Raw genomic sequence first — 56029 nt, forward strand, 5'->3', positions numbered from 1 at the left:
TATTCCTCTTTTCATTGTTTATCGTGGTTGAAAACAGTGTTGCCAAGAGTGAATAAAATGACTCTTTCTTTTTACACAATTATATGGACTTAATCGGAAAAAGCCAATAGTAGGGGTCTAAAGGACTTTTCAAGGGGATTGTCGGAAGAAAAAGCCAATAGAAGGGGTCTAAAGGACTTTTCAAGGGGATTGTCGGAAGAAAAGGCCAATAGAAGAGGTCTAAAGGACTTTTCAAGGGGATTGTCGGAAGAAAAGGCCAATAGAGGGATTCCAAAGACTTTTTGAAAAAGGAAATCTGGTGAAAAGTCCATCAATCACAAAAAGTCCGACTCCGCCTCCCATCAGGACAACCTCCAATCAGAACCAATACGGAGGTATCATAGGAACGCCTAAGACCTCACCCCGTAAAAGTGGATTAACACGGAATATGCCGATATTCGGGTGTTTTTCCGCTTTGGCACATTTTACCGCCCATGCTATGATTAAATATGTGTTTAATGCAAATACTGCGAGGGTATCTACAAAACTGGATACACAAATTAAACACATTTAAATATGAAGGGATTGGTTTATTATCCATCAAGTACAAGTGAAGTACACTGGCGAAATGGAAAAGGCAATGTATCAGGCTTATGGTTTTGGTTATGAGGAGTACTCGCGTAAGCTTTCCAAGCGTTTGGAGGTAGAACAGCATAGAGATGCAGAATACAAGAAAAGCTTGGAGATCGTTGCAGAATTAAACCGTAAATTCCACCCGTAACGAACTTATCATTTTGGATAGGTTCTATATCAATAGAAGACAACAAAAAAGGGTAAGTGATATTCTCCAGCTTGATGGAGGTGTCACATACCCTTTTTTATTTATAGGTAAGGATGATTCCTCGTGAATAGTGTAAGATAAATGATGTACTTAATTCGACATAAACCCTTTATTTTCGGTATAATTTGAGATGGTCTCTTACAAATCGGAAAAGGTTGCTAACACTTTCTATTTGTTATAAGATTGTAATGAGAATAAAATGAGAATTAAAACAAGAATGTGTTTTCATATAGAAGCACAGATCATTGGAGGTATAGAGTCATGGGTTCAACGTTAACAATCAAGGATTTGCATGTATCTATTAACGATAAAGAAATTTTAAAGGGTGTAAATCTCGAAGTAAAAGGCGGAGAGATTCACGCTATCATGGGTCCGAATGGTACAGGTAAGTCAACGCTTTCCTCTGCTATCATGGGTCATCCTAAATATGAAGTAACAAGCGGAAGCATCACGTTTGATGGCGAAGATGTGCTTGAAATGGAAGTGGATGAGCGTGCGAAAGTAGGTTTATTCCTTGCAATGCAATATCCAAGCGAAATCAGTGGGGTAACAAATGCTGACTTCCTTCGTTCTGCAATCAATGCCCGTCGTGAAGAGGGCGATGAAATTTCCTTGATGAAGTTCATCCGTAAAATGGATAAGAATATGGACTTCTTGGAAATGGATCAGGCAATGGCGCAGCGTTACCTGAACGAAGGCTTCTCTGGTGGGGAAAAGAAGCGTAACGAAATTCTTCAATTAATGATGATCGAGCCTAAGATCGCGATCCTTGATGAGATCGACTCCGGTCTTGATATCGATGCTTTGAAAGTTGTTTCCAAGGGGATCAACGAAATGCGCGGAGAAGACTTCGGTTGCCTTATCATCACTCACTACCAGCGTCTATTGAACTACATCACTCCTGACCATGTTCACGTTATGATGCAAGGACGCATCGTGAAATCCGGCGGCAAGGAATTGGCTCAGCGCCTGGAAGCAGAAGGTTATGATTGGATTAAGCAAGAATTAGGTATCGAAGACGAAACAGTCGGCCAAGAAGCGTAAGCAAGGAGGATTATCATGACGTTAGAGACAAAATTACCGTTTGATCAAGACTACCTCACTAACTACTCTAAAGAGTTAGGGGAGCCTCAGTGGCTGTTGGATCTTCGCTTACAAGCTTATTCCTTGGCAGAAGAACTGCCATTACCGAAGCCGGATAAGACGAAAATCACAAACTGGAACTTCACGAATTTCCAGAAGCACACTGTAGAGACTTCCATTACTTCTGTAGACCAATTACCTCAAGAGGTAAAGGCGTTAGTAGATGGAGAAAATATATATGTTCAAGTGGATAACACACCTGTCGTTTCCACAGTCAAAGAAGAATTGAAAGCTCAAGGTGTTATTTTCACAGATATCTTCACTGCTGCAAAAGAGCACAGTGACCTTGTGAAAAAATACTTCATGCAAGACGGTGTGAAAGTGGATGAGCACAAACTATCAGCTTTACACGCAGCATTAATGAATGGCGGAGCATTCCTTTATGTTCCTAAAAACGTAGTGATTGAAGAGCCGATCCAGGCGATCTACCTTCATGATAAGGCAGATGCTGTATTCAACCACGTATTGATCGTGGCGGAAGACAACAGTGCCGTAACATATGTGGAAAACTACCTTTCCAACACAGACGGCGAAGGTTCCATCTTTAACATCGTGACAGAGGTTATCGCTAACGGTAACTCAAAAGTGCAATACGGGGCAGTGGATAACCTTGGTAAAGGTGTTACTACCTACGTTAACCGTCGTGGAGTGGTTGGCCGTGACGCGACACTTGAGTGGGCACTTGGCTTGATGAACGATGGGGATACCATTTCTGAGAACGTGACAAACCTGATGGGCGATGGCTCCGTTGGTGACACAAAAACAGTTGTTGTCGGACGTGGAGTGCAAAAGCAGAACTTTACAACGAAGGTTGTTCATTTTGGCAAGAACTCAGACGGTCAAATCTTGAAGCATGGCGTAATGAAGGACAGCGCAAGCTCCGTATTCAACGGAATCGGTAAAATCGAGCATGGAGCTTCCAAGTCGAATGCCGAGCAGGAATCCCGTGTGTTGATGCTTAGTGAAAAAGCACGTGGGGATGCAAACCCGATTCTTCTAATTGATGAAGATGACGTAACAGCTGGTCACGCTGCTTCTGCAGGCCGTGTAGATCCGCTTCAGCTTTACTACTTGATGAGCCGCGGAATTTCCAAGCAGGAAGCTGAGAGACTTGTCATTCACGGATTCTTGGCGCCGGTAGTACAACAGTTACCAATCGAAAAGGTAAAGAACCTGTTGATTGATGTAATTGAAAGGAAAGTCAAGTAATGAATATCCAGGAGATACGTCAGCAGTTTCCTATTTTGCATCAAGAGGTCAATGGAAATCCGCTTGTGTACTTAGATAGTGCTGCTACTTCTCAAAAGCCCCTGGCGGTGATTGAGGCCTTGGAAAAGTACTACAAAGGGTATAACTCCAATGTGCATCGCGGCGTTCATACACTTGGTACAAGAGCGACTGATGGTTACGAGGGTGCACGTGATAAAGTGAAGAACTTTATCAATGCCGCTTTCAGGGAGGAAATCGTATTCACGCGTGGTACGACGACCGCCCTCAACCTTGTAGCAAGCAGCTATGCCCGTGCGAACCTTAAAGAGGGCGACGAAATAGTTATTACCTATATGGAGCACCATAGTAATATCATTCCTTGGCAGCAGGCGGCTAAAGCGACAGGTGCAACTTTGAAGTACATCCCACTTACCGAGGATGGTTCGATTTCACTGAAAGATGTTGAGGAAACTGTTACAGAAAACACGAAAATTGTTTCTGTGATGCAGGTTTCCAACGTATTGGGTTCCATCAATCCTATTAAAGAAATCGCTGCAATCGCCCATAAGAATGGTGCGATCATGGTGGTGGACGGTGCCCAGAGTACTCCGCATATGAAAGTGGATGTACAGGACCTGGATTGCGATTTCTTCGCACTATCCGGTCACAAAATGGGTGCACCGACTGGTATTGGTGCCCTTTACGGAAAAAAACACCTTCTAGAGAACATGGAACCGATCGAGTTTGGCGGGGAAATGATCGACTTTGTCGGATTGCAGGAATCCACATGGAAGGAGCTGCCTTGGAAATTTGAAGGTGGTACCCCTATCATCGCTGGTGCAATCGGACTCGGAGCGGCTATTGATTTTCTGGAGCAGGTGGGAATGGATAACATCCTGGCTCATGAGCATAAGCTTGCAGAGTATGCCATGAACAGAATGTCTGAAATAGAAGGTATCACAATCTATGGTCCTAAGAAGCGTGCAGGACTTGTTACCTTTAATATAGAGGATGTACACCCTCATGATGTAGCTACTGTCTTGGATGCAGAAGGAATCGCTGTTCGCGCGGGACATCACTGTGCACAGCCTTTAATGAAGTATCTTAACGTTTCTTCCACTGCCCGTGCTAGTTTTTACCTGTATAACACGGAGGAAGAAATTGATAAGCTAGTAGCATCATTAGTGAAAACAAAGGAGTACTTTAGCAATGTCTTTTAATAATTTGGATACCCTTTACCGTCAAGTGATCATGGATCATTACAAGAATCCCCGTAATAAGGGGAAGCTTGAGGAAAATGGAATTACCATAGATATGAATAACCCGACATGTGGGGACCGCATTCACTTAACGTTGAAAGTGGAAGATGGAAAAGTGGCAGATGCAAAGTTCGATGGAGAGGGCTGTTCGATCTCCATGGCTTCCGCTTCCATGATGACACAAGCGGTCAAAGGATTGGAAGTCGAGAAGGCATTGGCGCTTTCCCAGATTTTTTATGATATGATGCTAGGTAAGGAATACGATGACGAAGATTTGGACTTAGGGGATATTGAAGCACTGCAAGGTGTAGCAAAATTCCCTGCACGCATCAAATGTGCCACCCTTGCATGGAAAGCCATGGAAAAGGGCGTCAAGTCGGAATAAGCTTTAAGGATAGGGAGCTTTAGGAACCTGGTTTCTAGAGCTCACCTCTTGAATGGAGGGAAAGAGAAAATGGCAAAAAAAATGCCTGAAATCGGCGATTACAAGTATGGTTTTAAGGATAAGGACGTATCCATTTTCCGTTCCGGCCGTGGACTTACGAAAGAGATCGTAGAAGAGATCTCCCGCATGAAGTCCGAGCCTCAATGGATGTTGGATTTCCGTCTTAAATCATTGGAACATTTCTATAACATGCCAATGCCTCAATGGGGCGGCGACCTGAACAGCCTTAACTTTGATGAAATTACGTACTACGTAAAACCATCCGAGAAGTCTGAGCGCTCTTGGGATGAAGTACCGGAGGAAATCAAACAGACGTTTGATAAACTGGGTATTCCTGAAGCAGAGCAAAAATATCTTGCTGGTGTATCCGCTCAGTATGAGTCCGAGGTTGTTTACCACAACATGCAGGAAGACTTAGAAGATCTGGGTGTCGTTTTCAAGGATACAGACACAGCTTTAAAAGAAAATGAAGATATCTTCCGTGAGCATTTCGCAAAAGTGATCCCACCAACTGACAACAAGTTCTCAGCATTGAACTCAGCAGTATGGTCCGGTGGTTCTTTCATCTACGTCCCTAAAGGTGTGAAAGTGGAAACTCCACTTCAAGCATACTTCCGAATCAACTCTGAGAACATGGGTCAATTCGAGCGTACGCTTATCATCGTGGACGAAGGCGCGCATGTACACTATGTAGAAGGTTGTACAGCACCTGTTTACACAACCAACTCCCTGCACAGTGCGGTAGTTGAAATAATCATCAAAAAAGATGCATATTGCCGTTACACAACGATCCAGAACTGGGCGAACAACGTTTACAACCTTGTAACGAAGCGTGCAGTCTGTGAAGCAAACGCGACAATGGAATGGATCGATGGCAACATCGGCTCCAAGCTGACGATGAAATATCCAGCAGTCATCCTAAAAGGTGAAGGCGCACGTGGTATGACTCTTTCCATCGCATTAGCTGGTAAAGGGCAGCATCAGGATGCAGGTGCAAAAATGATTCACCTTGCACCAAACACATCTTCCACGATCGTTTCAAAATCCATCTCCAAGCAAGGTGGTAAAGTAACATACCGTGGTATCGTGCATTTTGGTAAAAAAGCTTCCGGCGCTCGTTCCAACATCGAGTGTGACACACTGATCATGGATAACCAATCCACTTCTGATACGATTCCTTACAACGAAGTGTTCAACGATAACGTATCCCTTGAGCATGAAGCGAAGGTATCCAAAGTATCCGAAGAGCAATTGTTCTATCTGATGAGTCGTGGCCTTTCCGAAGAAGAAGCGACTGAAATGATCGTAATGGGCTTCATCGAGCCATTCACAAAAGAACTTCCAATGGAGTACGCAGTAGAAATGAACCGTCTGATCAAGTTCGAGATGGAAGGTTCTATTGGGTAATCGATAGCAATAAATAAACCCACACTTAGGTGTGGGTTTTTGTCTTATTAGGCTGAAATATGCGAATTGTGCATAACTGCCCCGTTTTTGTGCATAAAATGATTTTTTTCATCGTAAATCGAATTTTTTGCGCTCAAATCAAAATTTTTGTGCAGAAAGTGCCGGGAATTGTGCATAAGCGGTGAATAAGTCAAACGCTCCATAAAAAGGCACACCTTCTAAACCAATTCCTCCCCGACATCATCCTTCAGATCATCATCCTTATCCTGCTTCTTCTGTTTCTCCAGATAATCATTGATTTTTAAATTTACATAGATGAATCCAGCAGCTATGAATGCCGAGAAGATCCAGCCATTGACCTTCATGAAGAAAAGAATGCGGTCATAGCCTTCCACTCCATACACGCCAATCAAATATTGCTTCAGACCAGCCGAAAACAGGCCTCTCAATGCAAAAATCCCTGTAATGATATAGAAGGCAGGCAATAATTCCTTTTGCCTATACAAGCGAAGGCTGTCCTCTCTTTTGTGGCCCTGCAGGTATGCGATATCAGCCAGGAAGTAGAGACCCAATGGCTTTTTCACGATCATTGTCGCTACAAAGAATAGGGCGAATCCAGCACCGACATAAACGGAATTCTGGAGCATATTGAATGCCGACCCCGACAGTATGTCCACAATGGTTGAGATGAATAGTGAAGCAAGAATGAACATGCCTGTGACATTATATTGCTTTTCTATCAAAAATCTCACGATGGTATAAACAAATCCAGGGACTGTGGATAGGAGAAGGGCGTAATAGTCTCCCAGGGGGTCCTGTCCATATTTCCAGATCATATAGGGCATTACCAGGTAAAACAGCAGATCAAAAAAGACTATCTTATTTTTCATATATCCCCCGCCTCTAAAAATTCTATTTTCTCTATTGTACCAATCTCTCCCAAATCCAACACTATATATTTCAGAAAGGATGCCGGATTATGATAAAATGAAAAAAATGAGGTGATACGGATGATCTATATCGGGGTTACAGGCTGGGGAGACCATGACTCCCTCTATACTTCAGGGGTTGCAGCCAGGGATAAATTAAAGGAATATAGTGCCCACTTTCCTGTGGTGGAGGTGGATTCCTCGTTTTATGCTATCCAGCCGAAGCGGAATGTGGAGAAATGGGTGGCTGATACTCCGCCAACTTTCAAATTCATTGTAAAAGCCTATCAAGGGATGACAGGCCATCAGCGTGGTGATATTCCTTTTGAATCCAAAGAGGAGATGTTTGAGGCTTTTCTTCAATCGATCGAGCCCTTTAAGGATGCTGGCAAGCTCGCCATGGTGCTGTTTCAGTTCCCGCCTTGGTTTGACTGCAATAAGGAGAACGTGAGCTATATCCGCTGGTGCAAGGAAAAGATGAAGGATACAAGAGTCGCGCTTGAGTTCCGCAATCAGTCCTGGTTTTCGGAGCCTTTTAAAGAACAGACTCTTTCGTTCATGGAGGAGGAAGGCTGGATTCACAGCATATGCGATGAACCTCAGGCTGGAAAAGGCTCCATACCGACGGTCCTTCATCCGACTGACAAGGAGCTTACGTTGGTAAGGCTGCATGGGCGGAATGTGCACGGGTGGAAAAAAGCGGTCTCGGGTAAAGATTGGCGGGAGGTCCGTTATCTTTACTATTATAATGAGCAAGAGCTGCTGGAATGGAAAAGTAATCTGGAACAGATAAAGAACTCCACAGAGGATATTTATGTGCTTTTCAACAATAATTCCGGTGGTCACGCAGCAGAGAATGCCAAAACGATGATAGAAATGCTGGATCTTGCGTACGAGGGTCTGGCACCAAGACAACTGGATTTATTTTAAATAATCGATGAGCCTTGATGATAGAGGAGAGAGCGAGATCGTGCAGATACGGATATTACATACTAACGATATACACAGTCATTTTGATGCATACCCTAAAATTGCAGCTTTTCTGAAAGGGGATAGTTCCGGAATTCCATTTGCGCTAGTGGATATCGGTGACAATATGGACAGGTTTCACCCCATCACCGAGGCAACACAGGGCCAAGCGAATACAAGCATGTTGAATCTATTGAAATATGATTATGCGACGATTGGAAACAACGAGGGAATCACCCTAGACTATCAGGCACTTTCAGAGTTATACCGGGATGCTGATTTTCAGGTTCTGGTAGCTAACCTGTTTGAAACCAGCGGGGAATACCCGGGATGGGTCAAACACTACGCATATAAGCAGATGGATGAAGTGAGGGTTTGTTTTATAGGGTTATCTGTATACTACCAGCATTTTTATGAGCTGTTGGGCTGGAAGCTCGAAGACCCTTATTCAATGCTGGAAAAAATCCTGCCAGAGGTGAGAGCCGAAGCGGATGCCGTGGTCGTGCTGTCACATCTCGGCATCTCAGATGATGAAGAGATGGCTAGAAGGTTTCCTGAGATAGATGTCATACTTGGTGGACACACCCATCATGTGTTGCCTGAGGGGAAAATGATTGGAAACACACTCGTTTGCGGTGCCGGGAAGTATGGGCAGTTCATCGGAGAGGTCACAATTGGGTTTAATGAGCAAAAAGGGATAACCGTCAAAACAGCAAAGCTGCATTCGATGGATGGGATACATCCCGATAACGAAGTGGAAGAGATAATCAATAAGATGGAAGAGGAAGCTTCAGGAGCATTGAAGTACAAGCTTGCTGAATTGCAGGAGCCGATGAACATCGACTGGTTTGCCCCTTCTCCCCTTGCAAACCTCCTTGCAGAAGCACTAAAGGAGTGGTGTGAGGCAGATATCGGAATGGTCAATGCAGGGGTGCTTCTCGAGTCCATTCCGGCAGGTGCTGTCACAAGACAGGCATTGCATCGCATATGCCCCCATCCGATCAATCCGTGTCGGGTGACGCTCACAGGTGAGGAGCTTCGGGAGGTACTGCAGCAAGCCATCCAGCCTGAAATGGAAGAACTGAAGGTAAAAGGCCTTGGCTTCCGTGGGAAAGTGATGGGAAGGATGGCGTTCAGCGGATTGGAAATGGAACATGAGATTTTCTCAGATGGGTCGATACAAGTGAAATCTCTCCTGATAAATGGGAAAGAGGTCAAAAGCAATGATGCCATTTCCATTGGGACAATCGATATGTTCACTTTCGGTCGGATGTATCCAAGCATTGTGCGTGCAAAAGACAAGAAGTTCTATATGCCGGAGCTGCTTCGGGACGTCCTTGCCGAAAAGCTTTCTCAGGTTAGGCTAAGCTAATACCCATTTTTCACACTCTTTTGTGCTCCTGTCATAAATTGATAGGAGAAGGGAGCGTGACAACTATCTATGATTGAAATGACGCCAATCAAAATCAATGACTTTACTTTTACAGCAATCACTGTCAGATTGCCTAAAACCAATTTTCTTGCTGTAACCAGTGACAAAGGATATATCATGTGTGGAGCCCTCGATGTTGCCCTTTTGAATGAAAAGCTGAAAGATCGTCGGATCATTGCTGGGCGAGCGGTGGGTGTTCGGACAATTGAGCAATTAATAGAGGCCCCTTTGGAATCGGTTACGTATGAAGCGGAAAGTCTGGGTATTACAGTCGGGATGTCCGGAAGGGATGCTTTGTTGAGAATGAAATAAAAGACCTTCGATGCAAGGTCTTTTTTTTATGTGTCGAAAGTTTTATAGGAATATTTATAAAAATTTTATTAATAATGAAGTTTTCTTTCATTGTTTTTACTATAATGGAAAATATATAGATTTTGTCGAAATATGAAGATAGGAGAAACTATGAGATTATTACCCACTAAGTCCATGAAGCCGGGAATGAAGCTAGCCAAAACTATCTATAATGAGCAGGGAAGAGCCTTGTTGAGTGCGGGAATCCCTGTAACTGCACGAATGATCACACGGATGCAGCAGTTGAATGTTACATATGTTTATATAGAAGATGCCAGGACAAAGGATATGGAAGCCCCGACCATGATTTCGGATCAAACAAGAAAAAAGGCGATCACTACGATCACCGATACCTTCAGGCTGCTTGAAAGCGAAAAGAAGCTAAGCAAATGGTTTGTGATGGATCAGTCTTCTAAGGATCTGAAAAGCCTTATCCATACTTTGCTTGCAGATATGAAGGAAAACCAGGAAGTGGCGACACTTTTAACAGATGTTTATATACATGATAATTATGTCTTCACCCATTCATTGAATGTCACGTTATATGCTCTTTCCATCGGTCTTAAACTGGGGCTGCCCAAGAAGGATCTTGAGATCTTGGGGCTTGGGGGGATTCTTCATGACATCGGAAAGATGCAGATACCTTCCGAGATATTGTTCAAACCGGGGAAACTGACAAGTGAAGAGTTCACGGAAATGAAAAAGCACACCACCTATGGATATGATATCCTGCGGAATATGCATACGATTCCGCTTCTTGTCGCTCATTGCGCTTTTCAGCATCATGAAAGACTCAATGGCAGCGGTTATCCAAGAGGGGTCAAGAATGAGGATATCCATCTGTTCGGCAAGATCCTGGCCGTGGCGGACGTCTTTGATGCAGTAACCTCCCATAGAATCTATCGAAGTGCGATGCTGCCTCATGAAGGCCTGGAAATCCTGTATGCAGGCTCAGAATCCCTTTATGAACCGGCAATCATAGATGCTTTCCGGAAATCTGTCGCCATTTACCCTTTCGGTCTCACAGTGACGCTCAATGACGGGCGAAAGGGGATTGTAGTGGGGCAGAATAAGGATATCACGGAACGCCCGATCGTACGTATCATTGAGGAGGAGGGAGCTGAGCTTGACTCGCCCTTTGATATCAATTTGAAGGATCATCTGGATGTAAGTATCGTGGATTGTGACAATCAAGGGAGTATGTCGGCAGTAAGCTGATATTAGCAAAATATTTCCTTTGTCCCCGTGTAATTTTTGTGATATAGTAAAACAATAAAATCATATACTTCCCTTATCATACGATGAGGTAGAGGCTGCATAGCATAAGAGTAAAACTACTGGAGGGTGACACCTAAGATGGTAGAAGAAAGGATGCTGTGCCGAAGCGGAATGAGTCGTCAAGCTTATTTTGCTGGGGTTATCTTGAATAAGGATAACACTGCCATTATGACCGGTACGGACGGGTTCATAATGGAGGGCTACTGATCGGATGGAGGATAACATACATTACATACAAGTAATGATAGTTATTTTCTATCATTGCTATTTATTTTGTACTCAGAGCCCCCATTATTGTAAACCGTTTGGACAGGTCAAACATATTACAATTTTTTGGGGGTTTTTTGTATGGAAGGAACAATTTATACTTTGATTCCTCCGGTGCTTGCAATCCTGATGGTTATTTTGACCAGAAGGGTATTGTTATCACTTGGAGCAGGGATCTTGGCATCTGCACTATTAATTGCAGATTTCAATCCGATTACGATGCTTGTACTGATATGGGACACAGTGCTTGGCCTATTTTATTCCGTGGAAGATAAAGAATTGAACTTATGGAATATTTATATCTTAATTTTCCTGATCATCCTGGGAATCATTACGGCGTTCATCTCACTTACAGGCGGTAGCCGTGCATTTGGAGATTGGGCACAGCAAAAGATTAAAACTAGAAGAGGCTCCAAATTCTTGACGGCAATTCTAGGTATCATCATTTTTATTGATGACTATTTTAATGCTTTGGCAGTAGGTCAAATCAGTAGACCATTGACAGACCGTCATAAAGTATCTCGTGCTAAACTTGCATACTTGATCGACTCCACATCTGCTCCTATCTGTGTTATTTCACCGATATCAAGTTGGGGAGCGGTAATCATCGGGACAATTGGCACCGAGGTATTACTAAAGCAGGGCATCAACAATATTTCGGCTTTCAGCGCATTCATGCAGATCATTCCAATGAACTTATACGTGTTTTCCGCACTATTGATGGTTTTTGTTGTTTGCTTCTTCAATTTCAACATTGGGCCGATGAAGAAACATGAGGATCGTGCAATGGAGACAGGTCAGCTATATGATCCTGAAAAAGAGGTTCCAGGAGAACTTGCGGATGATCTTCCTACAAGTACAAAAGGCACGATCGGATATCTTGTATGGCCAATCGTTTCCCTGTTTGTCGGTGTGATCGGTGCGATGTTCTATACCGGTGCAACTGCCATCGAGGGCGATGTAACGCTTCTTGGCATCTTTGAAAATACAGATCCTTCCGCTTCCTTGTTCTATGGCGGGATGTTTGCATTGCTTGTGTCCTTCCTTTTCTTGTTCCGTCAGATTTCCAAAGGTGGAATAAGCGGGAATGTTGTTGGAAAAGGAATCTGGGCTGGTACAAAATCCATGCTTCCAGCAATCTATATCTTAATATTCGCATGGACGATCGGTGGATTGATCGGGGAGCTTGGAACAGGCGATTACCTAGCTGGTGTTGTAGCAGATTCCAATATGAACATCGCTTTCCTTCCGGTTGTAATCTTCATCATCGCAGGCTTTACAGCTCTTGCCACAGGTACTTCATGGGGGACGTTCGGACTATTGCTGCCGATTGCAGGTCAAATCGCAGCTGCAACAGACGTCAGCCTCCTATTGCCGGCCTTGGCTGCAGTGCTTGCAGGAGCAGTATTCGGAGACCATTGTTCGCCGATCTCCGATACGACCATCCTTTCCTCTACAGGGGCAGGGTGTAATCATATCGACCATGTCATGACACAGCTTCCATATGCATTGATCTGTGCAGTGATCTCCATTATCGGTTATATTGTGCTTGGGTTGACTGGTAGCACTTTATTGGGTCTATTAGTTGTATTTGCAGCATTTGTCATCTTGGTATTTGCTACTAGGGCAATGAAAACTGCCTAAAATACTTTTCATATATATTAAAAAACACACTTTCTTATTGTGCTATATCTTCTAGCATAATGGAGAGTGTGTTTTTTTATATTTTTTTCAATTAACTTTCAGAGAATAATTATACATGTATAAATGCTGATGCGGCGGTATCTTAATAGTGATTCTCTTAAGATTATGAATATTTATTCAATATCGAACTTTGTCGTCTTTGCTCGAAAAGTATAAATGAAAATAATGTTTTGACATAGTCATAAAGTCTAGTTATACTATGTATAAATTATATTAAATAGTCTGAATAAAGAAAAGATTTGGACTCTTTTATCTATTATTTGGAAATTCTATGAGTTCAACGGGGGAGGATATTACAATGGAAAATCGACCGCAATGGGGGACAAGGGCAGGATTTATTTTAGCGGCCTGTGGATCGGCCATTGGATTGGGGAACATCTGGCGCTTCCCATCCACAGCATTTGAAAACGGGGGAGGAGCATTTTTCCTACCTTATCTGTTTGCTCTATTAACGGCAGGTATCCCGCTTTTGATTCTCGAATTTACACTGGGTCATAAGTATCGGGGGTCTGCTCCGCTTTCCTATGCACGATTGAGCAAAAAGTATGAATGGCTTGGATGGTGGCAAGTAGCAATAGCATTTATCATTTCCACTTATTATGCTGTCATCATTGCATGGGCGATGTCATACTCAGTGTTTGCACTTAATTTGAGCTGGGGAACAGATACAGGTGCTTTCCTTGGGGAGTATTTGCAGGTGGCTGCCCCAGGTGAGTTCGGAAGCTTGGTCCCTAAAGTTCTGATCCCATTATTGATTGTTTGGGCAATTACGTTGGGAGTACTATTCAAGGGTGTTAAAAAAGGGATTGAAGTTGCGAATAAAATTTTCATTCCGGCACTTGTCATCCTATTCTTGATTATTGTTGTACGCGCTTTGACATTGGATGGGGCTGTTCTTGGATTGGATGCTTTCTTCAAACCAGATTGGCAAGCATTAAAGAGCGGTGAGGTTTGGGTAGCCGCATATGGACAGATTTTCTTCAGTTTATCCATTGCTTTTGCCATCATGGTAACCTATTCAAGCTATCTGCCTAAGAAATCGGATATCACAAATAATGCTTTCATTACTGGGTTCAGTAACTCTGCATTTGAATTGCTTGCAGGAATTGGGGTATTCAGTATTCTTGGATTTATGGCAATGCAACAGGATATGTCTGTAAAAGAAGTGGTAGCAGGCGGTGTTGGTCTTGCTTTTGTGGTTTTCCCTGAAATCATCAATCAATTTCCGGCGTTCAAGGAAGTATTCGGTTTCCTATTCTTTGCTTCCCTCGTTTTGGCTGGTTTATCTTCCCTGATCTCCATCGTAGAAACATTTGTTGCCGGGGTACAGGATAAATTCAATGTTTCACGTACAAAAGCTGTACTTTTTGGTGGAGGGCTCTCTGCTGTAATCTCCTTGATCTTTGCGACACAAGGTGGATTGAATTTCCTAGATGTTGCTGATTACTTCATCAACCGTTTCGGGGTGGCACTAGCAGGGTTAGTACAGGTAATCGTAGTTGTATGGCTAGTAAAGCAGTTGAAGCCGCTTCAACAGCACGCGAACTTGGTTTCAGATATTAAACTGACAGGGTTCCTAGGTTCTTGGTGGAAGGTTTCTCTTGCATTCATTACACCGCTAGTACTTGGTTTCATGATGTTTGACTTAATCCGTACGAATATAGATACCGTGTATGGTGCAAAAGATGGTTATTCACGATTATTCACCATTCAATATGGCTGGGTAGTAGCCTTGGTAGCGCTTCTGGTAGGGGTTGGATTATCCTTCTTTAAGTGGAAAAAAGCCGAGATCGTATTGCCTTCATCCTCATCAAAGGAGGTAAATAAATAATGGGCTTAAGTTCAATCGTAATGATGGTTGTCGGTATGGTGATCATATGGGGTGGCCTTGCAGGAAGTATTGCATGGGCTATGAAAAAGTCAAAAGAAGAAGCAAGGTCATAAACGGAAGAAAGCTGTTGGCGGTAAACAAACGCCAACAGCTTTTTTCTGTTTACCGCTTTCTCCGATCCCCGCGCTCCCATGATTTCAAATGCGGAAAAGGATCGAATGACCACTCTGTATAGCCATTATCCTTGTACATGCCGTAATGAAGATGCGGCGGGAACTTCCCTGCCGTTCCAGGTGGTCCATAGCCTGAGCTCCCGACAGAACCGATCATCTGCCCGGGCTCTACCACTTGTCCCACTTCAAGGTCTTTCGCGAAGCCGTTCAGATGGGCAAAATAATGATAGGTGTTATTGATGTCCCTTATCCCGATGCGCCATCCCCCGAATTTGTTCCATCCCTTGATTTCGATGATTCCATAGCAGGTCGAGCGAACGGGAACACCGTAGCTTGCAAAAATATCCGTTCCCTCATGCATTCTCCTTCCACCCCAGCCCCTGGCATCTCCCCAAGTATTCTTGTAGCTGAAATTGGAGCGGATCGGCAATGGGAAAGCATGCTTATCAAGCTTTAGCGTTTGGTAGGTTTGATATAGTCTCAGATGGCCCATGATCAGACCGACAGTTTTATCTCTCTGATAATAATCCCATAATGCAATTTTCAGGTTTTCTTTATCTGTACCATAGGATTGGAGGTATGTGGCGAAAGTATAAAGTACATCCTCGTCATTGGTGGAATCGGCGATGCCATCCCCATTTCCATCCTGTCCGACTCCGCTGAAGAACTGGATGCTGCTCGGATTCGTATCTTTTGGATTTGGATTAAGAGGGCCTGCCCAGATTTCCGGTTTATAATAAATGCCGATGACACCTGTCGCCTTTGGAATATCCCTTCTGGCGCGTCTTACATTTCTCTCGTATTGGTCGACGGCTGCAAAATAGTGCCAGGGTATTTGTGTGATGGATTGCATTTTTGTATATAACTCATTTCTTTTTTGGTAAATCTGCTCTTCCGTCATACTTTCAAGTGTTGTGGCCGAAGCAGAGACCGGTATATAGCCTATAAGTAGAATGAAGCATAAAAGTAAGCGTATCAAGGTTTTTTTCTCCTTTCCAATCATGTTAAAACGTTAGCGCTATTTTCTTGTCTATTGTTAGTTTGGTGTTTTTTCCATAATTCATAAATACTAATTCATGGAAGAGGATTGTTGGAAGCTTTTGCACTTGTGTAAAGGGAGGATGTTTGGTAAAGTGACATGGTAGAAACATGTCATTTTCCCTATGGGTTTAATAAGGATATCTGTCGTCTTTTGAATACTTAGACAATTTGGAGTTGATCATATGGCAAAGAAAGAAGACTACATAAGAAAACCGGATTGGCTTAAGATTAAGCTGAATACGAATGAAAACTATACAGGCTTGAAGAAGCTGATGAGAGAACGTAATTTGAATACGGTCTGTGAAGAGGCAAAATGCCCGAATATCCATGAATGTTGGGCTGTAAGACGTACAGCGACCTTCATGATCCTTGGGGCAGTATGTACCCGTGCATGCCGCTTCTGTGCGGTTAAAACAGGCTTGCCGACGGAACTGGATACACAAGAGCCGGAACGCGTAGCAGAATCCGTAAAACTGATGAACCTGAAGCATGCGGTAATCACTGCTGTAGCCCGTGATGACTTAAAGGACGGTGGGGCAGCGATATTTGCCGAGACTGTAAGGGCAGTCCGCCGCGAAAACCCATTCACGACGATTGAAGTGCTTCCATCCGATATGGGCGGCGTGTATGAAAACCTGAAAATGCTCATGGATGCGAAACCTGACATCCTGAACCATAATATCGAGACAGTGCGTTCCTTGACGCCTAGGGTCCGTGCAAGGGCAACTTATGAGCGTTCTTTGGAATTCCTGAAGCGTGCAAAAGAAATGCAGCCTGAGATCCCTACTAAGTCCAGTCTGATGATCGGCCTTGGGGAGACCAAAGAGGAAATCATCGAAACAATGGATGATCTTCGTGCTAATGATGTGGATATCATGACAATCGGACAGTATCTGCAACCATCCAAAAAGCACATCAAGGTACAGAAATACTACCATCCGGACGAGTTTGAAGAATTGCGCCAAATTGCCATGACAAAAGGATTCAGCCATGTAGAAGCTGGTCCTCTTGTACGCTCCTCCTACCATGCGGATGAGCAGGTCAATGAAGCTGCCAAAGCAAGACAAGCTCAAGCATAATGAGAAAAGGGTCAGGCCTTAGGGGCCAGACCCTTTTCACTTTTATGGGTTATTCCTCATTTTTTTCGCATGCTCACTGTATTCCTGTTCAAGCTCCTCGTTCATTTCGCCACTGCCTTCACCGTTTGCATTTTCCCCTTTGGTCAAATCTTTTCCTTGGGGAGATTCAAGCATGGTATCGATTGTACTTTCAAGGATCTTATCGATGTTCGGGCTCGATACCGTCAATGTACGGAAGCGTTCAATGTCGGCAATCATCTGCGGATTGTCGGAAACATAGACATGATAGAAGCGTGGCACAAAGGATAATCCCGTTTTGCTGACTTGGTCCGCTATCTGTTCTCTGTCCTCGCCACTTGTATTATAGGCGATCAGTACCTCTTCATCTGTGACAAGCGTCGCCACATCGTCGATTTCCGGTAGCTGTACCACCATCTTTGAAATGATATTGGCCAGTTCCTCATAATCGACTGCTGCGATGTTCTCGTTGTAACGCTGTGAATTTTTTACAGGTGATGCCTGTTCACGGACAAAACCGAATTTCTCATGATCTTTTGAGCGGCCGTTTCGGACGTCATATAATTCATACCTGTCATGATGACCCGTATTCATTGGACTGCCATCTCTAGCGGTATATCCGCTCCGGGCCTGTCGTTCCTCAGGCGTCGTATCGAATTGGCAGGCAGTTGTCAGTGCAGCGGATAAGCCCAAAATAGCAATTAGCTTAAACATCTTGTTCAATGGTAACACCCCCTTATCTATAGCATGACCTTTAAGAATTATTTTTGTCTTAGAAATTGATGGAGAATGGTCTATAATGTAAGTAAGAGAAGAAATGGAGGATCGGAAAATGATTTGTATAGGGAACCATTGCTATGAATTGATTGAAGAGGAAAGAAATGGGTTCAATGAAGAAGCATTCAAAGGCCGATACATCGAGGTTCTGAATAAATACGATTATATAGTGGGGGATTGGGGCTATAATCAACTCCGCCTGCGCGGATTCTTTGAGGATCAGAACCAGAAGTCGACACATGATACAAAAATCAGTACTCTCCCTGATTATATCCTGGAGTATTGTAATTTCGGCTGTGCTTTCTTTGTATTGAAAAAAGTGAAAAAAGCATGATAAATTAAAAGCCCGACAACAGATGAAATTCTGATGTGCGGGCTTTTATTTATGAAGGAATATCGTTTGAATCCGTTGGCTCTTCCTTTTGGTCGGGATGGTCATGGGTCGGGTGTGCTCCGGGATGTTTCCTCGGTAGATCGTCGTGCAGCGATTTATTTTCATAATTGAATGCACTGTAATACCGCTGCCCATCTTCCCAAGGAGTACTCTTGTTTTCAACAGGTGTGTTCTTCCCTCGCGGAGAACCATATGGACCTTCTGGAAGCGTCTCGGGAATCAAGTAGTTGTGCGAGTTTTCCACGTTAGTGAAATCACTGTATAGTTCCTTATCCTTTTTACTCAAGTCACTCAATCCTTTTCATGATATTTTTCTTAGCTTTACCAACATGAAAAGGATTATGAAGATTAGACCACTTCGTATAAGAAAGACCGTAATTCCTCGGCTTCATCTTCTGGCAGCTGGTAGGCATGCTCGATATAACCTGGCTCATCAAGATCATCACTGCCTATAATTGCAAAGCGATTGCTCTGAATGTTAAGGACAAGGCTTTTGCCGTAATAGCGATCCGATTTGACAATTGCCAGATCAAAGCGTGTATGTTCCCCCATGAAGCTTACAAAACGTGTTTTGGTTTCCACCATATCATCATATAGAAAATATCTATCTCCCATCGTTCTTCCTCCTAAATGTAGCGAATCATATGCTTTTTCTAGTATAACAAATTCAGCCGCTTCCTTGTTACAAGTTATTTCTTTGACCTGCTTTTAAAATTGGGACAATCTTCTTATTTTTTATGATAAAATAAGAAAAAACACCATATAAACTCAACGATGGAAGAAGGGAGCCACCTCATGGGGCGAAGCTGGGATCATATACAGAACTTCTATAGAAAAAAAGGCTCACATCTTGTTAAATTCGTGCTTCCATCTAAATATTTACGTTATTATCCGCCCATATACAACCTTAGAAACCCGATTGAAGAGCGTGTCAAATATACGCTGAAGAAAGGCTTTCATATAGCAGTCATTTCTTTTTATTTCCATAGCCTCGATCAGATCATCACGAAAGTAGGAAGACGTAAGTTTATCCGTTGCCGCGAAATTGTAAAGGAAAGACTTCAAAAGACAGTAAAACAAATATTTCCAGAGGACCAAATTGTGTGTCTACATGATCAGTATAGCGATGGGATTTCATTATTGATCCGGGTGGACGAGCATGCATACAGCACCACAGATCTTGCAGAGAAGCTCACCCTTGTTAAGGAAGCAATGGAACAAAGGCGCTATCGGCTGCTGGACAATAAAAATCTGATGCTCGAATACGGGTATGTGTTTCTTCAACGTGACCGCTATTCCTTGTCCGAAAGTATGCTTCGCGCGCATCTTCAGGCCATGGCGATGGCAGAGAAACAGGATAAGCTGCAATACCATCAGCTGTTGTTTGCCATGAATCAGATAGTTGCCTTTAAGCAAATCACCCTATTGGCACAACCCATCATCGATGTTTCCAATGGCGGGATAAAGGCGTGGGAGCTTTTGACGCGTGGACCTAAGCAATCACAGATGGAAAACCCCTTGCAACTGTTTTCCATTGCCAAGCAGACAAATACCTTATTTGACCTGGAAATGATCATTCTCGAAAAAGCTTTTCAGCTTATCTATCAATGCCAGATGAAAGAGGCAGTATTTATCAATTTTACACCTACTACATTGAATGAAGTGGAGCTGCTTGAAGAAGTCCAGGCACTTATGAGAAAATATCCGGAGATAAATCCAAGGAATATCGCGATCGAAATAACCGAACAAGATTCTACGGATGGTTTGTTGCAGTTTGAAGACAATATAACTTCCTTAAGGAATCTGGGCTTTCAGATTGCGGTGGATGATACCGGAGCGGGATATGCCAGTTTACATACCATCAGCAGGATCATGCCGGATATCATCAAAATTGACCGATCTGTCATCAAGGACATCGATACCAGCCTTGTCAAAGAAAAAATGCTGCAGGGGCTCCTCATGATTGCCAATGAAACCGGCTCTGTCGTCGTTGCCGAAGGAATTGAAAAGCAGGAGGAAGTGCACATCCTTTCCAAGCATAAAGTTGATCTGGCTCAAGGGTATTTCTATGCAAAGCCTAAGCTCCTCCATCCAATCACATAAAAATTTCAGCATAAAGGGGATGTTTGTATGTACTTTGTCGACCGGGAAAAGATGGAACAAACACTTGCTTACATTGAAGAAAATATCACGATATATTCCAGTCACCAAACATGGGATACACCTGTGGAGAAAAAAGCCCTTGAAAGGATAATGGTGTCTGTAATCGAAGGGATATTGGACGTCGGAAACGCAATGATAGACGGTTTTATCATGCGCGATCCCGGCAGCTATGAGGATATCATAGATATTCTAGAGGATGAAAAGGTGGTTCCGGCTTCCTTGGCCGGACAGTTGAAGGTTCTCGTTAGATTGCGGAAGACACTCGTCCAGGAATATCTCGACATTGACCATCAAGATCTGAAGACCAAAATATCCGAGGGGAAAGACGCTGTCATGTCCTTCTGTTCGTCTGTCCGTCATTACCTCGAAAATGAACTTGGGCCAGTTTCGGCTTTTAAGAAATAATTATTATTAAATTCCTATTAAAGCAAGTGAGTCGGTGCTGAAAGCTCGGTTCGCTTGTTTTTTGTTTTGAACACCGCTGTTGATTTCCACACTAGGCTGCGCTTTCCGCGGGGCGTTGTGGAGCCTCCTCGGCTGTGCCTGTGGGGTCTCCACTAAACGCTATCTCCCGCAGGAGTCTGCGCCTATTGCTCCAATCACCAGCTAAGCTAGCTAGGTAAATTCTAAAATATTCTTTAACAGTGCCCCTTAATTAAAGTGTTTTCCCTAAGAAAGAAAAAATATTGAGGACGTAATGCGTTACCTGCCACCCCTGTTGATTGAAGTGCAAGGTGTGAGACTCCTGCGGGAGATAGCGGTTGACTTGAGACCCCGCAAAGCCGAGGAGGCTCAAGCACCGCCCCGCGGAAAGCGAACACCTGGAACGGAAATCACCAGGGAGTCAAACAGAACACATATAAATTTCAGAACAGACCTGTTTTTTAAAAATTCAACAGAAAGGTCAATGCATTTTATTAAATCCCGGGATTATGCTAACATGAACTAGTCTATTATATATAAGCATAAAAAGTGGAGCGTGAAATAGATGAAAAAGTACCAAGGCTATCTGATCGATTTAGACGGGACGATGTATCGCGGTAAAGAAAAGATAGAAGAAGCGAGCGATTTTGTTCAGCATCTCTATGACAAGAAAATTCCATACCTGTTTGTAACAAATAATTCTTCCAGGACACCTCAGCAGGTGGCACAAAAGCTGAGAGACTTCGGGATTCCTACACTGGATGAACAGGTTTTCACCACCAGCAATGCAACAGCCAACTATATTTTTGAGTATAAGGCAGACGCGAAAATATATGTGATTGGGGAAGAGGGCATCCGCACGGCACTGACAGAAAAAGGGTTTGAGCTAGTAGAAGAAAATGCCGATGTCGTCGTAACGGGTATCGACAGGTCCATCTCCTATGAAAAGCTTGCACTGGGAGCAATCAATATCCGAAATGGTGCAAGATTCATTTCCACCAATGGGGATATTGCAATCCCGACAGAACGCGGCTTGCTGCCTGGTAACGGATCGCTCACTTCGGTGTTGACCGTATCAACTGAAACTCAGCCGACTTTCATTGGGAAGCCTGAAAAAGTAATCATGGAGCAAGCCTTGAAGGTGCTGGGAATTGCACCGGAAGAAACGCTGATGGTAGGGGACAACTATCATACGGATATCAAGGCCGGCATGAATGCTGGGATGGATACGCTTCTTGTTCACACAGGCGTGACCACAAAAGCACATCTGGAAACCTATCAAGAGAAACCGACATACACGGTCGATTCATTGAAAGATTGGATTCAATATTTGTAATAAAAAAACCTGGCGTCCCTTACTTATAGGGAACGCCAGGTTTTTGGTTATTCTGTATTCGCTGCACGGTGTGCCAGACGGCTTGATGCAGCGGCTGCGATTGCGCCTACAATGTCATCCAGGAACGTATGCACCTTACCTGAGCTCTTGTCATTTAAGGTTCCGAGTATCCCGGGCTTCTCCTTATCAATATAGCCGTAGTTGGTAAAGCCGATGGAACCATATACATTTACAATGGACAAAGCCAATACTTCATCCACTCCATATAATCCCTCATCCTGCTGAAGGATCCGTAAAAGAGGCTCTTGAATCTGTCCCTGTTCAGCAAGTATATCAAGTTCGATTCCCGTTAATATGGTGTTTTGGACTTCACGCTTGGCAAGCACTCGATCGATATTTTCCAGGCATTCCGATTTCTCGAGGGCGGGGTGGTATTTCGATTGCAGAAAATAAACGAGATCTGCAATGTCATCCATGGTAACTCCGCGTTCCTCCAAGAGTTTTCTAGCCTTTCTTTCTACTTCATCCATTTCCTTAAAATTCTTCATGCGCTCACCCATCTTTTATAATATAGTAAAAAATGATTTCTTTTAGGATAATCACTCGTAAGAGAAAATGATTACCCCATTACAGTACCCTCATTCTTTTAATTAATATACATAATTGCCTAGAAAGGAAAACTTATACTTTTTGGGGAATCCCTGTGTGAAATAAAACAACTTAACAAGTTTTCTTTCCTTTCCTCATATATTTAGGTTACGAGAGAGAAGGAGGGAGCAAAAGTTGAAGCAGACAATCTATGAACAATATGAATTGAGGGTGGAAAGAAAACAAAAGGTACGACACTATGATGCTTTTTGGGCGAATCGAGTGATGTACATTTTAGTGCCTGTTGGTCATCTTGAGGAGGCCGAGATAGAAGAGCTGCAAAGCTTAAGTGAATATATGATACGCACCCATCAGGATATATATGTTAGTTCTTTTGTGAAAAATAAAAGTGAGTCTTACACAACTGAAATTGAAGGCAGGAAAATGGCACTATTCCGGATGCCTTATGATTATAGCTCCAGAAAACTGGTCGTTGGCAAGGAGCTCGCACTGTTTCACCTGAACGGCAGAAGCTTTCCGGCAAAGGTGACCTCCATCAACCGGATCGGGCAATGGAAGAGCCTGTGGGTAAAGCGGATCGATCAGATGGAGCACTTTTTTCGCGAAAAGGTAAGAAGTAATCCGATTGATGTATTCGATACGCTATTTGTTGAATCCTTTCCGTATTATATGGGGCTGACAGAGAACGCCATTCAATATTTGGTGGATACGGAGCTTGACGACAGCCCAATGATAAATGACGCAGCCACCTTGTGTCACCACAGGTTCACCAACTTGACCTGGCAGCAATCCCAATGGATGAAGCTTCCTACCGATTGGATATTTGACCATGCTGCACGCGACCTGTCCGAATGGATCCGGGCTGAATGCAGGAAGGGTCCCGACATGAATCCAGGTAGTATTCAAACTTTTTTAAAAGACTATGAAAGAGTATCTCCCCTCTCCAGCTTTTCTTGGAGGCTCCTGTATGCCAGGCTTGTTTTCCCGGTCCATTATTTCGAATGTGTAGAGGATTATTATACGAGCGGTCCGGTTGCGGACAAAAAATGGCATGAAGATCGGCTTAAAGGTATCCTGCAATCCTCCGACATGTATGAACAAGTGTTGGGCAACTTTTATGACCTGGCAGGCGTACCAGCCAAAACATACGGAATACCTGAATTGGAATGGGTGAAAAGATAACCGCTCAAAAATGGTCATTTTCTCTATATAGGTATGTAAGAATAGGAAAAACAGTGATAAAATACTTACTATTCACACCATTCGTTCAACACTATTTACAACAAGGAGTGTAGCAAATGTCCAAGCCGTATGTATTTATCACGAGAAAGATTTCAGAAGAGGTATTGACACCTCTTAACCAGATAGCAGATGTGCAAATGTGGAACAGTGAAAGCGAAGCGGTACCTAGGGAAGTGCTGTTGCAGGAAGGGAAAAAGGCGGATGCGCTGCTAACGATGCTTTCGGATTCGGTTGATGAGGAATTGCTTAATGTTGCTTCAAACTTAAAGGTGGTCGCGAACTTGGCGGTCGGCTATGACAATATCGATTTGGAAACAGCGGCTAGGAACGATGTCATCGTTTGCAATACACCGGATGTACTGACCGAGACTACGGCAGATCTGGCATTCGGACTTATGCTCTCAGCGGCAAGAAGGTTAGCCGAAGCCCATCTTTTCGTAAAAGAGGGACAATGGCAAAGCTGGAGTCCGTATCTTCTGGCTGGAGCTGACGTACACCATAAAACAATCGGCATCGTAGGTATGGGCAGTATAGGGACTGCGGTCGCAAGACGGGCAAAAGGGTTCGGCATGGAAATCCTATATCATAACCGTAGCCGCCATGATGAAGCTGAGAAAGAACTCGGAGCAGTCTACAAGTCATTTGACGAACTGCTTGAACTATCCGATTTCGTGGTATGCTTGACTCCGCTTACTGAAGAAACGAAGAATCTTTTTGATGAGGATGCATTTAAGCGTATGAAGGCCTCCGCTATTTTCATCAATGTAGGAAGAGGACAGGTCGTGGATGAAGGGGCATTGATCCACGCATTGGAGCAAAAGGAAATAGCAGGGGCAGGCCTCGATGTATTCTACAAGGAACCAATCGGGGCGGACCATCCGCTGCTTAAGTTCCCACAAGTAGTCGCCCTGCCTCACATCGGAAGCGCAAGTGTAGAAACACGCACCACCATGATGGAACTATGCCGAGATAACATCATCGCCGTACTCGAAGGTAGAGCGGCGAAGAGTGTGGTAGGCAGGAAGTAAAAAAAGGAGGGGCCTGACCCCCGCCGCGTTAACGCACTAACGCAGCGGGGGCCAGGCCCCTTTTATTAAAGATTTCGATGCTTCATTAGGAGAAGTGACTGAATGGGATGATCCCCTCATCCCCCTGTTTGAAGCTGAGTGAGGGAATCAAAGAGGTAAAATGAATCCCTCATCCCCCTGTTTGAAGTTGGGGGAGGCAATCAAAGAGAGGAAATGATACCTTCATCCCCCTGTTTGAGCGGAGTGAGGGAATCAAAGAGACGAAATGAATCCCTCATCTCCCTGTTTGAAGCGGAGTGAGGGAATCAAAGAGACGAAATGATTCCCTCATCTCCCTGTTTGAAACGGAGTGAGGGAATCAAAGAGGTGAAATGATTCCCTCATCCCCCTGATTGGAGCTGAGTGAGGGAATCAAAGAGACGAAATGATCCCCTCATCCCCCTGTTTGGAGCTGAGTGAGGGAATCAAAGAGATAGAATGATATCCTCATGTCATCACTTACTGAGTGAGCATCTCATCAGATAGTTAAAACCCTCCAGATCCGCCCCCGCCTCCACCAGCGCCGGATCCGCCTCCTGCACCTCCACCGCCTCCGCTGTCACTCATTGTGCTTGCAGCGTTGCGGCTTGCTGTATGAAAGCTTGATGAGGTGGCATTCCCTATCAGTAATAGGGTGGTGACATCCATTCCAGAGTAAGCAGGGCTAACAGGGTGTGATCTGCTGATCGGTATTTGGAAGCCGGATACGAATTCTTCATTTTTCTTTCTCATCGATTTTTCGTTGATGCCGAGTGCATAGATGAAGGCCCGCATCTTCTCATCTTCCGTCCAGGAGTCCCAGTCCTTTTGGGACAATGAGGTAAATCTTTGCTTTAACTGTCTCCATTCCAACAAAATTGAAATGCCTTTTTCCGTTTTCGGATGATAGACAATGGCATGGAGGATGATGGCAAAGAACAATACTAGGGTGATGAAGAAAGCAGGAAACAGGTCATAGATAGGGAACAGAAATAAAAACGGCACGAGAAGAATGCTTGTGAGTCCAACTGCTATTCTGAACCCTTCTTTCTTTTCATAGAGTCCCTGTCCCTTCACTTCTTCCTTGATCGCCTGTGTCCACATGCTTTGATATTTCGAGAATTCTTCATGATTCACCTTGAATTTCATGTATCTGTTCAAATCCTCGATACTGAATTCATTATGTGCCCCCATTTTGTCAAAAAGCCAGGTCATGAGGATTTTTTGGTGCTTCAGCGGTACGTCACGATTTACTGCCAAAAATCGATCATTTGATAGTTTTTTTACATAACCAAGTCTTACAAGATCCAATAATCCTGCAGCAATCGCTTGACCAGGCAGTTGGTGATGGGTGAATAGAATGGTGGCAGGCATGCTGAGACGCTGTTCTGGTGTGCCAGTAAAAGATCCCATTTCCCTGATTGCTGAGCGTCTGGTTTGTTTTCCTTTTATCATCGTTAGAACGATAAGCAGTCCCAATACGAAAGAGAAAAGCGGTAATAGAATATAGCTTGTAGTAGAAAGAACCCCACGCACCTTTTCGTTTTGCAGCGCCTCTTTTATTCCTTCTTCTTTTGCGGATATTATCTGTTCCTTCATCGGTTCTTTTCCACTTAAGGGAGCGGTTGAGAAAAGCTTGGAATCATAAGCTACCCGGATATCGCCGTTTTCATGGCTTGGCACATAACCAAGCTCAAAGTGAACCTCTCCTTCCGAACCGGGACTTTCTGTTCCAAATGCTTCGTCATAGCCAAAAGCGATGACTTCGTCTGCAGGAGAAGGGGGATAAACTGTTACAGAAAAGTTTTCATAGTCGGACTCGTTGCCATCATCAAAAAATGGCCAATAAAATTCCGCCACATCAGGATATACATCAACACCTTTAATTATGTCGTATGTAATCATGACAGTAAAAGTCTCCGTATCCCCACCACGATAAATGCGATAGAGGTTGTCTTCCTGCTCCATCTTAAGCAGTACATCTTCTTCCCTTGCTTCAAGATTTCTTATCTGTGTGCCTCTCTTTGGAATGATGGTCCTTGTGATTCCGTTAAACTCTCCTTCAAAGGAATATGTATGGGCTTCATAGACTTTAACGTTTCCATTCTCTTGGAGGTATGCATCTATCTGTACGTCATTGATCTGATACTCCACTGCCAAAGCCTGAGAGGGGAGCAATAGCAGGCTGACTAATAATAAAGGGATTAGTATGTAATTGATTTTCATAGCATCCACCTCGTTTCTACAAATTAATACGTCATTCATCGTAAAAGGTTTCACTAGGTATTATATTAAAGGATAGAATTTTCAAATAAATATCTCTTACTCTCCCAGCAGGTAAAACGCTTACACGCAAAAAGCGCCTAAAATAACCCCTTGTCAGCCAGTAGAAAGCATTTTATAATGTCCATTATACAAAAACAAATGTACGCACTGAAAATACACAAAAGGGCTGGACCCTCAAAAGGGAGTAGATTTGATTGAAGGAGATTTCATTGGGATTACTTGGATTAGGGACGGTTGGCTGTGGTGTAGTGAAGATTGTGGAGAATCATCAGGACAAATTGAAGCATCAAGTAGGTTGTTCGGTAAAAGTGAAAAAAGCATTGGTAAAGGATCTTCATAAGGATCGGCTGGTCAATATCGACGAAAAGCTGTTAACCTTGCATGCTGAAGAAGTGCTTGAGGATCCTGAGATCGATGTGGTGATTGAAGTGATGGGAGGAGTGGAAGAAGCGCGTCACTATATTCTAAGGGCGTTGAAGAACCGAAAGCATGTGGTAACTGCCAATAAGGACCTGATGGCTGTTTATGGATCGGAGCTTCTGGCTGCAGCGTCAGAGAACAATTGCGACCTGTTCTATGAAGCGAGTGTCGCAGGTGGAATTCCAATTCTGCGCAGTCTTGTGGACGGGCTTGCTTCCGATCGAATTACAAAAATGATGGGAATTGTGAACGGAACGACCAACTTCATCCTGACTAAAATGAACAATGAAGGTTCCTCTTATGAAGAGGTTCTGCATCAGGCACAGGCACTTGGGTTTGCAGAAGCTGATCCCACTTCCGATGTGGAGGGAATCGATGCTGCAAGAAAGATGGCGATACTTGCTACACTCGGCTTCTCGATGAATATTGAATTGAAGGATGTCCAGGTGAAAGGAATTTCATCCGTCTCTGAAGAGGATCTGGAATACAGCAAAAAGCTTGGCTACACAATGAAACTGATCGGCATTGCACACCGGGAAAAAGAAAAGGTGGAAGTAAGCGTAGCACCGACACTCCTACCTCATGCCCACCCTCTGGCAAGTGTGCAAAATGAATATAATGCGGTATATGTGTATGGGGAAGCAGTAGGGGAAACGATGTTTTATGGACCTGGTGCCGGCAGCCTGCCAACAGCAACTGCCGTCGTGTCAGATTTGGTCGGGGTGATGAAGAATATGAGGCTCGGTGTCAACGGAAAGAGTATGGTATCCCCGCAATTTCAAAAAACGCTGAAGGAAAAGGAAGAAGTACAGGCAAAGCATTTCCTGCGAGTCCATGTGAAGGATGAAGTAGGCGTACTCTCCCATATAACCAATCTTTTTTCCAATAAAGGAGTAAGCTTTGAAAAAATCCTCCAGCTGCCTTTGAAAGAGGATGCATTGGCCGAAGTGGTGGTCGTCACACATCATGCTTCCTTACAGAGATATGAGGACCTTCTTGAGGAGCTTGCAGGCATGCCGATGGTCAAGGAAATCAAAAGCAGCTATCGGGTGGAGGGGGAGGTGGCAGTATGAAATGGAACGGATTGATTGCCAACTATAGCAGATTCCTCCCCGTGAGTGAAAATACGCCGGACGTCAGCCTCCATGAAGGCCATACGCCACTGTTGTTTTTAGAGAACCTCTCCAACCTATTGGATATCGAACTTCATGTAAAGGTGGAGGGAGCGAATCCGACAGGCTCCTTTAAAGATAGAGGGATGGCGTTGGCAGTGGCAAAGGCGAAGGAGGAAGGAAGCAATACCATCGTCTGTGCTTCGACGGGAAATACATCCGCTTCTGCAGCAGCCTATGCAGCCAGGGCGGGAATGAAATGTGTTGTCGTAATTCCAGACGGTAAGATTGCACAAGGAAAATTGGCTCAGGCGGTCATGTACGGAGCGGATGTCTACTCGATAAAAGGAAACTTCGATGAAGCCCTGCAGCTCGTGAAGAAACTGTCTGAGGAATTGCCGATCACACTTGTAAATTCCTTGAACCCGTACCGGATCGAGGGACAGAAAACAGCAGCATTCGAAGTGTGCGACCAGCTCGGAAAAGCGCCTGATGTGCTGGCGCTGCCTGTAGGAAATGCAGGGAATATCACTGCCTATTGGAAAGGATTTAAAGAGTATAATCAGGAGTTTCAAACCGGCCTGCCAGAAATGAGGGGATTTGAGGCGGAGGGTGCAGCAGCGATAGTGAAGGATAGCATTATCCCTGATCCAGAAACGATAGCCACTGCCATCCGGATCGGTAATCCCACAAGCTGGAAACAGGCAGTGAGGGCTACGGAAGAATCAAAAGGAAAGATCGATTTTGTCACAGACGAAGAAATGATTAAGGCATATCAGTTGCTTGCCAGAAGGGAAGGCATCTTTGCAGAACCGGCTTCGAGTGCCTCCTTGGCGGGGATCATCAAACATCTTCAGCAGAAGGAACTGGAGAAGGGGAAACGAGTCGTAGCGGTACTGACAGGCAACGGATTGAAGGATCCCGTTACGGCAACTGAGCATGCCAACGTGAAGGTTCAGAGCCTTGCAGACTACAGGCAGCTTGCAGCCTCATTTGAAGGTGTGTCTGTATGAAGGAGTATAAGAATGGATATGTCATAAAAGTACCAGGGAGCTCAGCAAATCTTGGACCGGGATTCGACTCTATCGGTCTTGCAGTTACAAAGTATGTAACACTTTTCGTGCAATATGCCAAAGAGTGGCGCTTCACCTCCGTGCCGCCGTTATTCCTGAATGAAGAAGATAACCTGCTTCGGACAGTCTGTTTGGAGCTTGAGGCACTGTGGGAACAAAAGGCACCGCCTGTTCATGTGCATATCATGAGTGACATTCCGGTGGCACGTGGTTTAGGGAGCAGTGCAGCCGCCATTGTAGGTGCAATCGAGGTCATGAACATCATATGCGAAAAAAATCTGACACCTGATGAAAAGCTTCAGCTCGCAGCAAGGTTTGAAGGACACGCAGATAACGTTGCCGCATCGCTATATGGGGGACTCGTCGTATCCACCTTTCAAAATGGCTGCTATGAGTATATCAAATTACCGGTGCCGAATATGGAATTGGTGGTAGTGGTGCCGAACTTCGAAGCGAAAACAAGCGAATCAAGACAGCTGTTACCCGAGGTACTCCCGTTTAAAGACGCGGTGCTTGGAAGCAGTCATGCGAATGTACTGATCGGCGGGCTATTGATGCAGGATTGGAAACTTGCAGGTAAGATGATGGAAAGTGATGTGTTCCATGAGCCTTACCGGCTGAAACTATTTCCGCAGCTCTCCCACATTCGGGACAAGGCGAAAGGGGCAGGCGCATTCGGCGTGAGCATCAGTGGAGCGGGCCCGACCATCATCTGCTTTTGTAAGCGAGGGGAAGGACGAAACGTCAAAGAAAAGCTGCAGGAGGACTATCCGGAATTTGTTGTTGATCATCTGGAAATAAGCGGTGTAGGAAGCGAGGTACACTATAATCATTTTTCATGTGTATAAAGCCATCAAAAAAACCGGGATCGGCTTAAATGCCTTCCCGGTTTTGCATGATTAGATTGAATTAAAATACTTGTTCTACTTCCACGATGCCTGGAACTTCTTCAAGAAGTGCGCGTTCGATACCAGCTTTTAGCGTGATAGTCGAACTTGGGCAAGAACCGCATGCTCCCAATAGACGAAGCTTTACAATTCCATCCTCTACATCTACAAGCTCGCAGTCTCCTCCGTCACGAAGAAGAAATGGACGCAATTTATCTAATACTTCCTGTACTTGTTCAATTTGTTCATTGATTTCTGGGTTAGACATATTTATCGCTCCTTTCCATACCATATTTATATTATATAGCGAATGCACCAAAAAATCTATTGCCTTGCACTGGGTGTTTTTAGGAATTCGAATTAATTTTATGAAAAAGTAAGCGTTTTACGGTAAAATGAAAGAAAAAGAGTCATGGAGGCCGTGTCATGTCGAAACAGGCAGTAGAAATTAGCGTTTATGGGGCAGAGGTGCTTTGTCCAAGTTGTGTAAACCTTCCATCATCCAAGGAGACATATGAATGGCTGCAGGCGGCAGTCGCTAGGAAATTTCCAGACCAGCCCTTCCATATTTCCTATATAGATATATTTAATACGGAAAATTGTGAGGAAGAGAAAAAGGAATTTGCTAGCCGTGTGGTCGAAGAAGACATGTTTTACCCTGTTGTCGTCATCAACGGGGAGATTGTGGGGGAAGGGAACCCGAAGCTGAAAACCGTTTATGCGGAAATGGAGAAATACGGATACATCGCTTCATAAGAAAAGCGTGAATGAGAGTGCTCATTCACGCTTTTTTTATTAACCGTTATGATATTTATACATCCAAAGGATCCCTGATTTTAATAGTCGGGCTACCCTTCCTGTAAGCGGGCGTTCGTTCACAAGGCCGAAACCATGCTTTTTCCCAAGAGAGCCAAGAACTCCTTTTAATTTGATTGGAGGGAATTCCTCCGGGGGAGCTTCGCCATTCCAACGCTTTACAAGGACCTGGACGATCTGTTCTGCTTGTCCCTCTGCAAGCTGTGCACTAGGCGCATGCGGGAGGCTTGCACAGTCGCCTACAACATATACATGTTCATAGCCTGGGATATTGTGCTGTTTTGTCAGGACTACGCGACCTTGATTATCTTTTTCGACATCCAGCTCACGAACAACCTTGTTAGGCTGAATTCCTGCTGTCCATACGATCACATCACAATGTACCGGTTCATCATGGTTGAAAAGAGTTTTTTCTTCCACACGGGTAATATTGGAACCATTGACCACTTCCACACCGTGTGTCTCAAACCAGTTCTGTACGTATTGGCTCAAACGTTCTGGGAAGCTGGAAAGAATGATGTTACCTCTATCGAATAGTTTAATCGTCAGATCGGGACGGCTTTCATGAAGTTCACTTGCGATTTCGACCCCGCTCAAGCCTCCGCCGACAATTGCCACCACTTTGTTAGCTGCTAAGTCATTAAGTGCCTGATAAGCTCTTCTTGAGTTGTTGATGGTTTGGATGCTGAAGGTATGCTCTTTGGCTCCTGGGATATTGTGATATTTATCTTCACAGCCAAGCCCTATGATAAGATCATCAAATGATAGGGTGCTTTGGTCTTCAAACTGAACAGTTTTGTTTTCCATATCGATGCCAGTAACTTCACCGTATTTAACGGAAAGCTTGTGATGTTCAGGAAATGTCACGCGAACATGGTGATCAGATATCGTTCCTGCAGCAAGTGCATAGAACTCTGTTTTTAAGCTGTGGTAGGGAGCGCGGTCCACTAGCACAATCTCCGTATCTTCTGGTAACTGATTTGGAAGAAGACGTTGCAAAATACGCATTCCCCCGTAACCTCCGCCAAGCACAACAAGTTTTTTCATAGCAGCTAAACTCCTTTTCAAGCTCGTATCTATTCTTATTGCAATAATATCTAGTAATCTAGGGAAATTATGTGAAATAGCGCACATATGATAACCCGTTTGCGCTTTCATTCATCAATGTGTATAACACGTTTAAATAAAATACCATTAAAAGTATATCGAAATTATGACAAAATAACAACATTCTTTCACAAAATACTTGGAATAATGACTGATGAAAAAGCAGGAAAAATGTAGAGGAAAAGCTAAAATTATACAGAAAAAGAATTCGGGTCACGCAATAAACCAAATCATTGACGTTATTAGGAAAAAAAGGTAGCATGAAGGTGCAATAGAGGGGTGAATAAGTTGAAACCGATTATAGAGTTTTGCATCAGTAATTTAGCCAGCGGATCCCAAAAAGCACGTGAAGTGCTGGAGAAGGATCCAAACTTGGATATAGTGGAATATGGATGTCTCGGGTATTGTGGGAAATGTTTTGACTCTCTTTTTGCACTTGTAAATGGGGACGTTGTTGTAGGAGGTACTCCTGAACAGCTGGTTGATAACATCTATCAATATTTGGAAGAGAATCCAATGTTCTAAAAAAATCAGCACATATGAAGCGTGCTGATTTTTTTTATGCTTGCATATGAAGCTGTTTTTGAGCAGTCCTGATTTCATACCAACGATCGCGTGATTTCTCCACCAATCTCACTTGGGTGTCCTTGTCTTTGTGCTGAATGACCAACTGGAAATAACGAATCGCTTGTCTTGTATTTCCTAAACGTGTGTGGAGTTCCCCGATTAAATATAGCAATTTGATCTCACTCATGCTTGTCTCTGCAAAATCTCCGTTAGAATAGGAACGTTCAAACTGATCTGCTGCGAGCTTCAGAAAACGTAATTCCTGAATTTCATTTTTTTCAACTGTCCGGTAGATCCATGCCAAGCGCAAATACATACCAGACATCACAATGGAAGCTTCTTTTTTTATTAGTCCTGAATAGATCCCCAACTTATAGGTGTTGATGGCAGTTTGAACAGTCCTGACTTCACCATAACTTTTTTTCTGCCAATGTTTTTGGATTTTGTTTCGGATGGCATCGATCGTGCCGGGTGGAAAATAGGAAGTGAACTCATCTGTCATGGAATAACCGCAGTTTGGACAGACACTTACATAGTAGAGCAAGGGATTTGTTTCTACAGAATCGTAAACTGAACAAAAATCTGTGTCATGGGAAATAGGCCGGATGAAGCGTGATTTTACCTTTTTTGTTGTGAATGCGTAATCACAAATGCTGCATGTATGATTCCGGTTGAATAATCGCTCCAATACCAACACATCCTTTTTGTCATGCTTCTTATAATTCAAAAGTACCACAATTCATGTCAGATGGAAAGTTGTAAGTAGAGCTTTATGCCTAAATGTGAGTAATGTTTCTTTCACGCACGCATACATCATTTTTTAAAAGATGGGTAATTTAATGAGGAATAGTCGGCGTTTATCATCTATGTAACAAATTAACAAAAAAAAAGTTCTTTCAAACGCTTTCATTTCGTAGTAAAGTGTTATTGTGATAGTTAGATGTCTGACGACAAACAACTTGCAGAAATTTCTAATAGAGGTGAATATTATGAATAATATCCTTTGGGGATTAATGGGGATTGCAGTGATTTTTGCCATTGCATTTCTTCTTTCAGAAAATAAACGCAGAATCAGCGTCCGTACTATTCTGGGCGGACTGACAATTCAATTGCTATTCGCGTTTATCGTACTTAAATGGGAGTTGGGAAGACAGGCTTTTCTTGGATTGACCAACTATGTACAAAATGTAATAACGTATGCAAACGATGGAATTTCCTTTTTATTCGGTCCGGTTTTAGGTAACCCTGGATCTGAAGCAACTGGCTTCGTCTTTGCATTTCATGTATTGACCATCATTATTTTCTTCTCGGCATTAATATCTGTACTTTATTATCTTGGCATCATGCAAATCATTATCAAATTCCTTGGTGGTGGATTGGCTAAACTATTGGGGACAAGCCAAACGGAATCACTTTCAGCCTCTGCCAACATTTTCGTTGGACAAACTGAAGCACCATTGGTAATCAAGCCTTACATCAAAACGATGACAAAATCTGAACTATTCGCCGTAATGACTGGTGGTCTTGCTTCTGTAGCCGGTTCTGTACTTTTTGGTTATGCGGCACTTGGGATTCCATTGGAATACCTGCTTGCGGCAAGCTTCATGGCAGCTCCAGGTGGACTGATCATGGCAAAAATGCTAATTCCTGAAACAGAAGAGGCAAGAACTCCAACCAAAGCGGAAATCGAAGAGGCTGAAGATGAAAAGCCTACAAACGTAATCGACGCTGCAGCCCGCGGTGCATCTGATGGATTAAAGCTTGCATTGAACGTTGGTGCAATGCTACTGGCATTCATCGCATTGATTTCCCTTATCAACGGAATGCTAGGTGGAATCGGTGGTTGGTTCGGTGCTGAAAACTTCACACTGGACTTCATCTTGGGCTACCTGTTCGCACCACTTGCCTTCATCATCGGTATTCCTTGGAGCGAAGCAATCGCTGCTGGTAACCTGATCGGTCAAAAGCTTGTATTAAATGAATTCGTTGCATACTCCACTTTTGCTGGTCAGCTTGATATGTTCAGCGGAAAATCCATTGCGGTAATCTCTTTTGCACTATGTGGATTCGCGAACCTTTCTTCCCTTGCGATCCTTCTTGGAGGACTGGGAAGCCTTGCTCCTAGCCGTCGCCCGGATATTGCAAAATTAGGGTTCCGTGCAATCATTGCAGGTACACTTTCCAACCTGTTAAGTGCTGCGATTGCAGGTATGTTCATTCTATAATTTTTACGTTAATAAGCTCACACGTCTATTTTGGCGTGTGAGCTTTTTTGTGGAATATGGAACTGTCCCCACAACAAGGAAAAACCCACGTCATCGTGTTTCTTTCCGGGAAACATTCGATACATGGGTTTTTCATATAAAACGGGGGATGTTTCTATTGTGTTCAATGTTTTATGTATTTATACTTGTAGGAAATAACAATTTTTCTTGGAGGATCTTTAAATATGCGCTCCTTTCAATTTACAAAGATGCACGGATTGGGAAACAACTATATATATGTCAATATGTTTGAGGAAGACTTAAAGGAAGAAGAGCTGTCATCCATCGCGATCCAGGTGGCGGATGTCCATACTGGGATAGGATCTGACGGAATGATACTGATTTGCCCATCTGATGTGGCACCCGTTAAGATGAGAATCTTCAATAATGATGGATCGGAAGGGAAAAATTGCGGCAATGGCCTTCGCTGTGTAGCAAAGTATGCGTATGAGCATGGTATCGTACAAAAAGAAACCTTTGAAATAGAGACATTATCCGGATTGGTGGAAGCGAATGTGGAGCCGGAAGATGGAAAGGTACACATTGTAACTGTTGATATGGGAGCTCCACGCTTGGCAACAGAAGAGATCCCGATTCTTGTGGATAAACAGGATAGGCTGGTGAACGAACCATTCCTGGTTGGGGAAGAGACCTATCATATCACCACTGTATCCATGGGCAATCCCCATGTGATCTTCTATCTGGATGATATCAAGGATGCTCCGCTGACGACATTAGGCCCAATCGTGGAGAAGGATCCAAGATTTCCTGAGGGCGTGAATGTGGAGTTTGTGGAAGTGGAAGCGGAGGATGAACTTCACTTTCGCGTGTGGGAGCGTGGCTCAGGTATCACACAGGCATGTGGAACAGGGGCGTGTGCCGCGGTGGTTGCTTCCGTCCTGAATGATAAGACAGAAAGAAACAAAGAGACCACCGTGCATTTAGCAGGAGGCGACCTGTTCATTACATGGACAACAGAGGGTTCCGTTAAAATGCGCGGCCCTGCCGAAACCATATGTGCAGGGACTTACTATTATAAATAACAAAAATGGTACCAGTATGCATATACTATAGAAAAGCTGTTAAATTGAGGGAAGCAGTATTAACAGGTATAATAGGAAACATAAGAGTGGAATTTTTTCAGGAGGTGTAAAAAATGAAAGATATCATCACTATTACAGAAGCGGCGGCTTTTCAAATAAAAGATATGATGAAGGATTACGGAAGCGATGACGTGTTCCTTCGTGTCGGAGTAAAAGGTGGGGGCTGCAGTGGCCTTTCCTACGGTATGGGCTTTGAAGAAGAAAAAGGCGAGAAGGATATCGAGCTCGAGCAGCACGGCATCAAAATCCTGATTGACGACGAAAGCAAACCGATCCTACAGGACGTCAAAATCGATTTCAAGCAATCCATGATGGGCGGCGGATTCACCATCGACAACCCGAACGCTATTGCTAACTGTGGATGTGGTTCTTCATTCCGAACTGCAACGGAAGCGGGGAAGCCTGAGGAGTGTTAATAGGACAGAAAAGCTCTTTAGCGGATTTTCCGCTAAAGAGCTTTTTTACTTTATTTTGCCGATTTCCATCTATAAAAGAAGCAGCCACCCAATACAAGCACCACACCCAATGATCCGACCACCAGATTGTGTGTGGAGGGGGAATCTGATGCTGCATCACCGGGTTTGCTTGGTACGGTACCTTCCCCAAGTTCGTTAAGATCATCTTGTGCATAGGCCAATTCCGCGGTTCTGGAGCACAACGAAGTAATATACTTTCCTTCTTCAAGGGTTGCATACACGATATACTCTTTGCCCTTTTCAAAATTTACGCCACAACCTGCAGAGTCTAAGGCAGTGTCCATCGTTACCTCTTTCGAGTCCATCCCTTTCCATGATTCTTTCACACTGATTTTTGCTCTAAGCGTACTGTCGTCCGTTTTGACATCGATCACTTTTCCGGAGAAGACAGCACCCGATTTTTCCATTTCCTCTGTGGGCGTTCCAGGTGGCAGGCAGGAGCAGGCATAGCTAGAAGAAGAAAAAGGGAGTGAAAAAAGACTGATCAGGAAGAAAAGGAAGCCGATTTTCATTATTTTCATATGTTTTTCACCTCGCCTTTATATTGTTAATTAGTTTGACGTAAGAAGGAGGTGGGAAGTTACATAGGATGATGAAAATAGTGTGTTCCCCTTAGCGGAGATTTCAGGAGGATTTAGTCTTATGCACAAAAATCTTGATTTGCGCTCAATTTTGCAGGGTTTTCGGTGAAAAATTTTCAAATGCGTGCAAAAAAAAGATTTTATGCACAAAAACTAACCACTTATGCACAAAGCGCATAATAAGACAAATAACATCAATTTCCGCAGCGGAATGCAGTGCGCACCCCAACGCCGCCCAACCAAATCCCCGCAAAAAAAGACCAACCCCCAAAAGGGTCGGTCTTGCACACATTATTTAAAACAAGCTCGTACTATGGAGCGGCTGTACTTTAGCCTTTGGATCGATATAGGATTTAGCGTTATTCACCGCAGTCGGTGCTTCGCCAAATCCGCAAGCAATCAGTTTTACCTTGCCATCGTACGTGCAAATGTCACCGGCAGCATAGATTCCTTGGATATTTGTTTCCATTTTGGAATTGACCACAATGGAGTTTTTCTCGATTTCAAGGCCCCAGTCTTTGATCGGACCCAAAGAGGACACGAAGCCGTAGTTAACGATGACGTCATCTACATCAAGAACTTCTCTTTCTTCCGATTTCACTTTTTCAAGCACCACTTGATTGATGGCATTTTCGTCACCGATGAGTTCAACTGGTACGTAAGGGGTTTTAATTTCCACCTTGGAGTTCATCAAGAGTTCCACACTGTGTTCATGCGCGCGGAACTTGTCGCGGCGATGGATCAGGGTCACTTTTTCAGCAATCGGCTCGAGCATGAGGGCCCAGTCCACTGCAGAGTCACCGCCACCGAAGACCACTACCTTCTTCCCGGCGAACTTGTTCATGTCATCCACAAAGTAATGGATGTTTTTGTTTTCATAATCTGTGGCATTTTCCAACTCAAGTCGTCTCGGTTGGAAAGCGCCGTTTCCTGCTGTTATGATGATAGCTTTGGAATAGTGTGTTTCTTTATCCGTTGTGATCTTGAAAGTTCCGTCACCCATTTTTTCCAACGTTTGAACAGACTGTTCCAATGCAACCGTTGGCTCAAACTTGGACATCTGCTCTTTCAGGTTGTTGATCAGCTCTTGCGCACGGATTTTCGGAAAGCCGGCAATATCGTATATGTACTTTTCCGGATATAACGCAGATAATTGACCGCCCAATTGTGGCAGACTTTCGATGATTTTAACACTCGCCTGTCTCATTCCCCCGTAGAAAGCAGTGAACAAGCCTGTCGGTCCTCCACCAATAATGGTGATGTCATATACTTTTTGTTCTTCGTTCATCTCTGTCTATCCCCCTAAACATTGATATAACTTCCTAACCCTATCATAGCATAAATTCAGAATAATATCTTTTTTTCATTAGGACGAATGCTGTCACGCTTTGGCAAAACGGCAGTAGAATAGTAATAATAAGGGGTTGAACGAGTTTCTATGCCGCTATTTTTATCTAAATTTTCTAAAGGTTTCAAAACAATCTTTTAGTCTTGAAAAAAGTCAAGAAAAAGAATATGATGTTATGTAGGCAATTACAGTTTTGTGACAAATAAAGCACTTTTATGCCGTCCTTGTTCGTGAATTGTTTCACAAACATTTTTCTTGTTATTTATCATTAAAAATCTTCGTTTAAGGGGATTGTAAGAATAGGTTTAGTGGTATTTGTCTAACGTCTTTATTTTTTTCTCATTTATACTTAATAAAAATATTCTAAAGGTGGATGTGATTCGATTGAAAAAGCCAAGTATAGTAATTTTAGGTGCAGGTTATGGTGGATTGATGACGGCAGTTCGTCTTCAAAAGATGATCGGAGTAAACGAAGCGGATATCACTCTTGTTAATAAAAATGATTACCATTATGAGTCTACATGGCTGCATGAAGCATCAGCAGGGACTTTGCCTGCAGATCGCACACGTTATAAGGTGTCGGAAGTAATCGATAAGAGCAAGGTACATTTCCTGCATGACACAGTTACAGGCATCAACAAGGAAGCTAAAACTGTTGCATTGACTAAAGGTGGAGAAATCTCTTATGACTACCTTGTTGTAGGATTGGGTTATGAAGCCGAAACATTTGGCATCAAAGGTTTGAAAGAGCATGCGTTCTCGATTGCTAACCTCAATGTTGCACGTAAGATCAGAGAGCATATCGAGTATCAATTTGCGACTTACAACACAGAAGCAAACCGCCGTGATGATCGCTTAACGATTGTTGTCGGGGGAGCTGGATTCACTGGTATCGAATTCCTTGGTGAATTGGTTAACCGTGTTCCTGAGCTTTGCAGCGAGTTCGATGTACCAAAAGAAAAAGTTCGCATTGTATGTGTAGAGGCTGCACCGACGGTTCTTCCTGGTTTCGACCCTGAGCTTGTTGAATATGCAGTAGGTACATTAGAGCGCAAGGGCGTCGAGTTCAAAATCGGTACTGCAATCAAAGAAGCAACAGAAGAAGGCATCATCGTTGCAAAGGATGAGCAAGTGGAAGAAATCAAGGCTGGCACTGTAGTATGGGCTGCTGGTGTTCGTGGAAATCACTTGGTGGAAGATTCCGGGTTTGAAAATATGCGCGGACGCGTAAAAGTAGATCCTTACCTTCGTGCACCAGGACATGATGATGTATTCATCGTTGGGGATTGCTCCTTGATCATCAATGAAGAAATCAACCGTCCATACCCACCTACTGCACAAATTGCGATGCAGCAAGGGGAAGTATGTGCGAAAAACCTGGCAGTACTAGTTCGCGGTCAAGGCGAATTGCAAACATTCACTCCTGACTTAAAAGGAACAGTATGTTCACTAGGTGAAGATGATGCGATCGGTGTAGTATTCGGACGCAAAATAATGGGTTCTAAAGCATCCTTCATGAAGAAAATGGTTGATAACCGCGCTCTTTACATGATCGGTGGAGCCGGACTTGTAATGAAAAAAGGTAAATTCAACGTATTGTAATTCAATAATAAAGCCGTCCTTTTCCGGACGGCTTTTTCTTATGGGATTTTACTGATAACATATAGGATAGAAGAAAGTCTAAGGGGTTGCGATTATGTCTAAAAGAGGAAATGTCTGGTTGGCTGTAGCGGGTGTCGTAAGATCAGAGGATGGAAGATGGCTCGTGGTAAAAAAGAAATATGGTGGCCTTAAAGGTAAATGGTCCTTTCCTGCAGGCTTCGTCGAACAGTATGAAACGGTGGATGAAGCGGTGAAAAGAGAGGTCTTGGAAGAAACGGGAGTCACGGTTACAGTAGAGGGCCTGATTGGGGTTCGATCGGGTGTCATTAAAAATGAAATCAGTGACAATATGCTCATATTTCTATGCAGACCACAAGATGATGCCGTGATATTCCAGCAAAGTGAATTGTCCGATGCAGCATTTATGACAAAAGAAGCGTTGGAGGATGATCCCGACACATCCTTGCTCATCCACTCTTGCATCAATCAAGTTAATCTTTCCCTTCTGAAAGGAACGGAGCCTATGAATCCTGGTGATATTTTTGGTTATAGCTCGTATAAGTTATTTTTCTAAAGATTCTAAAAATTTAAGAAAATAAGAGAAAAGATTAGAAACCATTATATGTTATCGCTTACATTGGGTTATTTCGCTCATTTCGTCCCTTTCCAGAAAATATAAATGATGATATATTATCAGAAAATTAAATTAAATTTCTGTTTTAAGAGAAAACATCATCTGGAGGGATAAGGAATGAAAAATCAACTGCAAACAGAGAAAAAGGAATGTGTTTACTGTTCTGGTAAAGGCTATTTTCAATTACTGTTAGGCGGATCTGAGACCTGCAATTGCTGTGGTGGCAGCGGTAGAAAATAAGATAAATGGCACTATCACATTGGTTCGGACAAAATACCGACAAATGTGATAGTGTTTTTTCATTTGACTTCCGAATATAATTGACTCGTATCAAGCCATTCAGTACACTAAGAAAAGATGTGTATTGGAGGTGCATGGTATGAATATACCGATATTGCTTATTTCGATCGTCCTATTTTTTGTGTTATTCTTTGGAATTGGATTCCTTCTAAATATGTTATTGCGCATGTCCTGGATAATGGCAATCATCTATCCTGTAGTATGTATTTGGATCATCGTGCAAGATGACGTGAAGCTTATAGATTTTTTCAGAAACACGGGAGAGGCATTTTCCACGGTAGGAACAGGAATCGCATCATTGCAGATGGCAGATATATCGATTCTGATCAGCGGTTTCCTGGGAGCAATCTGTTCCGGTATTGTGATAAAAATGCTTAGAAAAAGCGGATATCAGATGTTTTAAACAAAAGAATCGACAAAAGTCGGTTCTTTTTTTATGGGAAAAATTTAATAGATTGTTAACATTTACTGGAAAGAATAACGTGTTTACTAGACAAATCTTACAAAAGTGGAATATTTCTTGGTGAAAGAGGGAAGAAATACTTTGTGAGAGGAGTGATTGTATCACATGAAAACGGCGAAAACGATATGCCGAAGGATGGTTACAGCGGTTTTGTTTACTATGGCGCTATTTGTGACCTTCCAGTCTTTATCCGGTGTGGAAGCATCGACCATACAGAATTGGCTTAAAGAAAATGAAATTTATGCATCGAAAGAAACAGACGGGCATGAACATAAAAGTTTTTTCAAAAAAATCGGTTTGGATTTTAAAAGTTTAAAGATTGCTTTTGCTACTCCGACACTTGTTTCTTCCAAAGAGGCGGTGGAGTCTTCCAAAAGGCTTGAGGATATGGACTGGAGTGGTTATGAAGTTCAGACGGTATCTGCAACCGGATATACTGCAGGCATAGAATCTACCGGGAAAAATCCCGATCATCCAGGCTATGGAATTACATATTCAGGGCTTAAGGTAAGAAGAGATCTATATTCAACCATAGCAGCAGATACTAGTGTCTTTCCAATCGGGACCATTCTATTTATACCGGAATACGGATATGGAGTGGTGGCCGATACGGGCAGCGCCATCAAAGGAAAAAAGATTGACCTTTATTATGAGACGGTGGAAGATGTTTTCTCCCAGTGGGGGAAAAAGACCCTCGAAGTCTATGTGGTGAAAAAAGGTGACGGGAAAATTACAGAAGAAGAGCTCACTTTATTGAATGAACAGGAAACGATGCAGGTGTTCCGACAGAAGTTTATAGCTGACACTGAAAGATAAAGTGGGACAAGCGGGTATTGCTGACAAATGGTCGATTCTATCGTTAAAGATAGAACGACCATTTTTTATCTGTGGAAAAGATATCAGGATGCAGAAGCTTGGCAAGTTTTTGAAGTCCTTCCAATAGCCTTGGAGAGGGCCGGCAAAATAGACGTTCTTCCAGCACAAAGATGTTATCCTGTTTCACTGCTTTCATTTCTGTCCAGCCAGGCCTTCTACGAACATGGTCAGGGTTCATTTTGGATTCCTTTACACCGACCCATATCATGCAAATGACATCAGGATTCCTCTTCCTGACATCCTCCCAATCAGTCTGATGGCTAGCAACTTCCTGGTCAACATATATATTGCTGCTGCCAGCCAGTTCACTTATCTCTGTCAGCCAGTTTACTGATCCTGGAGTAAAGACCGGCTTTGGCCACCACTCCCAATATACCTTGGGTTTCATTTTGACGGTTGTGGCCATCTCTTTGTACGATTTTATGAATGCCTCCATGGACTCCACTACTTGTCTGGCAAGCTCTTTCCTATCAGTCAGCTCCCCTACTTGCAGTAAGTCGTTTTGAATATCCTTCAAAGTTTGCGGATTCAATACAATATGTGGGATGTTTCTTTTCTGAAGTGATTCAATATTACGTTCCATTCCCGGTACACTAAGGCTAGCGAGAACAAGGTCGGGCTTCAGTGCTTCCACTTTATCCATATCGATTTGAAGATCCGGTCCCAGTTTAGGAAGATGGGTTACCTCTTCAGGCCAATCAGAAAAATCATCCACTCCCACCAGATCATCAATGAGATTTAAGTAATACAGTAATTCCGTATTACTAGGACATAATGAAACGAGTCGCATTCTATCACCTACCAGATCTCTGTAAAATAATGAAGCACAAGTGTAAGGAATATTCCTGTTAAGCCCCCAAAGAAAACTTCAATCGGTTTGTGTCCGAGAAGTTCTTTCAGGTCCTTGACTTTTTCCTGTTCGTTCATCTTTGGCCATTTTTTTGTTTCTTCAACAAACCGGTTAAAATCCCCGACCAATTTATTCAACACTATTGCCTGTTCCCCGGCATGCCTTCTTACCCCTGTTGCATCAAACATGACAATGATGGCAAAAACCGTCGCCACAGAAAAAATCGGGGAAGCTAACCCAACCTCCAATGCCACTCCTGTTGCCAAGGCGGTTACTGCAGCAGAGTGGGAGCTTGGCATCCCCCCGGTGCTTGTTATGAGTGTCCAGTCAATTCTTCTTGTAGCAATGAATTGAATGGGGACCTTTACAAACTGTGCAAAGAAAATTGCTGCAAGTGCAGCCCATAACGGAAAATTATCGAATAATTCCATGTCTCATCAATCGCCCTTTCTATGATGAAATGATAGATACAATAATTACTGGTGGACTCTTCCTTACTATACCCTTTCTTATTCGTTGTAGAACTCATCTTTGGTGAAAATTCCCTCTAAAAGCTTCTGTCTAATAATTATGAATTATTTTATTGCTTTTGTTAAGATAATTATAAGAGAATTTTACTTGAGGGGACTTTGTCATGGAGATTTATCCGGAAGAGTACTATGATTTTTTCATTTCTTTTAACGAGGGGGATTATTATACATGCCATGATCTGTTAGAGGAAATCTGGATGACGGATAAAGATAATTACTTTCTGAAGGGCTTGCTGCAAATGACGGTGGCCATTTACCACTATGAGTACGGGAATGTGAAGGGTGCGCGACTGATGATGCACGCAGGTCACGTGTATATCCAGAAGTATCGTCCAAAGTTTTGGGGAGTGGACCTCGAAAAGGTCAATACATTCATATTGGAGTGTTTGAGCATTTTCCCTGAGGATATAGATCGGGTACCTTTTGAGGAGGTTTCTTCATTGCCTCCACTTCCCTCTCTAGTTCTTTATCTTGAAGATGATTAGAAACTCGAAATATTTCCGCTTTTTCGATATAATAGAAACAAATATGTGGGAGGTGCCAAAGGATGTTCACAGTACAGAATCATACCGATTTTACAGAGAGACAAACGGCAATCATTGTAGGGCTTTCAGAAAAGAATAAAAAGGTGGAAGGCCTGCTAGGGGAATTGGATGCTCAGCTCGACGGTCAGATCACCGACTTGTTGAAGGAAGGCGACATCAGCTCCAAGAAAAACAAAATCTCAAAAATACATACGTTTGGTAAGACAGCTTTTAAAAGGATTTTTGTTGTAGGTTTGGGCAGGGAAGAGAAATTGAACTTTGAAGAGCTGCGAAAGGTATTTGGCCGAGTGGCAAAAACGGTTCAAGAGTCAAGGTATACAAGCGTTGCTATCGCTTTGGATACTTTCCTGACAGATAAAGTGGATGTGTTGGACGCTGCCCATGCGCTAGGGGAAGCCATTCCAATGGCAACATATATGTATGATGGATATAAGAAGAAATCCAATGAGCCAGAGATCAAGCTTGAGAACGTCACGATAGTGACAGATGCCGATAACGAGGAGATTAAGGCAAGCTTGAATGTCGGTTACCACTTCGGAACAGGGACAAACTCTGCACGTACGCTGGTAAACCTTCCAGGTAACATGCTCACAGCGACGGATATGGCAAATTACGCTTCCGAACTATCAGAGAAATACGGCTTTGAACTTGAAATCCTTGAAAAAGAGGATATGGAGAAACTCGGAATGGGTGCACTGCTTGCAGTAAATAAAGGCTCAGTCGAACCTCCAAAAATGATTGTCATGAAGTATCAGGGCAAGGACGAATGGACCGACGTCATCGGTCTAGTCGGTAAAGGGATCACCTTTGATACTGGCGGATACTCCATCAAGCCGAAGGACGGCATTGTCGGCATGAAATCCGATATGGGTGGAGCGGCAGCGGTTCTTGGTGCCATGGAAGTGATCGGCGAGCTGAAACCGGAGCAGAACGTTCTTGCAGTTATCGCTTCAACTGATAATATGATCAGCGGAAACGCTTTTAAGCCGGACGATGTTATTACAAGCATGAGTGGTAAAACGATCGAGGTCTTGAATACCGATGCTGAAGGCCGTCTAGTATTGGCGGATGCCATTACGTATGCCAAGCAGCACGGTGCCGACTATCTTGTGGATGTTGCAACCCTTACAGGCGGTGTGATCATTGCACTAGGAAACCACACTACAGGTGCACTGACAAATAATGAGGATCTTTTCGAACAGATTCTCGAGGCTTCCTATGAAGCGGGGGAGGAAATGTGGCGCCTTCCTATCTTCGAGCATGCCAAGGAAAGAGTCCGCAACAGTAAAGTGGCAGATCTGAACAACTCACCGGGCCGAGATGGGCATGCCATTTTTGCAGCCGCATTTATCGGCGAGTTTGCGGAAGAGACGCCTTGGGTACACTTGGATATCGCCGGGACAGCAACAGCGAAATCCAATCATGACCTCGGCCCGGCAGGAGGAACAGGTGTCATGGTTAGAACACTTGTAACTTTTGTTCTGCGTTTTGGTGAAACGGAAGAAGAATAATGAATATAAGACACACCTTCTTATTGGAAGGTGTGTTTTTATTTTGCATATTAAGCTACACTCTAACCTTCCTCTCTTTTCCTATCATTTTATGTTGACACCCTTTTGCAATGATGATAATTTAATTATATGCTTTTTTACTCTAATTCTCTAATAGTTTAATATAGTAAAGCAAAAGCGCACTTAAAGAAAAGAAAGGAAGTAACAACATGAATGCAGTCCTCATAGCAGTTTTAGTCATGCTTGTATTAAGTTTACTTAGAATAAATGTAGTATTGGCACTTGTATCAGGTGCACTGATAGGAGGTCTAGTCGGCGGGTTGGGCCTTGAGACGACGATCAACACGTTTACCGATGGCCTCGGTGGTAATGCTGCAGTTGCCTTAAGCTATGCTTTGCTTGGAGCTTTTGCAGTTGCCCTTTCCAAGACAGGCTTGCCTGATGCGCTTGTTGAAGGTGCTTTGAAGCTAGTCGGATCGAAGGGGGATACCCGTAAGAAGGCTCTGTCCAAGGTCCTTATTCTTATGATCATCCTTGCTGTGTCGATTATGTCCCAAAACGTCATACCGGTACACATTGCCTTTATTCCCATTCTCATACCGCCATTGTTGAAAGTATTAAATGAATTAAAAATAGACCGCCGTCTGACAGCGACCGTTATCACTTTCGGTTTAACGGCACCTTATATTCTATTACCGGTTGGGTTCGGGGGGATTTTCCATGATATCCTGAAAACCAATATGTCGGAAAGCGGAATGAATATCAGCCTTTCAGATATCCCGATGGCGATGCTTATCCCGACAACAGGAATGGTAGTCGGTCTGCTGGTTGCGATTTTCTTCAGTTATAGAAAAGAAAGAACCTATATACAGGAAGATATTGCAGGGCAGCAAACAGAGAGCTATACAGTAAAATCACTGATTGTTGCGATTGTTGCTGTAGTCCTCTCCCTTGCATCCCAGCTATACTTGTCTGAAGTTGTCGGGGTTCAGGGGATGATCTATGGATCTCTCGTAGGTATCATCATCCTATACATTGGTGGGGCTATGAAATCCAATGAAACGGATGTTGTTTTGGCTTCAGGCATGCGCATGATGGCATTCATCGGATTTGTCATGATTGCAGCATCCGGATTTGCAAGTGTGCTAAGGGAGACAGGCCACATTGAATCATTGGTGGAGACCTCCGCTACCTGGATTGGGACGAATCAGCTCTTGGCAGCGTTCGCGATGCTGTTGGTCGGCTTGCTGATTACGATGGGCATCGGCTCTTCGTTCTCGACGATCCCAATTATTGCTGCCATCTTTGTTCCTCTTTGCATGGAGCTTGGTTTCAGTCCTATGGCTACCATTGCCATCGTCGGAACAGCAGCTGCACTCGGTGATGCCGGTTCACCTGCGTCCGACAGTACTCTCGGCCCGACATCCGGTCTGAATGCAGACGGACAGCACAACCACATCTGGGAGACTTGTGTACCGACATTCATACACTACAACATCCCATTGATAATCTTTGGCTGCATTGCGGCGATGGTTTTATAATGAAAAAAAAGACCTGCTACTGTCCTTGGTAGCAGGTCTTTCTTATTTATTTGTTATTAAGCGACTCTCCGTGTATGGGAGATGTTCGTTGTCTTATTCAAAGTGTAGTAGAGTCTTGGTGCAATCATTGCGCAGATAACCGTAAACACCAAATCTTTTACGGAGAACCATGCCATAATTCCCCATGCTGCTTTGTAGCTCATATTTCCTTCCGCTACATTGTTTACGATAAACCACATATAAGTTGTTCCGATTACATAAATAAGGATGATACCAACGAAAGAAGCTGTCATAAAAGTGGCGAGACCCGGCTTTTCGTTTCTTTCCACGATAAGACCAACCACAAATGCTGTTACGATATAAGAAAGAATAAAGCCGCCTGAGCCGCCAAGCACTGCACCCATACCAGATCCAAACTGCGCGAAGACAGGTGCACCTGCAACTCCTACCAATAAATAAACAAACATACTTATTGCCCCTAGGCGTGATCCCAAGAGTATCCCGGCAAGTATACAAAAAAATGGCTGCATGGACAATGGGATGCCTGCCACTTCCAAAAATGGTGCCCAGGATGTGATATTGGCACCGATCGCCATCAGTGCAACAAACATTGCCGCATATGTAATATCCAATGTCTTCATTCTACGCTTCATAATGTAAACCCCTTTGTCTGATGTAGTTAACAATAAAAATGATAATCTATCAGACTCTTGTCTGTCAACATGATTTTAATGCAGGTTGACATAAGAGGCGAAAAAAAAACAACCTCCGCTGAATAAGCGGAGGTTGTTTGCTATCTTGCGGATTTACGATATCCTGCTGCAACCGCAGCTTCCTCTGAATCAAACCATTCAATAGCTTTGGTTACTTCATAGAATTGTCCTTCCGGAACATGATAGATGAGTTCACCACGTGAATTCTGGTTGCCTTTTATTTTCACAGCTGCTTGAGCTTTATTGTCAGAACGTAATCTTGTGATAAATGCTCCTACTAGACTACTGATAATAATTCCATTGAAAAGCACTGCTTTCTTCATTAGTCTTCCTCCTGTCCATATCTGTTCTATATAGGGTGGTCAACACCGCTGTTGATTTCCGCACTAGGCTGCGCTTTCCGCGGGACGTTTGTGGAGCCTCCTCGGCTTCGCCTGTGGGGTCTCCACTAAACGTCTCCCTCCCGCAGGAGTCTTCGCCCATTGCTCCAATCAACAGCTAGCATACATTAAAAATTATTAAAGCCTACTATATTAACTTATAAAGTATGAATTACATATTTCTTACCCTTCCTTTAAAGTTCAATAAACATTGTAGGGGGTAGAAATTATTCCTATAGAGGTAGCTATTACTAAAATCATGGGCAATACTACCCTTTTTACCCCATTTTTGTTTAACTATCGGCCATAGCGTGAATATAACGAGAAACAGAATAAATTTTATCGAATAAAGGAGTGGAAGATTCATGGATGTAAAAACGAGCGCATTACAACTTAAGGGTAACAAATGGGTGAAGGGTGCTGTGATCGGCAGTCTAGCCGCAAGTTCCGCATTTTTATTGAAGTCGGACTCTCGAAATAAGGTGATGAAATTTTTTCGAAGAGACAAAGACAACCAAGAACATGAAGCAACTGAAGAAAAAGCTGATTAAAAAGATAAAGCGAGAAGCGACAGAGCAGTATATCGACTATAAGAAGCAGAAGACGAAGGAAAAGATGCAGGGGAAAATCACAGCTGCATCGGGATCGTTGGAAGAATCCAGAAGTGATCTAGCTGATAACGTCCACAATAAAGCGGACGAAATGAAAGTGAAAATCCAGGAATCTCTATTAAAAGTCAAAGACAAACTGCAAAAAGTGAAAGAAGCTGGAGAGGCTCTGCAAGGTGACACAGGAAACCGGAAGAACTCCAGTGATATAAAGTCCTATACAGAAACAAATAAAGTAACGGATATAAAGGGAATGAATGCAGTAAAAAGCAATGTGGAAATCCCGCATGCAAGTGATACTAAAGGAGTGAAGTAAATTGGCAGCTATTCAAAAGAGTACAGATGGTTCAAGTTTAGCAGAAGTAATCGATAGAATTCTAGATAAAGGGGTCGTCATCGATGTATATGCCCGCGTTTCATTAGTGGGTATCGAGCTTGTGACAGTTGAAGCACGCGTCGTTATTGCGAGTGTGGACACTTGGTTGCGTTACGCTGAAGCGGTCGGACTGTTACGGGATGACCTGATGGATGATGAATTCAAATTATCCGAACAAGTAAACGAAAGACAAAAAGCTTAAATTTGACAATAGAATAGGCAGGGGACAAGGCACATACGATATGTGCCTTTGTTCCATTTCAATGAATCGGTGGGTGATTAGGATGAGTATGAAAAAGGTATTAAACGAAGTAACGGAGTTCTTTTGTGAATTTGTGAAGCCTCCATATAAAATTACGTCCGTTCAACCGACAGACCAAGGTTGGGACGTCATTGTAGAGGTTATTGAAGAGAAGGAATATATGAAGGCATATGCCAAAGATCAGATGGTTGGCGTCTATCATGCAAGATTAAATAAAGAGATGGAAGTCGAATCTTATGATCGCAGGAGCCTTCGTGCAAGAAGTTCCCTGGATTTATATCAAGAGTAAAGTCGTTGAATTGTCGTGGAGGTTGGGAAGATGAATAAACAATTGGAGCAGGAGATTGTCACACATTCCACAGTGGATGAAATCACATCGAGAACTGTAGATTATCTAAAAAACGGTTTCCCTGTGCATTTTACAGGACCAACAGGAGTAGGGAAGACCTCCATCGCACTTCATGTCGCGAAAAAGCTTGAAAGGCCCATTGTGGTTTTACAAGGGCATGAGGAAATGACCAATGCAGATTTGTTGGGGGACTTCAATGGTTATACAAAGAAACTCCTTGTTGATAATTATGTCCGTTCTGTTATGAAAAAAGAGGAGACCATGCGTGAGAATTGGCAGGAAGGCCTGCTGCTCGAGGCAGTGAAAAATGGTTATACCCTGATATATGATGAGTTTACCAGGTCAAAGCCTGAAACGAACAATCTGTTTTTATCGGTGATCGAAGAGGGAGTACTCCCTTTGTATGGATCTAAACATAAAGAAAAATGGATTCCTGTCCATGAGGATTTTTCCATCATTTTTACAAGTAATCCATCTGAATATGCAGGGGTTCATGAAACACAGGATGCACTGCTTGATCGGATGATCACGATGGAGCTTGACTATATGGATCCTGAAGCTGAATCTGCCATCCTAAGTCAGAAGGCGGAGATAGCAGAGGAGCAGGCTGAAATGATTGCGGGCTTTGTATCCAATTTACGTGATAAATGCTTATCAAAAAGTAAGCAAGGACCAGGAATACGTGCCGCGCTGATGATTGCGACGGTATCTAAAGATAAAGAAATGAACATCAGTGCAGAGGATGAGGAATTCAAGCAACTGTGCATCGATGTATTGCTGCATACCGTTCACAAGGGGATGCAATATGAAAAGAAATCAAGAAGCTTATCTCTTATCACACAAGAGTTCAAGAAAGCATTTGGAGGGAATAACAATGGAAAGTAAACAAGGTTTTTATACATTTTGTGCGATTCCAAAACAGGATAACGAATTAACGCTTGGAAACGTGGAACTCGAAGGCCAGTCCACTCCCTTGCAATTGATCGACTATAAAGAATTCTCCATGGTAGTTGCAAACGCCCCAATCAAAATCTATCACCCGAAAAAAGACAATCTGCTCACCCACCAATCTGTGGTCTCCTCCATGATGGAAATATCCTCTGTCATCCCTATGAGTTTTGGGAATGTATTTGAATCAGAGGCGGATGTGCAATTTTTAATGAAGTCCTTGCACGATGAGTTTGTTGAGATTTTCACCAAAATAGAAAATAAAATTGAAGTCGGTTTGAAGATCTTGGGTAAAGATGAATGGCTGAAAAGTGAAATCAATAAAAATCAAAAGGCAATCAAGCTGAAAGAGAAAATCAAGGGGAAATCTGAAGCAGCCTCCTATTATGAACGCATCGAGCTGGGTGATATGGCACAGCGTTTCATGAAGGAAAAAATGCAAGCGTGTATGAAGGAAATCTTCCTGCCACTTGCGGAAAAAGCAGTTTCTGCCAAACAGAACGAAACGATTGGCGGGAAGATGCTGATCAATGCTTCCTTTTTGATCGACCGTGAAGATGAAGCGCAATTTGACGAGCTTGTTAATGAACTATATGAAAAATGGTCCGATAAAGTGGAATTCAAATACACAGGTCCATGGCCGGCATACAACTTCATTGATATTAAGCTGAAGGCGAAGAATGCTTAATGATCCATAAGCTGTTGACCGGACCGATCGGCGCGCTCGTCAAGCTCGGTGAAAAGATACAGGAAGAAGTGGATAAAGAGCTGTATGATCTTGATACGATCCAGCAAAAGCTCGTCCAGCTTGAGATGATGGCTGAAATGGATGAAATCACAGAAGAAGAACATGCCGCGCAGGAAGAAGTGCTACTTGAGCGATATGAGATAGCCAAGCTTCGTGAGCAACGGATGTTTGATGATATGAAGAAAAGAGATGGAGGTGTATAAGTAATGGAAGCTATCAGTACAGAACAGCTATTTTACTTATACGGATTAATCCCGGCTAAAGAAGTCGAAGAAAGACCATTGGATGCGATTCAAGGAATTGATGATAAACATGAAATCTATACAAGGCAGCTTGGAGAGGTGTTGGCTGTCATGTGCAGATTGGACGCCGAGGAATACTCGGAGGCTGCTATCGAGGAGAAAATGAACGATATGGAGTGGCTGAAAACGAAAGCTTATCATCACCATGAAACCTTGGCCACCCTGCATGAATCATACACACTAGTTCCTCTTAAGTTTTGTACAATCTATAAGAGCGAAGAAAATCTGGCCCTGACCATCGAACAGCAAGAGAGCAAAATCACAAGTCTTTTTGCAGAGCTTGCCCACAAAGAAGAATGGAATCTGAAAATCTATTGTGAGGATGAAAAAATCAAAGAGGAAATCATGAATCATTCTCCAGCCATAAAAGAGCGGGAAGAAGAAATAGCCGCTTTAAGCCCAGGCAGGCAATTTTTTGAAAAGAAGAAGCTGAAGAACCTGATCGATCAAGAGACAACAGAAGCAAAGAGGAAAAGCTGTGATATCATCCACGAGCAACTTGGGCATCATTGTTCCGATTCGGCGGTAAAGAAAAATTGGAGCCAGGAGATGACAGGCAGAAAACAGGATATGAACTGGAATGGAGTGTATCTGATTCCAAAGGAGAAGCGTGAGGAATTCATCCAGGAACTTCAGCGTTTGAAAGAATCCCATACCGATACAGGGTTTACGATGGAATATACAGGACCATGGCCTTGTTATTACTTTGCCAATCTATAGAAGGAAGGGTTCACAATGCCAGCACCTAATGGAGTAGATCCGAATCAAGATGTATCCTTGCTCGATATCCTGGATGTCATCCTCGACAAAGGGGTTGCCCTTAGAGGTGAGCTGATCATCTCGATAGCAGATATTGATTTAATCTATTTGGACTTGCGTCTGCTCATAACCTCCGTGGATAAACTCATGCAGACCAACGAGCGGAAAGTCATAGATGAGGAGGAAGAAGAATGGAACACCAGCCACAGAAAAGCGGTAGAATCCAGCTAGATCCGGATAATGTGGAACAAGGGCTTTCCCAATTGGTACTGACAGTGATTGAACTGTTAAGACAGTTGATTGAAAGGCATGCGTTGAGACGCGTGGAGCGGGGCAATCTGACAGACGAGGAGATTGAAAAGCTCGGTACCGCATTAATGAATCTGGAATTGAAAATGGAAGATTTGAAAGAGATTTTCGACTTGGATGATGAAGACTTGAACATAGACCTAGGACCCCTAGGGAACCTGTTGTAAACTTTTTGAGCAATTAAGGAGCTGTTAATTATGTCCATGCAAACCCCGGGTCAATCTAGTAACCTAGTGGAAGTATTGGAAAAGATATTAGATAAAGGTGTCGTCATTGCAGGGGATATCAAAATTGGCCTTGCGGATGTCGAACTGCTGACCATCAAAATCCGTCTGCTTGTTGCATCTGTCGATAAAGCAAAGGAAATCGGGATGGACTGGTGGGAGACAGACCCCTATTTCTCCTCCAAGCAGGCTACCCGTGATTTGGAGTCACAAAATGCAAAGCTGCTCGAGCGAATCGACCAGCTGGAAAAGCGTCTAGAAGCACCTAAAAAGTAATTGCCATTATTCTATTTTATTTAACTCTATAAACACCGCTGTTGATTTCCGCACTAGGCTTCGCTTTCCGCGGGGCGTTTGTGGAGCCTCCTCGGCTGCGCCTGTGGGGTCTCCACTAAACGCAACACCCGCCGGAGGTCTTCGCCTATTGCTCCAATCAACAGCTAGATTCTTTAAATCATCACTGGTTTTAAAAAGAGGCCCTTATATCACAAAGGATACACCATAAAAATAGTATAGTGCAGACGGTATGTGCCACCTGTCAACCCTGTTGATCGGAGTGCAGGGCGTGAGACTCCTCGAAAATGCCAGCATTTTCTTCGTGCGATGTATCGCTGCCGCAGCCTTCCTTGTCCTGCGGGAGATAGCGGTAGACTTGAGACCCCGCAGGCAAGGCCGAGGAGGCTCATGCACCGCCCCGCGGAAAGCGAACGCCTGGAACGGAGATTGACAGGGAGTAAGCAGAACACAATATTATTATATTTTTTAATATGATGAAAAAGCAACGGACTATTTCGTTGCTTTTTTTTCTGTGTCTGAAAGTGGAATTATGCTAATCTAGTGGAAAGGGAGGGATGATGGTGGAGAAAATAGCTGTAATTACAGGTGCCAGTCGTTTAAGGGGAATCGGGGCTGCCATTTGCCGTGAACTTGCGGATGCAGGACACCACATTTTTTTTACATATTGGATGGACTACGACAGGACAATGCCATGGGAAATGGAAAGCAACGAGCCTCTGCTGCTGAAAACCGAACTTGAGGCAAAAGGCGTAAAAACGGCGAGCCTGGAATTGGACTTGTCCCGCAGTGATGCGGCAGAGCTGTTGATGGACGAGGTGCAAAAGCAGTTGGGGATGCCAGATATCCTGATCAATAATGCCGCCTATTCTACGAATAACGATTTTTCCGACTTGACTGCCGAAGAGCTGGATAAACATTATTTGGTTAATATCCGCGCCACCACTCTATTAAGTGTTCAATTTGCAAGAGTGTTTGATAAGCAGGCTGGAGGAAGGATCGTCAACCTTACATCCGGCCAATCACAGGGGCCGATGCCTGGGGAACTGGCATATGCTACAACAAAAGGGGCAGTCGATGCACTCACCCTGACTCTTTCTGCGGAATTGGCCCCATTGGGGATAACCGTCAATGCTGTAAATCCTGGCCCGACTGACACGGGGTGGATGACTGAATCCGTCAAAAGGGAGCTTGCGCCCATGTTTCCTTTTGGCAGGGTGGGAGAGCCACGCGATGTAGCAAGGACGATACGATTCCTCGTAAGCGATCAGGCGGATTGGATCACGGGACAGGTCATTCATTCAGAAGGCGGATTCAGGAGATAGATAAAAAAAGGCTCGTTTCACCACATTTTATGGTAAAACGAGCCTTTTCTTATATGAATCTGCAATACTTCCAATCAATCAAACATAAACTGCTTCGTCCTGTACTTCACACTCATGACAATTCCCATTGCAATCATATTGGTCAGCAAGGCACTGCCCCCATAGCTCATGAACGGGAGCGCCAAACCGGTAATC

The 56029-nt window shown here is 43.5% G+C and carries 65 protein-coding genes and 1 riboswitch (1 of these 66 cut by a window edge); of the genes, 48 read left to right on the top strand and 17 right to left on the bottom strand.

The features are described from left to right. Positions 1-607 precede the first annotated feature (607 nt). The 6 genes from JOC95_RS18000 (at position 608) to sufB (ending at position 6283) form a co-directional block, all read left to right on the top strand. Positions 608-760 carry a YuzK family famiily protein gene (locus JOC95_RS18000; RefSeq protein WP_204418680.1) on the top strand — a complete coding sequence of 51 codons (153 nt, stop codon included), beginning with the start codon at positions 608-610 and terminating at the stop codon, positions 758-760. Between the two features lie 321 nt (positions 761-1081). Next, positions 1082-1864, top strand: a complete 783-nt coding sequence (sufC, locus tag JOC95_RS18005; protein ID WP_204418682.1) for a Fe-S cluster assembly ATPase SufC — start codon at positions 1082-1084, stop codon at positions 1862-1864. 15 nt (positions 1865-1879) lie between these two features. Further along, the gene (gene sufD / locus JOC95_RS18010) at positions 1880-3172 is read left to right on the top strand and encodes a Fe-S cluster assembly protein SufD (protein ID WP_204418685.1); all 1293 of its coding nucleotides are present in this window, start codon (positions 1880-1882) and stop codon (positions 3170-3172) included. Next, on the top strand, positions 3172-4392 hold the full coding sequence (locus JOC95_RS18015) for a cysteine desulfurase (protein WP_204418688.1): 1221 nt from the start codon (positions 3172-3174) through the stop codon (positions 4390-4392). The genes sufD and JOC95_RS18015 overlap by 1 nt, the downstream gene beginning before the upstream one ends. After that, on the top strand, positions 4382-4816 hold the full coding sequence (gene sufU, locus JOC95_RS18020) for a Fe-S cluster assembly sulfur transfer protein SufU (RefSeq protein ID WP_204418691.1): 435 nt from the start codon (positions 4382-4384) through the stop codon (positions 4814-4816). The genes JOC95_RS18015 and sufU overlap by 11 nt, the downstream gene beginning before the upstream one ends. Positions 4817-4885: 69 nt before the next feature. Further along, positions 4886-6283, top strand: a complete 1398-nt coding sequence (sufB, locus tag JOC95_RS18025; RefSeq protein WP_204418694.1) for a Fe-S cluster assembly protein SufB — start codon at positions 4886-4888, stop codon at positions 6281-6283. 218 nt (positions 6284-6501) lie between these two features. On the opposite strand, the gene JOC95_RS18030 is transcribed toward sufB, so the two are convergent. After that, on the bottom strand, positions 6502-7173 hold the full coding sequence (locus tag JOC95_RS18030; protein ID WP_204418698.1) for a VC0807 family protein: 672 nt from the start codon (positions 7171-7173) through the stop codon (positions 6502-6504). Between the two features lie 120 nt (positions 7174-7293). On the opposite strand from JOC95_RS18030, the gene JOC95_RS18035 reads away from it, so the two are divergent. From JOC95_RS18035 to JOC95_RS18065, 7 genes are all read left to right on the top strand, one after another. Further along, positions 7294-8142: a DUF72 domain-containing protein gene (locus JOC95_RS18035; protein WP_204418700.1), complete on the top strand. Its 849-nt coding sequence runs from the start codon at positions 7294-7296 to the stop codon at positions 8140-8142. A gap of 40 nt (positions 8143-8182) precedes the next feature. Beyond that, positions 8183-9553: a bifunctional metallophosphatase/5'-nucleotidase gene (locus JOC95_RS18040; protein ID WP_338083118.1), complete on the top strand. Its 1371-nt coding sequence runs from the start codon at positions 8183-8185 to the stop codon at positions 9551-9553. A gap of 69 nt (positions 9554-9622) precedes the next feature. After that, entirely contained in the window at positions 9623-9925 is a 303-nt protein-coding gene (locus JOC95_RS18045) for a YunC family protein (RefSeq protein ID WP_204418704.1), read from the top strand. A gap of 150 nt (positions 9926-10075) precedes the next feature. Continuing rightward, on the top strand, positions 10076-11182 hold the full coding sequence (locus JOC95_RS18050) for an HD-GYP domain-containing protein (RefSeq protein ID WP_204418706.1): 1107 nt from the start codon (positions 10076-10078) through the stop codon (positions 11180-11182). An 81-nt stretch (positions 11183-11263) separates the two neighbouring features. After that, positions 11264-11453: riboswitch (Lysine riboswitch) on the top strand. A 137-nt stretch (positions 11454-11590) separates the two neighbouring features. Further along, positions 11591-13153: a Na+/H+ antiporter NhaC family protein gene (locus JOC95_RS18055; RefSeq protein WP_204418708.1), complete on the top strand. Its 1563-nt coding sequence runs from the start codon at positions 11591-11593 to the stop codon at positions 13151-13153. A 358-nt stretch (positions 13154-13511) separates the two neighbouring features. Further along, a complete protein-coding gene (locus JOC95_RS18060) occupies positions 13512-15044 on the top strand; it encodes a sodium-dependent transporter (RefSeq protein WP_204418710.1) in 1533 nt (510 codons plus the stop codon). Next, positions 15044-15157 (top strand): methionine/alanine import family NSS transporter small subunit, encoded by a 114-nt coding sequence (locus JOC95_RS18065; RefSeq protein ID WP_204418713.1) that lies wholly within the window; start codon positions 15044-15046, stop codon positions 15155-15157. Before JOC95_RS18060 ends, JOC95_RS18065 begins: the two co-directional genes overlap by 1 nt. 49 nt (positions 15158-15206) lie before the next feature. Here the strand turns inward: JOC95_RS18065 and JOC95_RS18070 are convergent, their stop codons facing one another. Further along, positions 15207-16154 carry a M23 family metallopeptidase gene (locus tag JOC95_RS18070; RefSeq protein ID WP_419096268.1) on the bottom strand — a complete coding sequence of 316 codons (948 nt, stop codon included), beginning with the start codon at positions 16152-16154 and terminating at the stop codon, positions 15207-15209. Between the two features lie 286 nt (positions 16155-16440). On the opposite strand from JOC95_RS18070, the gene lipA reads away from it, so the two are divergent. Then, on the top strand, positions 16441-17337 hold the full coding sequence (lipA, locus tag JOC95_RS18075; RefSeq protein WP_204418717.1) for a lipoyl synthase: 897 nt from the start codon (positions 16441-16443) through the stop codon (positions 17335-17337). Positions 17338-17379: 42 nt separating this feature from the next. Here lipA and JOC95_RS18080 read toward each other — a convergent pair whose 3' ends face one another. After that, the gene (locus JOC95_RS18080; RefSeq protein ID WP_239583005.1) at positions 17380-18069 is read right to left on the bottom strand and encodes a YhcN/YlaJ family sporulation lipoprotein; all 690 of its coding nucleotides are present in this window, start codon (positions 18067-18069) and stop codon (positions 17380-17382) included. Positions 18070-18187: 118 nt separating this feature from the next. Between JOC95_RS18080 and JOC95_RS18085 the strand changes: the two genes are divergently transcribed. Beyond that, positions 18188-18466, top strand: coding sequence for a YutD family protein (locus tag JOC95_RS18085; protein WP_204418723.1), 279 nt, complete (start codon positions 18188-18190; stop codon positions 18464-18466). A gap of 49 nt (positions 18467-18515) precedes the next feature. Here the strand turns inward: JOC95_RS18085 and JOC95_RS18090 are convergent, their stop codons facing one another. Continuing rightward, positions 18516-18812: a cytosolic protein gene (locus JOC95_RS18090; RefSeq protein WP_204418725.1), complete on the bottom strand. Its 297-nt coding sequence runs from the start codon at positions 18810-18812 to the stop codon at positions 18516-18518. 62 nt (positions 18813-18874) lie between these two features. Further along, entirely contained in the window at positions 18875-19141 is a 267-nt protein-coding gene (locus JOC95_RS18095) for a DUF3055 domain-containing protein (RefSeq protein WP_204418728.1), read from the bottom strand. Positions 19142-19321: 180 nt separating this feature from the next. Here JOC95_RS18095 and JOC95_RS18100 point away from each other — a divergent pair, with 180 nt between their 5' ends. The 3 genes from JOC95_RS18100 to JOC95_RS18110 all read left to right on the top strand — a co-directional run bounded on the left by JOC95_RS18100 (position 19322) and on the right by JOC95_RS18110 (position 22448). Beyond that, positions 19322-20629: an EAL domain-containing protein gene (locus JOC95_RS18100; RefSeq protein ID WP_204418730.1), complete on the top strand. Its 1308-nt coding sequence runs from the start codon at positions 19322-19324 to the stop codon at positions 20627-20629. A 27-nt stretch (positions 20630-20656) separates the two neighbouring features. Next, positions 20657-21094, top strand: a complete 438-nt coding sequence (locus JOC95_RS18105; RefSeq protein WP_204418732.1) for a DUF86 domain-containing protein — start codon at positions 20657-20659, stop codon at positions 21092-21094. 583 nt (positions 21095-21677) lie between these two features. Then, positions 21678-22448, top strand: coding sequence for a TIGR01457 family HAD-type hydrolase (locus tag JOC95_RS18110; RefSeq protein ID WP_204418734.1), 771 nt, complete (start codon positions 21678-21680; stop codon positions 22446-22448). 47 nt (positions 22449-22495) lie between these two features. Here JOC95_RS18110 and JOC95_RS18115 read toward each other — a convergent pair whose 3' ends face one another. Next, on the bottom strand, positions 22496-22996 hold the full coding sequence (locus JOC95_RS18115; protein WP_204418736.1) for a phosphatidylglycerophosphatase A family protein: 501 nt from the start codon (positions 22994-22996) through the stop codon (positions 22496-22498). Between the two features lie 235 nt (positions 22997-23231). Between JOC95_RS18115 and yutH the strand changes: the two genes are divergently transcribed. Further along, positions 23232-24239: a spore coat putative kinase YutH gene (yutH, locus tag JOC95_RS18120; protein WP_204418738.1), complete on the top strand. Its 1008-nt coding sequence runs from the start codon at positions 23232-23234 to the stop codon at positions 24237-24239. A gap of 116 nt (positions 24240-24355) precedes the next feature. Further along, positions 24356-25327 carry a 2-hydroxyacid dehydrogenase gene (locus tag JOC95_RS18125; protein WP_204418741.1) on the top strand — a complete coding sequence of 324 codons (972 nt, stop codon included), beginning with the start codon at positions 24356-24358 and terminating at the stop codon, positions 25325-25327. 525 nt (positions 25328-25852) lie between these two features. On the opposite strand, the gene JOC95_RS18130 is transcribed toward JOC95_RS18125, so the two are convergent. Continuing rightward, positions 25853-27571, bottom strand: coding sequence for a DUF2207 domain-containing protein (locus tag JOC95_RS18130; protein ID WP_204418743.1), 1719 nt, complete (start codon positions 27569-27571; stop codon positions 25853-25855). Positions 27572-27825: 254 nt separating this feature from the next. Here JOC95_RS18130 and JOC95_RS18135 point away from each other — a divergent pair, with 254 nt between their 5' ends. From JOC95_RS18135 to thrB, 3 genes are read left to right on the top strand one after another with little or no spacing between them, the layout of a single operon-like run. Then, a complete protein-coding gene (locus JOC95_RS18135; RefSeq protein ID WP_204418745.1) occupies positions 27826-29124 on the top strand; it encodes a homoserine dehydrogenase in 1299 nt (432 codons plus the stop codon). Further along, on the top strand, positions 29121-30176 hold the full coding sequence (gene thrC / locus JOC95_RS18140) for a threonine synthase (RefSeq protein WP_204418748.1): 1056 nt from the start codon (positions 29121-29123) through the stop codon (positions 30174-30176). The genes JOC95_RS18135 and thrC overlap by 4 nt, the downstream gene beginning before the upstream one ends. After that, positions 30173-31084 carry a homoserine kinase gene (gene thrB, locus JOC95_RS18145; RefSeq protein ID WP_204418751.1) on the top strand — a complete coding sequence of 304 codons (912 nt, stop codon included), beginning with the start codon at positions 30173-30175 and terminating at the stop codon, positions 31082-31084. The genes thrC and thrB overlap by 4 nt, the downstream gene beginning before the upstream one ends. A gap of 61 nt (positions 31085-31145) precedes the next feature. Here the strand turns inward: thrB and JOC95_RS18150 are convergent, their stop codons facing one another. Continuing rightward, positions 31146-31484: a NifU family protein gene (locus JOC95_RS18150; RefSeq protein WP_204418932.1), complete on the bottom strand. Its 339-nt coding sequence runs from the start codon at positions 31482-31484 to the stop codon at positions 31146-31148. A 65-nt stretch (positions 31485-31549) separates the two neighbouring features. On the opposite strand from JOC95_RS18150, the gene JOC95_RS18155 reads away from it, so the two are divergent. Beyond that, positions 31550-31879, top strand: coding sequence for a YuzD family protein (locus JOC95_RS18155; RefSeq protein WP_204418752.1), 330 nt, complete (start codon positions 31550-31552; stop codon positions 31877-31879). A gap of 39 nt (positions 31880-31918) precedes the next feature. Here the strand turns inward: JOC95_RS18155 and JOC95_RS18160 are convergent, their stop codons facing one another. Beyond that, positions 31919-32986 carry an NAD(P)/FAD-dependent oxidoreductase gene (locus JOC95_RS18160; protein WP_204418754.1) on the bottom strand — a complete coding sequence of 356 codons (1068 nt, stop codon included), beginning with the start codon at positions 32984-32986 and terminating at the stop codon, positions 31919-31921. Positions 32987-33334: 348 nt separating this feature from the next. On the opposite strand from JOC95_RS18160, the gene JOC95_RS18165 reads away from it, so the two are divergent. Beyond that, entirely contained in the window at positions 33335-33571 is a 237-nt protein-coding gene (locus JOC95_RS18165; RefSeq protein ID WP_204418756.1) for a YuzB family protein, read from the top strand. Between the two features lie 34 nt (positions 33572-33605). Here the strand turns inward: JOC95_RS18165 and JOC95_RS18170 are convergent, their stop codons facing one another. Further along, on the bottom strand, positions 33606-34301 hold the full coding sequence (locus JOC95_RS18170) for a DUF2225 domain-containing protein (protein WP_204418759.1): 696 nt from the start codon (positions 34299-34301) through the stop codon (positions 33606-33608). 301 nt (positions 34302-34602) lie between these two features. Here JOC95_RS18170 and JOC95_RS18175 point away from each other — a divergent pair, with 301 nt between their 5' ends. The 3 genes from JOC95_RS18175 (at position 34603) to JOC95_RS18185 (ending at position 37396) form a co-directional block, all read left to right on the top strand. Then, positions 34603-35838 carry a NupC/NupG family nucleoside CNT transporter gene (locus JOC95_RS18175; protein WP_204418761.1) on the top strand — a complete coding sequence of 412 codons (1236 nt, stop codon included), beginning with the start codon at positions 34603-34605 and terminating at the stop codon, positions 35836-35838. A 224-nt stretch (positions 35839-36062) separates the two neighbouring features. Continuing rightward, a complete protein-coding gene (dapF, locus tag JOC95_RS18180; RefSeq protein ID WP_204418764.1) occupies positions 36063-36920 on the top strand; it encodes a diaminopimelate epimerase in 858 nt (285 codons plus the stop codon). Positions 36921-37033: 113 nt separating this feature from the next. Then, complete coding sequence (locus JOC95_RS18185) at positions 37034-37396, top strand: HesB/IscA family protein (RefSeq protein WP_204418767.1); 363 nt, start codon at positions 37034-37036, stop codon at positions 37394-37396. 50 nt (positions 37397-37446) lie between these two features. Here the strand turns inward: JOC95_RS18185 and JOC95_RS18190 are convergent, their stop codons facing one another. Next, a complete protein-coding gene (locus JOC95_RS18190) occupies positions 37447-37977 on the bottom strand; it encodes a hypothetical protein (RefSeq protein WP_204418769.1) in 531 nt (176 codons plus the stop codon). Between the two features lie 355 nt (positions 37978-38332). Then, complete coding sequence (locus tag JOC95_RS18195; protein ID WP_204418771.1) at positions 38333-39325, bottom strand: NAD(P)/FAD-dependent oxidoreductase; 993 nt, start codon at positions 39323-39325, stop codon at positions 38333-38335. 435 nt (positions 39326-39760) lie between these two features. Here JOC95_RS18195 and JOC95_RS18200 point away from each other — a divergent pair, with 435 nt between their 5' ends. The 5 genes from JOC95_RS18200 to JOC95_RS18220 all read left to right on the top strand — a co-directional run bounded on the left by JOC95_RS18200 (position 39761) and on the right by JOC95_RS18220 (position 43200). Then, the gene (locus JOC95_RS18200; protein ID WP_204418773.1) at positions 39761-40987 is read left to right on the top strand and encodes an NAD(P)/FAD-dependent oxidoreductase; all 1227 of its coding nucleotides are present in this window, start codon (positions 39761-39763) and stop codon (positions 40985-40987) included. Between the two features lie 94 nt (positions 40988-41081). Further along, positions 41082-41561 carry an NUDIX domain-containing protein gene (locus tag JOC95_RS18205; protein WP_204418775.1) on the top strand — a complete coding sequence of 160 codons (480 nt, stop codon included), beginning with the start codon at positions 41082-41084 and terminating at the stop codon, positions 41559-41561. A gap of 177 nt (positions 41562-41738) precedes the next feature. Continuing rightward, positions 41739-41861 (top strand): YuiA family protein, encoded by a 123-nt coding sequence (locus JOC95_RS18210; RefSeq protein WP_204418777.1) that lies wholly within the window; start codon positions 41739-41741, stop codon positions 41859-41861. Positions 41862-42000: 139 nt separating this feature from the next. Then, on the top strand, positions 42001-42324 hold the full coding sequence (locus JOC95_RS18215; protein ID WP_204418780.1) for a YuiB family protein: 324 nt from the start codon (positions 42001-42003) through the stop codon (positions 42322-42324). Between the two features lie 165 nt (positions 42325-42489). Continuing rightward, the gene (locus tag JOC95_RS18220) at positions 42490-43200 is read left to right on the top strand and encodes a 3D domain-containing protein (protein WP_204418782.1); all 711 of its coding nucleotides are present in this window, start codon (positions 42490-42492) and stop codon (positions 43198-43200) included. A 43-nt stretch (positions 43201-43243) separates the two neighbouring features. Here JOC95_RS18220 and JOC95_RS18225 read toward each other — a convergent pair whose 3' ends face one another. Both JOC95_RS18225 and JOC95_RS18230 read right to left on the bottom strand, forming a co-directional pair. Beyond that, positions 43244-44050, bottom strand: coding sequence for a cobalamin-binding protein (locus JOC95_RS18225; RefSeq protein ID WP_204418786.1), 807 nt, complete (start codon positions 44048-44050; stop codon positions 43244-43246). An 8-nt stretch (positions 44051-44058) separates the two neighbouring features. Further along, positions 44059-44541, bottom strand: a complete 483-nt coding sequence (locus JOC95_RS18230) for a divergent PAP2 family protein (protein WP_204418789.1) — start codon at positions 44539-44541, stop codon at positions 44059-44061. A gap of 203 nt (positions 44542-44744) precedes the next feature. On the opposite strand from JOC95_RS18230, the gene JOC95_RS18235 reads away from it, so the two are divergent. The 3 genes from JOC95_RS18235 to JOC95_RS18245 all read left to right on the top strand — a co-directional run bounded on the left by JOC95_RS18235 (position 44745) and on the right by JOC95_RS18245 (position 48237). Further along, a complete protein-coding gene (locus tag JOC95_RS18235; RefSeq protein ID WP_204418792.1) occupies positions 44745-45125 on the top strand; it encodes a DUF309 domain-containing protein in 381 nt (126 codons plus the stop codon). Between the two features lie 62 nt (positions 45126-45187). Then, a complete protein-coding gene (locus tag JOC95_RS18240) occupies positions 45188-46696 on the top strand; it encodes a leucyl aminopeptidase (protein ID WP_204418794.1) in 1509 nt (502 codons plus the stop codon). A gap of 209 nt (positions 46697-46905) precedes the next feature. After that, entirely contained in the window at positions 46906-48237 is a 1332-nt protein-coding gene (locus JOC95_RS18245) for a Na+/H+ antiporter family protein (RefSeq protein ID WP_204418796.1), read from the top strand. Between the two features lie 56 nt (positions 48238-48293). On the opposite strand, the gene JOC95_RS18250 is transcribed toward JOC95_RS18245, so the two are convergent. Next, the gene (locus JOC95_RS18250) at positions 48294-48890 is read right to left on the bottom strand and encodes a biotin transporter BioY (RefSeq protein ID WP_204418798.1); all 597 of its coding nucleotides are present in this window, start codon (positions 48888-48890) and stop codon (positions 48294-48296) included. 140 nt (positions 48891-49030) lie between these two features. Beyond that, the gene (locus JOC95_RS18255; RefSeq protein ID WP_204418802.1) at positions 49031-49273 is read right to left on the bottom strand and encodes a sunset domain-containing protein; all 243 of its coding nucleotides are present in this window, start codon (positions 49271-49273) and stop codon (positions 49031-49033) included. 422 nt (positions 49274-49695) lie between these two features. Between JOC95_RS18255 and JOC95_RS18260 the strand changes: the two genes are divergently transcribed. The 12 genes from JOC95_RS18260 to JOC95_RS18315 all read left to right on the top strand — a co-directional run bounded on the left by JOC95_RS18260 (position 49696) and on the right by JOC95_RS18315 (position 55834). Beyond that, a complete protein-coding gene (locus tag JOC95_RS18260; RefSeq protein WP_204418805.1) occupies positions 49696-49881 on the top strand; it encodes a hypothetical protein in 186 nt (61 codons plus the stop codon). Continuing rightward, entirely contained in the window at positions 49853-50254 is a 402-nt protein-coding gene (locus tag JOC95_RS18265; RefSeq protein WP_204418809.1) for a hypothetical protein, read from the top strand. The genes JOC95_RS18260 and JOC95_RS18265 overlap by 29 nt, the downstream gene beginning before the upstream one ends. A 1-nt stretch (position 50255) precedes the next feature. Then, a complete protein-coding gene (gene gvpA, locus JOC95_RS18270) occupies positions 50256-50516 on the top strand; it encodes a gas vesicle structural protein GvpA (protein ID WP_204418811.1) in 261 nt (86 codons plus the stop codon). Between the two features lie 82 nt (positions 50517-50598). Further along, positions 50599-50865, top strand: a complete 267-nt coding sequence (gvpO, locus tag JOC95_RS18275) for a gas vesicle protein GvpO (protein ID WP_204418814.1) — start codon at positions 50599-50601, stop codon at positions 50863-50865. Positions 50866-50895: 30 nt separating this feature from the next. Continuing rightward, positions 50896-51810 (top strand): gas vesicle protein GvpN, encoded by a 915-nt coding sequence (gvpN, locus tag JOC95_RS18280; protein WP_204418817.1) that lies wholly within the window; start codon positions 50896-50898, stop codon positions 51808-51810. Further along, positions 51800-52561 (top strand): GvpL/GvpF family gas vesicle protein, encoded by a 762-nt coding sequence (locus JOC95_RS18285; protein ID WP_239583002.1) that lies wholly within the window; start codon positions 51800-51802, stop codon positions 52559-52561. The genes gvpN and JOC95_RS18285 overlap by 11 nt, the downstream gene beginning before the upstream one ends. Further along, positions 52561-52824, top strand: coding sequence for a gas vesicle protein GvpG (locus tag JOC95_RS18290; RefSeq protein WP_204418827.1), 264 nt, complete (start codon positions 52561-52563; stop codon positions 52822-52824). Before JOC95_RS18285 ends, JOC95_RS18290 begins: the two co-directional genes overlap by 1 nt. A gap of 3 nt (positions 52825-52827) precedes the next feature. Further along, a complete protein-coding gene (locus JOC95_RS18295; protein WP_204418829.1) occupies positions 52828-53643 on the top strand; it encodes a GvpL/GvpF family gas vesicle protein in 816 nt (271 codons plus the stop codon). Between the two features lie 15 nt (positions 53644-53658). Next, positions 53659-53913: a gas vesicle protein gene (locus JOC95_RS18300; protein WP_204418833.1), complete on the top strand. Its 255-nt coding sequence runs from the start codon at positions 53659-53661 to the stop codon at positions 53911-53913. Further along, positions 53874-54158, top strand: a complete 285-nt coding sequence (locus tag JOC95_RS18305) for a gas vesicle protein K (RefSeq protein WP_204418836.1) — start codon at positions 53874-53876, stop codon at positions 54156-54158. The genes JOC95_RS18300 and JOC95_RS18305 overlap by 40 nt, the downstream gene beginning before the upstream one ends. Before the next feature lie 30 nt (positions 54159-54188). Then, the gene (locus JOC95_RS18310; protein ID WP_204418839.1) at positions 54189-54491 is read left to right on the top strand and encodes a gas vesicle protein; all 303 of its coding nucleotides are present in this window, start codon (positions 54189-54191) and stop codon (positions 54489-54491) included. A gap of 575 nt (positions 54492-55066) precedes the next feature. Next, positions 55067-55834, top strand: coding sequence for an SDR family oxidoreductase (locus JOC95_RS18315; RefSeq protein WP_204418841.1), 768 nt, complete (start codon positions 55067-55069; stop codon positions 55832-55834). Between the two features lie 74 nt (positions 55835-55908). Here the strand turns inward: JOC95_RS18315 and rodA are convergent, their stop codons facing one another. After that, positions 55909-56029: the end of a rod shape-determining protein RodA gene (gene rodA / locus JOC95_RS18320; protein WP_204418844.1), read on the bottom strand. It continues 1046 nt past the right edge of the window; the window shows 121 of its 1167 coding nt (coding positions 1047-1167); the start codon falls outside the window, past its right edge; it ends in the stop codon at positions 55909-55911.

Source organism: Sutcliffiella tianshenii (assembly GCF_016908565.1).
GTDB classification, from domain to species: Bacteria; Bacillota; Bacilli; order Bacillales; family Bacillaceae_I; genus Sutcliffiella_A; species Sutcliffiella_A tianshenii.

Coding starts and splice junctions, on each gene's coding strand:
- JOC95_RS18000 (WP_204418680.1), top strand. CDS start 608: ATGGAAAAGGCAATGTATCAGGCTTATGGTTTTGGTTATGAGGAGTAC.
- sufC (WP_204418682.1), top strand. CDS start 1,082: ATGGGTTCAACGTTAACAATCAAGGATTTGCATGTATCTATTAACGAT.
- sufD (WP_204418685.1), top strand. CDS start 1,880: ATGACGTTAGAGACAAAATTACCGTTTGATCAAGACTACCTCACTAAC.
- JOC95_RS18015 (WP_204418688.1), top strand. CDS start 3,172: ATGAATATCCAGGAGATACGTCAGCAGTTTCCTATTTTGCATCAAGAG.
- sufU (WP_204418691.1), top strand. CDS start 4,382: ATGTCTTTTAATAATTTGGATACCCTTTACCGTCAAGTGATCATGGAT.
- sufB (WP_204418694.1), top strand. CDS start 4,886: ATGGCAAAAAAAATGCCTGAAATCGGCGATTACAAGTATGGTTTTAAG.
- JOC95_RS18030 (WP_204418698.1), bottom strand. CDS start 7,173: ATGAAAAATAAGATAGTCTTTTTTGATCTGCTGTTTTACCTGGTAATG.
- JOC95_RS18035 (WP_204418700.1), top strand. CDS start 7,294: ATGATCTATATCGGGGTTACAGGCTGGGGAGACCATGACTCCCTCTAT.
- JOC95_RS18045 (WP_204418704.1), top strand. CDS start 9,623: ATGATTGAAATGACGCCAATCAAAATCAATGACTTTACTTTTACAGCA.
- JOC95_RS18050 (WP_204418706.1), top strand. CDS start 10,076: ATGAGATTATTACCCACTAAGTCCATGAAGCCGGGAATGAAGCTAGCC.
- JOC95_RS18055 (WP_204418708.1), top strand. CDS start 11,591: ATGGAAGGAACAATTTATACTTTGATTCCTCCGGTGCTTGCAATCCTG.
- JOC95_RS18060 (WP_204418710.1), top strand. CDS start 13,512: ATGGAAAATCGACCGCAATGGGGGACAAGGGCAGGATTTATTTTAGCG.
- JOC95_RS18065 (WP_204418713.1), top strand. CDS start 15,044: ATGGGCTTAAGTTCAATCGTAATGATGGTTGTCGGTATGGTGATCATA.
- lipA (WP_204418717.1), top strand. CDS start 16,441: ATGGCAAAGAAAGAAGACTACATAAGAAAACCGGATTGGCTTAAGATT.
- JOC95_RS18080 (WP_239583005.1), bottom strand. CDS start 18,069: ATGTTTAAGCTAATTGCTATTTTGGGCTTATCCGCTGCACTGACAACT.
- JOC95_RS18085 (WP_204418723.1), top strand. CDS start 18,188: ATGATTTGTATAGGGAACCATTGCTATGAATTGATTGAAGAGGAAAGA.
- JOC95_RS18095 (WP_204418728.1), bottom strand. CDS start 19,141: ATGGGAGATAGATATTTTCTATATGATGATATGGTGGAAACCAAAACA.
- JOC95_RS18100 (WP_204418730.1), top strand. CDS start 19,322: ATGGGGCGAAGCTGGGATCATATACAGAACTTCTATAGAAAAAAAGGC.
- JOC95_RS18105 (WP_204418732.1), top strand. CDS start 20,657: ATGTACTTTGTCGACCGGGAAAAGATGGAACAAACACTTGCTTACATT.
- JOC95_RS18110 (WP_204418734.1), top strand. CDS start 21,678: ATGAAAAAGTACCAAGGCTATCTGATCGATTTAGACGGGACGATGTAT.
- JOC95_RS18115 (WP_204418736.1), bottom strand. CDS start 22,996: ATGAAGAATTTTAAGGAAATGGATGAAGTAGAAAGAAAGGCTAGAAAA.
- JOC95_RS18125 (WP_204418741.1), top strand. CDS start 24,356: ATGTCCAAGCCGTATGTATTTATCACGAGAAAGATTTCAGAAGAGGTA.
- JOC95_RS18130 (WP_204418743.1), bottom strand. CDS start 27,571: ATGAAAATCAATTACATACTAATCCCTTTATTATTAGTCAGCCTGCTA.
- thrC (WP_204418748.1), top strand. CDS start 29,121: ATGAAATGGAACGGATTGATTGCCAACTATAGCAGATTCCTCCCCGTG.
- thrB (WP_204418751.1), top strand. CDS start 30,173: ATGAAGGAGTATAAGAATGGATATGTCATAAAAGTACCAGGGAGCTCA.
- JOC95_RS18155 (WP_204418752.1), top strand. CDS start 31,550: ATGTCGAAACAGGCAGTAGAAATTAGCGTTTATGGGGCAGAGGTGCTT.
- JOC95_RS18160 (WP_204418754.1), bottom strand. CDS start 32,986: ATGAAAAAACTTGTTGTGCTTGGCGGAGGTTACGGGGGAATGCGTATT.
- JOC95_RS18175 (WP_204418761.1), top strand. CDS start 34,603: ATGAATAATATCCTTTGGGGATTAATGGGGATTGCAGTGATTTTTGCC.
- dapF (WP_204418764.1), top strand. CDS start 36,063: ATGCGCTCCTTTCAATTTACAAAGATGCACGGATTGGGAAACAACTAT.
- JOC95_RS18185 (WP_204418767.1), top strand. CDS start 37,034: ATGAAAGATATCATCACTATTACAGAAGCGGCGGCTTTTCAAATAAAA.
- JOC95_RS18190 (WP_204418769.1), bottom strand. CDS start 37,977: ATGAAAATAATGAAAATCGGCTTCCTTTTCTTCCTGATCAGTCTTTTT.
- JOC95_RS18195 (WP_204418771.1), bottom strand. CDS start 39,325: ATGAACGAAGAACAAAAAGTATATGACATCACCATTATTGGTGGAGGA.
- JOC95_RS18205 (WP_204418775.1), top strand. CDS start 41,082: ATGTCTAAAAGAGGAAATGTCTGGTTGGCTGTAGCGGGTGTCGTAAGA.
- JOC95_RS18210 (WP_204418777.1), top strand. CDS start 41,739: ATGAAAAATCAACTGCAAACAGAGAAAAAGGAATGTGTTTACTGTTCT.
- JOC95_RS18215 (WP_204418780.1), top strand. CDS start 42,001: ATGAATATACCGATATTGCTTATTTCGATCGTCCTATTTTTTGTGTTA.
- JOC95_RS18220 (WP_204418782.1), top strand. CDS start 42,490: ATGAAAACGGCGAAAACGATATGCCGAAGGATGGTTACAGCGGTTTTG.
- JOC95_RS18225 (WP_204418786.1), bottom strand. CDS start 44,050: ATGCGACTCGTTTCATTATGTCCTAGTAATACGGAATTACTGTATTAC.
- JOC95_RS18230 (WP_204418789.1), bottom strand. CDS start 44,541: ATGGAATTATTCGATAATTTTCCGTTATGGGCTGCACTTGCAGCAATT.
- JOC95_RS18235 (WP_204418792.1), top strand. CDS start 44,745: ATGGAGATTTATCCGGAAGAGTACTATGATTTTTTCATTTCTTTTAAC.
- JOC95_RS18240 (WP_204418794.1), top strand. CDS start 45,188: ATGTTCACAGTACAGAATCATACCGATTTTACAGAGAGACAAACGGCA.
- JOC95_RS18245 (WP_204418796.1), top strand. CDS start 46,906: ATGAATGCAGTCCTCATAGCAGTTTTAGTCATGCTTGTATTAAGTTTA.
- JOC95_RS18250 (WP_204418798.1), bottom strand. CDS start 48,890: ATGAAGCGTAGAATGAAGACATTGGATATTACATATGCGGCAATGTTT.
- JOC95_RS18255 (WP_204418802.1), bottom strand. CDS start 49,273: ATGAAGAAAGCAGTGCTTTTCAATGGAATTATTATCAGTAGTCTAGTA.
- JOC95_RS18260 (WP_204418805.1), top strand. CDS start 49,696: ATGGATGTAAAAACGAGCGCATTACAACTTAAGGGTAACAAATGGGTG.
- JOC95_RS18265 (WP_204418809.1), top strand. CDS start 49,853: ATGAAGCAACTGAAGAAAAAGCTGATTAAAAAGATAAAGCGAGAAGCG.
- gvpO (WP_204418814.1), top strand. CDS start 50,599: ATGAGTATGAAAAAGGTATTAAACGAAGTAACGGAGTTCTTTTGTGAA.
- gvpN (WP_204418817.1), top strand. CDS start 50,896: ATGAATAAACAATTGGAGCAGGAGATTGTCACACATTCCACAGTGGAT.
- JOC95_RS18285 (WP_239583002.1), top strand. CDS start 51,800: ATGGAAAGTAAACAAGGTTTTTATACATTTTGTGCGATTCCAAAACAG.
- JOC95_RS18290 (WP_204418827.1), top strand. CDS start 52,561: ATGATCCATAAGCTGTTGACCGGACCGATCGGCGCGCTCGTCAAGCTC.
- JOC95_RS18295 (WP_204418829.1), top strand. CDS start 52,828: ATGGAAGCTATCAGTACAGAACAGCTATTTTACTTATACGGATTAATC.
- JOC95_RS18300 (WP_204418833.1), top strand. CDS start 53,659: ATGCCAGCACCTAATGGAGTAGATCCGAATCAAGATGTATCCTTGCTC.
- JOC95_RS18305 (WP_204418836.1), top strand. CDS start 53,874: ATGGAACACCAGCCACAGAAAAGCGGTAGAATCCAGCTAGATCCGGAT.
- JOC95_RS18310 (WP_204418839.1), top strand. CDS start 54,189: ATGTCCATGCAAACCCCGGGTCAATCTAGTAACCTAGTGGAAGTATTG.
- JOC95_RS18315 (WP_204418841.1), top strand. CDS start 55,067: ATGATGGTGGAGAAAATAGCTGTAATTACAGGTGCCAGTCGTTTAAGG.